The organism is uncultured Gilliamella sp. (genome assembly GCA_945271295.1).
In the GTDB taxonomy this organism is placed as follows: domain Bacteria; phylum Pseudomonadota; class Gammaproteobacteria; order Enterobacterales; family Orbaceae; genus Gilliamella.
The window spans coordinates 1-55,058 of record CALYPG010000018.1 but is presented as its reverse complement, the minus strand read 5'-3'; the positions used below and the strand labels follow the sequence as shown (position 1 = coordinate 55,058).

General features: G+C 34.1%; 50 protein-coding genes and 1 pseudogene. 30 read left to right on the top strand and 21 right to left on the bottom strand.

Annotated features, from left to right (window positions below; genetic code table 11):
* Positions 1–63: 63 nt before the first annotated feature.
* Complete coding sequence (locus Q0K76_RS09550) at positions 64–1,260, bottom strand: efflux RND transporter periplasmic adaptor subunit (protein ID WP_294614954.1); 1,197 nt, start codon at positions 1,258–1,260, stop codon at positions 64–66.
* 396 nt (positions 1,261–1,656) lie between these two features.
* Here Q0K76_RS09550 and zipA point away from each other — a divergent pair, with 396 nt between their 5' ends.
* From zipA to Q0K76_RS09530, 4 genes are all read left to right on the top strand, one after another.
* Positions 1,657–2,580 carry a cell division protein ZipA gene (gene zipA, locus Q0K76_RS09545; RefSeq protein ID WP_294614952.1) on the top strand — a complete coding sequence of 308 codons (924 nt, stop codon included), beginning with the start codon at positions 1,657–1,659 and terminating at the stop codon, positions 2,578–2,580.
* A 239-nt stretch (positions 2,581–2,819) separates the two neighbouring features.
* A complete protein-coding gene (gene ligA / locus Q0K76_RS09540; protein WP_363322457.1) occupies positions 2,820–4,850 on the top strand; it encodes an NAD-dependent DNA ligase LigA in 2,031 nt (676 codons plus the stop codon).
* 74 nt (positions 4,851–4,924) lie between these two features.
* On the top strand, positions 4,925–5,440 hold the full coding sequence (luxS, locus tag Q0K76_RS09535; RefSeq protein ID WP_294614948.1) for an S-ribosylhomocysteine lyase: 516 nt from the start codon (positions 4,925–4,927) through the stop codon (positions 5,438–5,440).
* A 9-nt stretch (positions 5,441–5,449) separates the two neighbouring features.
* Positions 5,450–5,638, top strand: coding sequence for a 2-hydroxymuconate tautomerase (locus Q0K76_RS09530; RefSeq protein ID WP_294614946.1), 189 nt, complete (start codon positions 5,450–5,452; stop codon positions 5,636–5,638).
* Positions 5,639–5,818: 180 nt separating this feature from the next.
* On the opposite strand, the gene ribA is transcribed toward Q0K76_RS09530, so the two are convergent.
* Positions 5,819–6,424, bottom strand: coding sequence for a GTP cyclohydrolase II (ribA, locus tag Q0K76_RS09525; protein WP_294614943.1), 606 nt, complete (start codon positions 6,422–6,424; stop codon positions 5,819–5,821).
* A 174-nt stretch (positions 6,425–6,598) separates the two neighbouring features.
* Here ribA and Q0K76_RS09520 point away from each other — a divergent pair, with 174 nt between their 5' ends.
* From Q0K76_RS09520 to Q0K76_RS09495, 6 genes are all read left to right on the top strand, one after another.
* On the top strand, positions 6,599–7,246 hold the full coding sequence (locus Q0K76_RS09520; RefSeq protein WP_294614941.1) for a phosphatase PAP2 family protein: 648 nt from the start codon (positions 6,599–6,601) through the stop codon (positions 7,244–7,246).
* A gap of 85 nt (positions 7,247–7,331) precedes the next feature.
* Positions 7,332–7,637, top strand: a complete 306-nt coding sequence (locus Q0K76_RS09515) for a lipopolysaccharide assembly protein LapA domain-containing protein (protein WP_294614939.1) — start codon at positions 7,332–7,334, stop codon at positions 7,635–7,637.
* 12 nt (positions 7,638–7,649) lie between these two features.
* Positions 7,650–8,828, top strand: a complete 1,179-nt coding sequence (gene lapB / locus Q0K76_RS09510; protein WP_294614937.1) for a lipopolysaccharide assembly protein LapB — start codon at positions 7,650–7,652, stop codon at positions 8,826–8,828.
* A 13-nt stretch (positions 8,829–8,841) separates the two neighbouring features.
* The gene (locus tag Q0K76_RS09505) at positions 8,842–9,618 is read left to right on the top strand and encodes a YchF/TatD family DNA exonuclease (RefSeq protein WP_294614935.1); all 777 of its coding nucleotides are present in this window, start codon (positions 8,842–8,844) and stop codon (positions 9,616–9,618) included.
* Complete coding sequence (locus Q0K76_RS09500) at positions 9,619–10,728, top strand: cupin domain-containing protein (protein WP_294614932.1); 1,110 nt, start codon at positions 9,619–9,621, stop codon at positions 10,726–10,728.
* A 333-nt stretch (positions 10,729–11,061) separates the two neighbouring features.
* Positions 11,062–12,303, top strand: a complete 1,242-nt coding sequence (locus Q0K76_RS09495) for an MFS transporter (RefSeq protein WP_294614929.1) — start codon at positions 11,062–11,064, stop codon at positions 12,301–12,303.
* A 109-nt stretch (positions 12,304–12,412) separates the two neighbouring features.
* Here Q0K76_RS09495 and Q0K76_RS09490 read toward each other — a convergent pair whose 3' ends face one another.
* Entirely contained in the window at positions 12,413–12,940 is a 528-nt protein-coding gene (locus Q0K76_RS09490; protein WP_294614926.1) for a hypothetical protein, read from the bottom strand.
* A gap of 149 nt (positions 12,941–13,089) precedes the next feature.
* Positions 13,090–13,977: an SDR family oxidoreductase gene (locus Q0K76_RS09485; protein ID WP_294614924.1), complete on the bottom strand. Its 888-nt coding sequence runs from the start codon at positions 13,975–13,977 to the stop codon at positions 13,090–13,092.
* A gap of 695 nt (positions 13,978–14,672) precedes the next feature.
* Between Q0K76_RS09485 and ilvG the strand changes: the two genes are divergently transcribed.
* From ilvG to Q0K76_RS09450, 7 genes are all read left to right on the top strand, one after another.
* Positions 14,673–16,346, top strand: coding sequence for an acetolactate synthase 2 catalytic subunit (gene ilvG, locus Q0K76_RS09480; protein ID WP_294614922.1), 1,674 nt, complete (start codon positions 14,673–14,675; stop codon positions 16,344–16,346).
* Between the two features lie 3 nt (positions 16,347–16,349).
* Complete coding sequence (gene ilvM / locus Q0K76_RS09475) at positions 16,350–16,583, top strand: acetolactate synthase 2 small subunit (protein ID WP_294614919.1); 234 nt, start codon at positions 16,350–16,352, stop codon at positions 16,581–16,583.
* Positions 16,584–16,747: 164 nt separating this feature from the next.
* Positions 16,748–17,677, top strand: coding sequence for a branched-chain amino acid transaminase (locus tag Q0K76_RS09470; RefSeq protein WP_294614917.1), 930 nt, complete (start codon positions 16,748–16,750; stop codon positions 17,675–17,677).
* Positions 17,678–17,801: 124 nt separating this feature from the next.
* The gene (gene ilvD, locus Q0K76_RS09465; RefSeq protein ID WP_294614915.1) at positions 17,802–19,652 is read left to right on the top strand and encodes a dihydroxy-acid dehydratase; all 1,851 of its coding nucleotides are present in this window, start codon (positions 17,802–17,804) and stop codon (positions 19,650–19,652) included.
* A gap of 2 nt (positions 19,653–19,654) precedes the next feature.
* Positions 19,655–21,196 carry a threonine ammonia-lyase, biosynthetic gene (ilvA, locus tag Q0K76_RS09460; RefSeq protein WP_294614912.1) on the top strand — a complete coding sequence of 514 codons (1,542 nt, stop codon included), beginning with the start codon at positions 19,655–19,657 and terminating at the stop codon, positions 21,194–21,196.
* Positions 21,197–21,597: 401 nt separating this feature from the next.
* Positions 21,598–22,578, top strand: a complete 981-nt coding sequence (locus tag Q0K76_RS09455) for a Gfo/Idh/MocA family oxidoreductase (protein WP_294614909.1) — start codon at positions 21,598–21,600, stop codon at positions 22,576–22,578.
* Positions 22,579–22,617: 39 nt separating this feature from the next.
* On the top strand, positions 22,618–23,496 hold the full coding sequence (locus tag Q0K76_RS09450) for a hypothetical protein (protein ID WP_294614906.1): 879 nt from the start codon (positions 22,618–22,620) through the stop codon (positions 23,494–23,496).
* Positions 23,497–23,864: 368 nt separating this feature from the next.
* On the opposite strand, the gene Q0K76_RS09445 is transcribed toward Q0K76_RS09450, so the two are convergent.
* Entirely contained in the window at positions 23,865–24,749 is an 885-nt protein-coding gene (locus Q0K76_RS09445; protein ID WP_294614903.1) for a DUF1853 family protein, read from the bottom strand.
* Between the two features lie 191 nt (positions 24,750–24,940).
* Positions 24,941–25,861, bottom strand: a complete 921-nt coding sequence (locus Q0K76_RS09440; RefSeq protein WP_294614900.1) for an L-lactate dehydrogenase — start codon at positions 25,859–25,861, stop codon at positions 24,941–24,943.
* A gap of 217 nt (positions 25,862–26,078) precedes the next feature.
* Here Q0K76_RS09440 and Q0K76_RS09435 point away from each other — a divergent pair, with 217 nt between their 5' ends.
* From Q0K76_RS09435 to Q0K76_RS09415, 5 genes and pseudogenes are all read left to right on the top strand, one after another.
* The gene (locus Q0K76_RS09435) at positions 26,079–26,648 is read left to right on the top strand and encodes a hypothetical protein (protein ID WP_294614898.1); all 570 of its coding nucleotides are present in this window, start codon (positions 26,079–26,081) and stop codon (positions 26,646–26,648) included.
* A pseudogene (locus Q0K76_RS09430) lies at positions 26,620–26,946 on the top strand (autotransporter outer membrane beta-barrel domain-containing protein); the annotation flags it as partial. The gene Q0K76_RS09435 and the pseudogene Q0K76_RS09430, both read left to right, overlap by 29 nt.
* A gap of 353 nt (positions 26,947–27,299) precedes the next feature.
* Entirely contained in the window at positions 27,300–28,400 is a 1,101-nt protein-coding gene (trmA, locus tag Q0K76_RS09425; RefSeq protein ID WP_294614892.1) for a tRNA (uridine(54)-C5)-methyltransferase TrmA, read from the top strand.
* 358 nt (positions 28,401–28,758) lie between these two features.
* Positions 28,759–29,445, top strand: a complete 687-nt coding sequence (locus Q0K76_RS09420; protein ID WP_294614889.1) for a heavy metal response regulator transcription factor — start codon at positions 28,759–28,761, stop codon at positions 29,443–29,445.
* Positions 29,432–30,838 carry a heavy metal sensor histidine kinase gene (locus Q0K76_RS09415; RefSeq protein WP_294614886.1) on the top strand — a complete coding sequence of 469 codons (1,407 nt, stop codon included), beginning with the start codon at positions 29,432–29,434 and terminating at the stop codon, positions 30,836–30,838. The genes Q0K76_RS09420 and Q0K76_RS09415 overlap by 14 nt, the downstream gene beginning before the upstream one ends.
* Here Q0K76_RS09415 and Q0K76_RS09410 read toward each other — a convergent pair.
* The 5 genes from Q0K76_RS09410 to Q0K76_RS09390 form a co-directional block, all read right to left on the bottom strand.
* Positions 30,831–31,031, bottom strand: coding sequence for a YaeP family protein (locus Q0K76_RS09410; RefSeq protein WP_294614882.1), 201 nt, complete (start codon positions 31,029–31,031; stop codon positions 30,831–30,833). The genes Q0K76_RS09415 and Q0K76_RS09410 overlap by 8 nt on opposite strands.
* A 44-nt stretch (positions 31,032–31,075) precedes the next feature.
* Complete coding sequence (gene rfaC / locus Q0K76_RS09405; RefSeq protein ID WP_294614879.1) at positions 31,076–32,038, bottom strand: lipopolysaccharide heptosyltransferase RfaC; 963 nt, start codon at positions 32,036–32,038, stop codon at positions 31,076–31,078.
* 2 nt (positions 32,039–32,040) lie between these two features.
* A complete protein-coding gene (gene rfaF / locus Q0K76_RS09400) occupies positions 32,041–33,087 on the bottom strand; it encodes an ADP-heptose--LPS heptosyltransferase RfaF (protein WP_294614876.1) in 1,047 nt (348 codons plus the stop codon).
* A gap of 11 nt (positions 33,088–33,098) precedes the next feature.
* Positions 33,099–34,025 carry an ADP-glyceromanno-heptose 6-epimerase gene (rfaD, locus tag Q0K76_RS09395; protein ID WP_294614873.1) on the bottom strand — a complete coding sequence of 309 codons (927 nt, stop codon included), beginning with the start codon at positions 34,023–34,025 and terminating at the stop codon, positions 33,099–33,101.
* Between the two features lie 151 nt (positions 34,026–34,176).
* Complete coding sequence (locus Q0K76_RS09390; RefSeq protein ID WP_294614871.1) at positions 34,177–35,148, bottom strand: KpsF/GutQ family sugar-phosphate isomerase; 972 nt, start codon at positions 35,146–35,148, stop codon at positions 34,177–34,179.
* Positions 35,149–35,442: 294 nt separating this feature from the next.
* Between Q0K76_RS09390 and Q0K76_RS09385 the strand changes: the two genes are divergently transcribed.
* The 4 genes from Q0K76_RS09385 to Q0K76_RS09370 all read left to right on the top strand — a co-directional run bounded on the left by Q0K76_RS09385 (position 35,443) and on the right by Q0K76_RS09370 (position 40,218).
* A complete protein-coding gene (locus Q0K76_RS09385) occupies positions 35,443–36,207 on the top strand; it encodes a DeoR/GlpR family DNA-binding transcription regulator (RefSeq protein ID WP_294614868.1) in 765 nt (254 codons plus the stop codon).
* Positions 36,208–36,291: 84 nt separating this feature from the next.
* Positions 36,292–37,593 carry a four-carbon acid sugar kinase family protein gene (locus Q0K76_RS09380; protein WP_294614866.1) on the top strand — a complete coding sequence of 434 codons (1,302 nt, stop codon included), beginning with the start codon at positions 36,292–36,294 and terminating at the stop codon, positions 37,591–37,593.
* Between the two features lie 78 nt (positions 37,594–37,671).
* A complete protein-coding gene (gene pdxA / locus Q0K76_RS09375) occupies positions 37,672–38,673 on the top strand; it encodes a 4-hydroxythreonine-4-phosphate dehydrogenase PdxA (protein ID WP_294614864.1) in 1,002 nt (333 codons plus the stop codon).
* Positions 38,674–38,877: 204 nt separating this feature from the next.
* Positions 38,878–40,218: a gluconate:H+ symporter gene (locus Q0K76_RS09370; RefSeq protein ID WP_363322456.1), complete on the top strand. Its 1,341-nt coding sequence runs from the start codon at positions 38,878–38,880 to the stop codon at positions 40,216–40,218.
* A gap of 61 nt (positions 40,219–40,279) precedes the next feature.
* Here the strand turns inward: Q0K76_RS09370 and Q0K76_RS09365 are convergent, their stop codons facing one another.
* Both Q0K76_RS09365 and Q0K76_RS09360 read right to left on the bottom strand, forming a co-directional pair.
* Positions 40,280–41,056, bottom strand: coding sequence for a methyltransferase domain-containing protein (locus Q0K76_RS09365; RefSeq protein WP_294614858.1), 777 nt, complete (start codon positions 41,054–41,056; stop codon positions 40,280–40,282).
* 2 nt (positions 41,057–41,058) lie between these two features.
* A complete protein-coding gene (locus tag Q0K76_RS09360; RefSeq protein ID WP_294614855.1) occupies positions 41,059–41,790 on the bottom strand; it encodes a 1-acylglycerol-3-phosphate O-acyltransferase in 732 nt (243 codons plus the stop codon).
* A 90-nt stretch (positions 41,791–41,880) separates the two neighbouring features.
* Here Q0K76_RS09360 and mnmD point away from each other — a divergent pair, with 90 nt between their 5' ends.
* Positions 41,881–42,609, top strand: a complete 729-nt coding sequence (mnmD, locus tag Q0K76_RS09355; RefSeq protein WP_294614852.1) for a tRNA (5-methylaminomethyl-2-thiouridine)(34)-methyltransferase MnmD — start codon at positions 41,881–41,883, stop codon at positions 42,607–42,609.
* A 46-nt stretch (positions 42,610–42,655) separates the two neighbouring features.
* Here mnmD and Q0K76_RS09350 read toward each other — a convergent pair whose 3' ends face one another.
* From Q0K76_RS09350 to dapB, 6 genes are all read right to left on the bottom strand, one after another.
* Entirely contained in the window at positions 42,656–46,456 is a 3,801-nt protein-coding gene (locus Q0K76_RS09350) for a translocation/assembly module TamB domain-containing protein (RefSeq protein WP_294614849.1), read from the bottom strand.
* Between the two features lies 1 nt (position 46,457).
* Positions 46,458–48,176 (bottom strand): autotransporter assembly complex family protein, encoded by a 1,719-nt coding sequence (locus Q0K76_RS09345; protein ID WP_294614846.1) that lies wholly within the window; start codon positions 48,174–48,176, stop codon positions 46,458–46,460.
* 133 nt (positions 48,177–48,309) lie between these two features.
* Entirely contained in the window at positions 48,310–48,765 is a 456-nt protein-coding gene (locus tag Q0K76_RS09340) for a hypothetical protein (protein WP_294614844.1), read from the bottom strand.
* Positions 48,766–48,861: 96 nt separating this feature from the next.
* Entirely contained in the window at positions 48,862–49,401 is a 540-nt protein-coding gene (gene hpt, locus Q0K76_RS09335; protein WP_294614842.1) for a hypoxanthine phosphoribosyltransferase, read from the bottom strand.
* 159 nt (positions 49,402–49,560) lie between these two features.
* Positions 49,561–50,031, bottom strand: a complete 471-nt coding sequence (gene tadA, locus Q0K76_RS09330) for a tRNA adenosine(34) deaminase TadA (RefSeq protein WP_294614839.1) — start codon at positions 50,029–50,031, stop codon at positions 49,561–49,563.
* 10 nt (positions 50,032–50,041) lie between these two features.
* Positions 50,042–50,863: a 4-hydroxy-tetrahydrodipicolinate reductase gene (gene dapB, locus Q0K76_RS09325; protein ID WP_294614837.1), complete on the bottom strand. Its 822-nt coding sequence runs from the start codon at positions 50,861–50,863 to the stop codon at positions 50,042–50,044.
* Between the two features lie 137 nt (positions 50,864–51,000).
* Here dapB and Q0K76_RS09320 point away from each other — a divergent pair, with 137 nt between their 5' ends.
* Positions 51,001–52,218: an MFS transporter gene (locus tag Q0K76_RS09320; RefSeq protein WP_294614834.1), complete on the top strand. Its 1,218-nt coding sequence runs from the start codon at positions 51,001–51,003 to the stop codon at positions 52,216–52,218.
* Positions 52,219–52,234: 16 nt separating this feature from the next.
* Here the strand turns inward: Q0K76_RS09320 and Q0K76_RS09315 are convergent, their stop codons facing one another.
* A complete protein-coding gene (locus tag Q0K76_RS09315; protein WP_294614831.1) occupies positions 52,235–52,846 on the bottom strand; it encodes an FKBP-type peptidyl-prolyl cis-trans isomerase in 612 nt (203 codons plus the stop codon).
* Positions 52,847–53,057: 211 nt separating this feature from the next.
* Between Q0K76_RS09315 and bamE the strand changes: the two genes are divergently transcribed.
* Positions 53,058–53,477 (top strand): outer membrane protein assembly factor BamE, encoded by a 420-nt coding sequence (gene bamE / locus Q0K76_RS09310; RefSeq protein WP_294614828.1) that lies wholly within the window; start codon positions 53,058–53,060, stop codon positions 53,475–53,477.
* 66 nt (positions 53,478–53,543) lie between these two features.
* Here bamE and Q0K76_RS09305 read toward each other — a convergent pair whose 3' ends face one another.
* Entirely contained in the window at positions 53,544–53,921 is a 378-nt protein-coding gene (locus tag Q0K76_RS09305; RefSeq protein ID WP_294614826.1) for a DUF5362 family protein, read from the bottom strand.
* A 432-nt stretch (positions 53,922–54,353) separates the two neighbouring features.
* Here Q0K76_RS09305 and Q0K76_RS09300 point away from each other — a divergent pair, with 432 nt between their 5' ends.
* Positions 54,354–54,863 carry a hypothetical protein gene (locus Q0K76_RS09300; protein WP_294614823.1) on the top strand — a complete coding sequence of 170 codons (510 nt, stop codon included), beginning with the start codon at positions 54,354–54,356 and terminating at the stop codon, positions 54,861–54,863.
* Positions 54,864–55,058 lie beyond the last annotated feature (195 nt).

The window sequence follows — 55,058 nt, the reverse complement described above, 5'->3', positions numbered from 1 at the left end:
ATTACCCATGCAAAAACAGGTCTATCAATAAAAAACTTAGCCATAATTAAATCTACCCCTGTTTTATTTCATGCTGTTTTTGATCATATTATCTAATTGTTCTTGTGAAAGACTGGCAGGCTCACCAACCATTTTCCCCTGCATAGGCTGTCCCATTTCAACCGCAGTCAAATTAAGTAGTCCAGTGACAATAACTTGTTCACCAACATCTATACCTTTAGTTACTACCCAATAACCACCTATACCAGTATAAACCTGTAAGTTTTGGCGATACTCTATTGTGTTATCAGGTTTTAAAATTTTAGCGGTATATTGTCCAAGCGCGTTACTGGTAATACCTTGTTGTGGAACAAGTACAGCATTTTTAATATAACCTAGGGTCATTTGTGGTTTAACAAACATACCTGGTAATATCTTACCTTCATTATTAGGAAATTCAGAACGTAAGGTTACTGTGCCTGTGGTTTCATTAACCGTCATATCAGAAAATTTAACATTACCTGGATAAGTGTATCGAGAACCATCATTAAAAAATAGATCAACATTATTACCTTTAGCCGGTTCAAAAATAACACCTTCATCTTGAAGATATTTGTTATAGCGTGTAGCCGCCTCCGTCATATCAACATAAATAGGGTCAAGTTGCTGAACAAGGACTAATGGCGTTGACTGTCCTGCGGCAACTAAGGCACCTTCGGTAACATTCGATTTACCGATATAACCATCAATAGGTGAATATACTTTAGTATAATCTAAATTAACTTTAGCAGTATGTTCTGCTGCTTGTGCAACTAGTACACTTGCTTCAGCTTGTTTAGCATCTGCTGCTGCTTTATCATAATCTTGTTGACTAATTGATTTCGTATTCAATAGACCAGCATAGCGTTTTAAAGTTAGTTGTGCGATATTGGCATTTGCTTTGGCACTTGCTACGCTCGCAACAGCACTATCATAATTAGCTTGATAAATAGCGGGATCAATTTGATAAAGTGACTGGCCGGCCTTAACATTGGAACTTTCTTCAAACTCTCGTTTCAATACGATCCCGCCCACTTGTGGTCTAATTTCTGCTATTTGTGAGGCTACCACACGGCCAGGTAATGAGATCTTTAATGTATAAGTCAATGGGTTAACTTTAAATACAGTTACATGAGGTAATTGGTTACCACCACCTCCTGATTTGCTATTATCACAACTTGCCAAAAAAAATAAGCTAGTTAGCACCACTGGAACTGTTAATAAAAGTTTGTTAAATCGCATAAACAAATGACCTCAGCATAATAACTATTTTTTAAAAAAATTATTCTTATTTAAAAGTAATCATTGATTTTACAAAAAAAATGCATTCATTGTAAGTATTTTACAAGTCAATAGCACAGAGTTCTAAAAAAATAAAAATTCAACTGAGTAACAAAAAAATACATTGATAATTATGATTATTTGAGGAAATAAAGTAATATATACTAGTTTATAGAATTGATACTATCTTGAATAAAATAGTATAATAGCAACGTCTTACTATCGATATTTAAAAATATTGATTTAATTTACTAAGAAAAATAAAAAGTTCACCTTTGGTACTCGGGAATCATATTCGTTCAATTGTATTTATAAATGGTTTGAGTCTATATTAAATTTAATTCTGAGATGGTTATTATGGATAACTTACGTATTGTTCTGATTGTTGTAGCATCCTTAGTCTTTATTGCATTATTGATTCATGGTTTTTTGATCAATAAAAAAGAACGCTCTTCTTTATTTAATTCAAATAAAAAAGAAAAAATTACTCCTAATACAGGACAGTATGAGGATAACTATATCAACGATTTCGAAGAAGATGACGTTATCATAATAAAAAAAACAAAAAACAAAAATATCCTTAGCACTAATAATTTAAATCAAGAACCTGAGCAAGAAAAAATACCACAACAAGATGATCTATTTAATAACGATAATACTCAAGATTTAGAACCTGAGATAAATCAAGAATTAACTATCTCAACCCCCCCTAAAACCGATAGTGATGATTCATTAAATATTGAAAAAAATATTGATACCTCTAAATCGAATGATAGCCAAGAAAAATCCAATAAGGATATGTCAGAATCAAATATAAAGCACAATAAGCACGAAAAACTAAATCTAGAGCGCAAAGAAGACACTGAAACAGAAATTATAGTATTAAATGTGACGGGTATAAATGGCAAATTAATACAGGGTGATGTATTACTAGCCAGCATTATCCAATCTGGTTTTCAATTTGGTGATTTGCGAATTTTTCATCGCCATGTTGATCCAGCTGGCAATGGACCAGTATTATTTAGTTTAGCCAATATGATTAACCCTGGATATTTAGATCCTGAAACAATGCACGAATTTACCACACCCGGCGTTTCTATTTTTATGGTTGCACCGACTCATGGAAATAATCAACAAAATTTCAAATTAATGCTACAAACAGCGCAACGGATAGCTGATGATGTTAATGGTGTAGTTTTAGATGATGAGCACCACATGCTAACACCACAAAAAATTGATAATTACAAAAATCGGATTAAAAAAGCGTGTAACGAAATATAATTTTTATATAATTCTTTTTTTTTCATCAACACATGCCGCTAATAGCTGTTAGCGGTAACAACAAAACTGGCATAGTATGTTTGCTTTGCTTGTTGTTTTGCATCACAATCATTATTATCATTTAAGATTTGCACAAGGCAACTGTAATATATTACAGAATTATCTATATTTTAATAAAAGAGTCTACAATCATGCCAATATCAAATACCACTAACAACTTAATGAAGCAGTCACAATCCATTGAGCAAATAACCGAACAATTAACTTCGTTACGCAATTTGATTAGACATCATGAACATCTTTATTATGTATTAGACGCTCCGGAAATCCCTGATTCAGAATATGACAAATTAATAACTCAATTACAAACATTGGAATCTCAACACCCAGACCTGATTACTCCTGATTCGCCAACACAACGTGTTGGTGGGAAAGCTTTAGCGCAATTTTCATCAATCAAGCATGAAATGCCAATGTTATCGCTAGATAATGTTTTTGATGAAACAAGTTTCTTTGCCTTTAATAAACGAGTAAAAGATCGCTTAAATTTAAGTGAAGAAGAACTGGTCGAATATTGTTGTGAACTTAAACTTGATGGATTAGCAGTAAGTTTACTGTATGAAAATGGGCGATTTGTGCAAGCTGCAACTCGTGGTGATGGCACAACAGGTGAAGATATTACTGCTAATATCAGAACGATTAAAGTTATTCCATTAGTATTACATGGTGATAATGTACCTACTCGCCTAGAGGTACGCGGTGAGGTATTTATGACACACCATGGTTTTGAAAAGCTTAATGCGGATGCGGCAAAACGTAATGAAAAACTATTTGCTAATCCCCGTAATGCTGCTGCCGGCTCCCTTCGCCAATTAGACCCAAAAATTACCGCTAAAAGACCACTTACTTTTTTCTGTTATGGTGTTGGTATTGTCGAAGGTGCCTCCTTACCTGATACTCATTATAAACGTTTAATGCAATTTAAAGCTTGGGGATTACCAGTCAGTGATAAAGTTCAAATACGTCATGGAGCACAAAAAGCCTTAGATTATTTTAAACAAATTGGCGAAGAACGTATGTCACTTGATTTTGATATTGATGGCGTAGTTATCAAAGTTAATCAAATTGAGCAACAACAAGCATTAGGTTTTGTTGCTCGTGCACCTCGTTGGGCAACAGCATTCAAATTCCCAGCCCAAGAACAAGTCACCCAACTAAATAAAGTCGACTTTCAAGTTGGCCGTACTGGTGCAATTACGCCTGTTGCCAGACTCGAACCGGTATCAGTAGCAGGTGTTATTGTCAGTAATGCTACCTTGCATAATAGTGATGAAATAGCACGCTTAAATATTCGCGAAGGCGATTATGTCACTATTCGCCGCGCGGGTGATGTCATTCCTAAAATTGTTGCAGTGCTCCTGGATCGTCGTCCAACAAATACTAAAGAAATCGTATTTCCTACACATTGTCCAATATGTGGATCATTAATTGTTAGAGATGAGGGTCAAGCGATTTCACGTTGTGCTGGAGGGTTAATTTGTCCAGCACAACGCAAAGAAGCCTTGAAACATTTTGTTTCACGAAAGGCAATGAATGTTGATGGTATGGGTGATAAAATCATCGAACAATTGGTTGATAAAGATTACGTTAAAACGCCAGTTGATCTTTATAAACTAAGTGTACCAACTTTATGCTCATTAGATAAAATAGGTGAAAAATCGGCCAATAACTTAATCAATGCGCTCAATAATTCTAAAAATACTACTTTGAGTCGTTTTATTTTCGCACTTGGCATTCCTAATGTAGGCGAAGTAACCGCAGAAAATCTGGTTAATCAACTTGGCAATTTATCCGCTATTGAAAATGCAACTTTAGAGCAATTACAAACAGTAAATGATATTGGCGTTGTTATTGCAGAAAGTATTATAGATTTTTTTCAAGAACCTCATAATCGTGATGTAATCGAACAGTTGACCAGTAATGAAATCGGTATTCATTGGCAAGATATTGATTTACAAGCCAACACAACATCGATTAATTCACCTTTTTTTGGCAAAACTGTGGTCTTAACAGGAACACTATCAGTATTAACGCGAGATGAAGCCAAAAATAAATTGAAACAATTAGGAGCAAAAGTGACAGGAAGTGTATCGAAAAATACTGATCTTGTCATCGCCGGAGATGCTGCTGGTTCTAAGTTAGATAAAGCGCAAGAGCTCAACATTAATGTTATTGATGAACAAGAAATGTTACGCTTATTGGCGGAATAAAAATACAATACGACAAAAGGTATTATGTCATTAATAATAAAATGACTGACCAAAACAAGATTAAGGAGAAAGTTGTGCCATTATTAGATAGTTTTAAAGTTGATCATACCAAAATGAAAGCACCATTTGTTCGAGTAGCTAAAACAATGCAAACACCTAAAGGGGATAGCATTACAGTTTTTGATCTTCGTTTCACTACTCCAAATAAATCACAGTTACCGGAAAAGGGAATACATACATTGGAACATTTATTTGCAGGCTTTATGCGAGATCATTTGAATAGTAATGACGTTGAGATTATTGATATTTCTCCAATGGGATGTCGCACCGGATTCTACATGAGCCTTATAGGAAAACCAAATGAATCTTTAGTTGTAAATGCCTGGTTAAAATCGATGCATGATGTATTAAACGTAATATCCCAGAAGGATATTCCTGAATTAAATGAATATCAGTGCGGTACGTATAAAATGCACTCTTTAGATGAGGCTAAAGTTATTGCGAAAAAAATTATTCAATCAGGCATTGGTATCTGTCATAATCAAGACATTGCATTAACAGATGCACAATTAGCTCAAATTAACCAGTAAGGAATAAATATGCCAAATGTAGTAATTGACTTTCTAGAAGGTCGCAGTGTAGAACAAAAAAGAGAAATGGCAAAGCGAGTCACTGATGCAATTGTGGAAACACTAAATTGTAAACGCGAAGCAGTACAAATTATTATGCATGAAATATCAAAAGATCAAATCGCAAATGGTGGAGTTTTACGCTGTGATAAAGATTAACAATCATTTATCAAATTACGATAATTATCATGAATAAATTGCCTCATAATGCCATAAAGATATGACTAATTAATCTCTAATCTTGCAATTAATTAGTCGTTCTTTAAAAAGAATAAAACACAATTTATATTATCTAATTAAATTAAAAAAATAAATACGTAGTTTGTGAACATTAACTACCTAATCATTACAATGATGAAGATGTAACAAATGCCCCATTTTTGCAACTTTGGTCTCTAAATAATGTTCATTATTTGGATTTTCCCCAACTTCTAAAGGGACTCTTGCTACAATATCAATACCAGCTTCTTTTAATACTTTAATTTTTTCAGGATTATTAGTTAACAAACGAATATGGGACACTCCCAATAAGTTGAGCATATCAGCACAAAGTGTAAAATCACGTTCATCAGCGGCAAAACCTAATTGTTCATTAGCTTCAACGGTATCAAGTCCTTGATCTTGCAATGCATAAGCTCTTATCTTATTAAGTAAGCCAATATTACGGCCTTCTTGGCGGTGATAAATTAAAATCCCTTTACCTTCTTTAGCTATTTGTTTTAAAGCCGCTTCTAATTGAAAGCCACAATCACAACGTAAACTAAATAATGCATCTCCAGTTAAACACTCAGAATGGACTCTGGTTAAAACGGAAGATTGATCTGTAATATTGCCTAAAACTAAGGCCGCATGATCCTTTCCCGTTGCAATTTCTTCAAATCCAACAATAGTAAAATTACCCCATTGCGTTGGTAGTTTCGCTTGTGTAACAAGTCTTAACTGCATTATTGTCTCCGTTATTTAATCAAAACATAGACAAGAAATTTTAAATACAAATGACTATCTATGCTAAAATGACTATACTTTGTGCGTAATTCGGATGTATAAATGGGGCTAATTATAAAAAAAACAATAGCCACACTGGTGATTTTTTTAATTATACCATTGACGGTCAACGCGTTGGATTGGAATTGGCAACCTGACGCATTAAATGATATTTCCAAATACTTTTTTTGGGTCACTGAAACGGTAAGCTATCCATGGGCAATAATTTCATCAATATTATTCTCATGTTTAATAACTATATTAATACCTGTAAAAACAAAACAAAAGCTTATATTTTTATGGCTGATTTTAATTTCGACGATATTAATAGGACAAATACTTAAAAGTATTATTAAAATACAAGTCGCAGAGCCCAGACCTTTTGTTTTGTGGATGGCGAAAGAGTTTAATATAGATGATAAAGAATTTTATTCATTATCAAAAGTAGAAAGAAAGCAACTTGTGCACCAATTATTAGTTGACTCTAAAACTATACCAGTTTGGTTGCGTAAACACTGGGAAAAGGAAATTAGCTATTCCTTTCCATCTGGACATACAATATTTGCAACGACATGGGCTTTTTTGGCAATGATTATATTAGGATTTAGGCGTCATTACTTGATTGTTAGTACATTTATTTTGTGGGCAATTTTTATTGAAGTAAGCCGATTATTACTAGGAATGCATCGCCCGGTTGATTTAATTTTTGGCAGCTTTATTGCTTGGGGTATTGCACTAATTTGCTATTTTTATGCAAGAAAATGGCATATAGTAGCAACATAATGTTTTTATTACGTTTAATTATGTCAAGAAGTTTCAGGTTAAGTAGACGTTTCAGTAAAAAAACAAAATCAAAAAGGTCAACATTATGAAATTTGTTATATTGTTTTTATTCATTGCTATCATCTTTGCGATATCTATTGCATTAGGATCGGCTAATGATCAAATTGTCACATTCAATTATCTGCTTGCTAAATCCGAATTACGATTATCTGTTTTACTGGCAATTTTATTTGGTTCAGGCTTTCTGGTTGGTTGGATATTAACTGGTATCTTTTTTATAAAATTAAAACTTCAACATTCATCAACCAAACGGAAACTAAATAAATTACAGAAAAAATATGATGAGGATATGGCTGAACAGCAAAAAATAAATTTAACCCAAATTAATTAAGAATAAATAACTATGTTTGAACTGTTATTTCTGCTTTTGCCAATTGCCGCCGCTTATGGTTGGTATATGGGGGACAGGAATGCAAAACAAAAATATTTTAATCAATCAAATCGACTATCACGCGAATATGTTGACGGGCTTAATTTCCTTTTATCTAATCAAAAAGATAAAGCGGTTGATCTTTTCTTAGATATGTTAAAAGAAGATGAAGGCACACTCGAAGCGCATCTTACATTAGGTAATTTATTCCGTTCTAGGGGAGAAGTTGATAGAGCCATCCGTATTCATCAGGCTCTGATGGAAAGTTCTTCTTTGACCTTTGAACAACGCTTACTGGCAATCCAACAACTTGGACGCGACTATATGGCGGCAGGTTTTTATGACCGCGCAGAAGAGATGTTTTTACAACTCATTGATGAAGAAGACTTTCAACAATCTGCCTTACAGCAACTTATCATTATTTATCAATCAACCAGTGAATGGATAAATGCAATCAATGCAGCAACTAGGTTAGTTAAACTTGGTAATACTAGATATAAAACAGATATTGCGCAATTTTATTGTGAACTTGCCTCTCTCGCAATTGCCAATGAAGATCTGGAAAAAGCACACAGTTTATTGCAAAAATCAGCCGCCATCGATGCCAACTGTGCACGAACTTCTCTGATGCTAGGTCGAGTGCTAATGGTACAAGATAAAACCGAACAGGCTATTATGTGTTTTAAACAAATTTTACAACAAGATAAAGCCTTTATTGGTGAAGCACTCCCTTTATTAAAAAAATGTTACCAAAAACTCCAAAAAGAAGATGAGTTTCAACAATTCTTACAATTATGTGTGGAACAAGATACCGGCAATATGGCTGAATTAATGCTTGCTGATATTATTGAAAAACAAAAAGGATTAGATGCAGCACAATATTATATGTATCGAGAATTATTAAAACACCCTAATTTAAAAGGATTTTATCGCTTAATGGATTATCATGTCGCTGACGCTGAAGAAGGCAGAGCCAAAGAGAGTTTATTACTACTACGCAACATGGTTGGAGAACAAATTAAAGCGGTGCCAAATTATCGATGTAAAAAATGTGGCTTTACTGTTAATTCTATCTATTGGTTATGTCCAGCTTGCCGTTCTTGGTCAAGTATTAAACCTGTGCGTGATTTTGAACAACATTCAGATGAATAAAAAAGAGTAATTTATGTTTTTAATTGATTCCCACTGTCATTTAGATAGTCTTGATTATAGTAATAAATCTATTGATGATGTTTTACAACAAGCTACTTGCAATGAGGTAAGACATTGTTTAAGCGTGGCAACAACACTTTCTGGATACCAGTCCATGAGAGATATGCTCAAACCATATCAAAACCAATGTTCTTTCTCGTGTGGTGTACATCCACTTAATCTAGATGATGAAGTTTATGATGCACAACGCTTTGAAGCATTAGCTCAAGAGCAAAATGTTGTAGCTCTTGGTGAGACGGGTCTTGATTACTACTACCAACAAGATAATATTGAACAGCAACAATTTATTTTTAAAGAACACATACGATTAGGTCGAAAATTAAGTAAACCGATAATAGTTCATACACGCAATGCTAAGCAAGATACCTTAACAATTTTGAAAGAACAACATGCTTATTCAGGGGTATTACACTGTTTCACTGAAGATCTTAATACAGCCAAACAACTATTAGATTTAGGTTTTTATATCTCTTTTTCAGGCATTATTACTTTTAAGAATGCGGAAACAATAAGAGAGGTTGCCAAATTTGTGCCGCTTGATCGTATTTTAGTTGAAACAGATTCACCTTACCTAGCACCAGTCCCTTATCGAGGCAAAGAAAATCAACCTGCTTATGTACGTGAAGTCGCTAATTATCTATCCATTTTGAAAGGTATTTCCTTAGAAACTCTTGCACAACACACCACTAATAATTTTCATCAATTATTCAAGTATAAAGGGGGAGAGTAAATGCACAACAAATTAACCATTGATTGGAATGATTTCTTAACAAATTATTGGCAAAAAAAACCTGTTATATTACGTGATGCTTTTACTCATTTTATTGACCCAATTACCCCAGATGAACTAGCTGGGCTAGCTATGGAAGAAGAAATCGAAAGCCGCATTGTGTCAAATAAAAATGGTATTTGGGATGCTAAATTTGGGCCATTTATTGATTTTAATAATTTAGGTGAAGATCACTGGACTTTGCTAGTTCAAGCTGTAGATCATTGGCATGAGCAAGCAGCAACCCTTGTTGAACCATTTAAATGCATTCCACAATGGCAATTTGAAGATTTAATGATTTCCTATGCAACACAAGGGGCCGGTGTAGGTCCACACATCGATAATTACGATGTTTTTATTATTCAAGGTAAAGGTTGTCGGCGTTGGCGAGTAGGTGATCGTAACCCAAATTATAAACAATTTAGTGCTCATAAAGCATTGTTGCATGTTGAAAACTATCAGCCAATTATTGATGAAGAAATCACTGCTGGAGATATTTTATATATTCCTATTGGATTCCCACATAATGGTGTATCGATTGGTGAATCGATGAGTTATTCGGTTGGATTTAGAACACAAACCTCACAAGAATTAATAAGTGGTTTTGCTGATTATATTATCGACACTTTACCAAGTGGAATCTTTTATCAAGACCCAGATTTAAAATTACCTCGCGACCCTTATCGAATTGAGGCTTATGAATTAACTAAACTACAAGACCAAATGATTGAATTAATCAAAACACCAACACTTTTCAATGATTGGTTTGGTAAATACATAACCTTACCCATGCATGTGCTCAATATTGTTCCGGTCGAACCACCATATTCATATAGTGAATTCAAATCATTGTTACAATCAGGGGCAAAATTATACCGTGTGCCAAGTATTCGTATTCTTAAAATTGGTGATTGTGGTTATATTCATGGTGAAAAAATTGATCTACCTATGCCTGTTATCGATCTTTTATGTGAAAGTGAGGAACTTCACTATGAACAATTACCAGATGATAAAACACTTGAAATCATGCTAAATCTAGTTAATAAAGGATATTGGTATTTTACTGAATAATTATAATTGCATTGCGCCGATAATATTATCGGCGGATAAAATTAACCTAATTAATAACAGTACATAATTATCTCGATAATTTATTAATCTTAAATCATGTTATCTGTTTTATCTTAGTCTACTTATGTTTTCAAAAAACAAATCAAATGATTGTTATCAACACTCATATAATCTATCTAATAAAATAGCGCTTTTTTGCTTTTAATTTGGATTTTTGGAGTATTTAAGTATATACTTTTCCCGCTTTGAAATCCCTCCTGTTTAACTATTAAGTTAAACATCCACAAATACTAATTTTAAGCAACTATTTATCATCAATAACTTGAGGTTAACATGAATACTAAAGCAGACTTAATTAAGCAAGCTGAAAGTGAAAGCATGCGGGCGACACCATATCAAAAGAAAACGCTTTTTGCATCCACTGTTGGTTATGCATTAGATGGCATGGATATGATGATTTTAGGTGTTTGTTTTAACCTAATTGCAGTGAGTTTTAACCTGACTAAAACCGATCTCGGTACATTAACTTCCGCCACTTTATTAGGTGCTGTGCTTGGCGGCATCTTGTTTGGAATACTTGCCGATAAATACGGGCGGGTTAGAGTTTTTTCTTGGACGATTTTAATCTTTTCCCTGTTTACTGGTTTATGTGCTATCTCTCCTAACTATGAATGTTTTTTAGTTTTTCGTTTTTTAAGTGGTCTTGGCCTTGGTGGCGAATTTGGTATTGGAATGACACTGGTTTCGGAAAGTTGGCCCAAAAACAAGCGGTCACGAGCCACTTCAATTGTCGCTCTGGGCTTCCAAGTAGGTATAATTTTAGCCGCATTAACCGTTAATTTCGTTGGTGAGATCCATGGTTGGCGATGGGCCTTTGCTATGGGTGTCTTACCTGCCCTGTTTGTGGCTTGGACTCGAAAAGGTCTAAAAGAACCAGAAATTTGGCAAAATATAAAAGATCAAAACAAAAATAAAATTGCCATTAATAAATTATTTAAAAATCCCAGAACCACAGCAACTACTATTGGTTTAACCATTGCTTGTGCTGTTCAAAACTTCGGTTTTTATGGCCTTATGGTATGGATGCCAAATATGATTGCCACTGAGCTTAAGCTTCCTTTTAAAAATACCATGAATTGGACAATTTCAACCACTATTGGCATGTCACTAGGTATTTTAATTTTTGGATGGTTATGTGATAAATTTGGTCGTCGCCCAGCATATATTGTGTTCTTATTAATCTCTGCTGTATCAATTTGGTTTTATTTTCAACAAACTGACATGGTGGTGTTAATTATATTCGGTTCCGCAATCGGCTTTTTTGTAAATGGTATGATGGGTGGCTATGGAGCATTGTTAGCAGAACATTACCCTACTGATGCTCGTTCAAGTGCCGAAAATATTATTTTTAATGTTGGACGCGGTATTGCTGGTATTTCACAAGTGCTTATTGCCTATCTAGCAACAATTTATTCAATTAGTTATGCATTAGCTTTACTCTCAGCAACTTATCTATTATCAGCAGCAGCATTCCTATTTTTAATCCCAGAAACCAAAGGTAAAGCACTTGAATAAAATTAACAAATTAAAACAGGGCTTAACGCCCTGCTTTTTTGTTAACTATTTTAACTAGCTATATTTAGCTACTCGAAAATAAAATAATTAGTCAAAAGTCTCAATACTGCTATTTTACATTACAATCACTTGGTTTTAGATTCATGGTTAAGACTTTTTCATCATTAATATAATAATTATGACTGGCTCCATCTGGAAATACGAGTTTTAATGTTTTCATACTTAGGTCTTTATCACAATAAAGCGCAAGTAAATTATTAAATATCGATTTTTGATTACTCTCAGTTTGTAAAGCCTCTTTCGTTACACCTTTTACAACATATTTATAACTAATTATGCCATTTTCTTTAGATACATCTACCAATGTTGTAGTTTCATCAATGCTCTTTGGCAATTTTAGTTTTGCATCATTAATAAGCATATCTTGAGCAAGACTATAATTACCTTCTTTGATTTTGTTTAGTACATCTTCACTTTGTAATTTTGTTTGTTCAATTAAATCCTTTGCTTTGTCACCAACATCGGAACCGGTTTGTTCAACTTTTTGTTTAATATCACTAACTGTAGATTTCGAATTATCACAATTTACTAAAACAAATCCCATTATAGCTAAAATTATTATTCTAAAAATGTTCATTATTCTGCCCTTGTTTGATAGGTGTTTAGTATAGATACTATTATGATCATTCCATAATAGCCGTAAGTTAAAATTAAAATTTATGACTAAAAGTTATAGTAATAAAAGATCCTTGTCTAAATTAGCCCTTTTATCACAATTGAAAATTATTAATTGGTATGCATACCACCAGTAACACCATATGTTTCGGCAGTAGTATAACTAGATTCTTCCGATGCCAAATGCACATAAACCCCTGAAAGTTCAACAGGTTGACCTGCACGTTCTAATGGTGTTTGTTTACCAAACTCAGGAATAACTTCACTTGGTTGACCACCACAAATTTGCAATGGAGTCCAAACAGGTCCCGGCGCCACACAATTGACACGAATACCTTTATGACCTAATTGTTTAGCTAAGCCACGAGTAAAGGCAATAATTGCAGATTTAGTTGAAGCATAATCTAGTAAATTAGCACCTGGTTGAAAGGCTTGCACTGATGAAGTGGTAATGATGGTTGAACCTGGTTTTAAATAACCTAGCGCAGCTTTCGTTACCCAGAAAAGTGAAAACACATTAATTTCAAATGTTTTTTTAAGTTGCTCTGTTGTAAGTTCCATAATATCTTCAACTGCTGTTTGCTTACCAGCAACTAATGTCAAATTATCTAAGCCTCCAAGTTTATGATGTGCCTCTTCAACTAATTTTTTACAAAAAGCTTCATCACTTAAATCACCCGGAATTAATATGGCTTTGCGACCAACAGCTTCAATGACTTTAGCCACATCTTCAGCATCCTTTTGTTCATAAGGAAGGTAATTTATCGCCACATCGGCACCTTCTTTAGCATATGCAATTGCAGCAGCTCGACCAATACCTGAATCACCACCAGTAACTAGCATTTTACGACCTTCTAAACGTTGATGACCGGTATAACTTTTTTCGCCACAATCAGGAAGAGGAGTCATTTCACATTGTAAAGCAGGGGCAGCTTGTTTCTGTTTTTTAAATTTATCATGATAATATTTAGTCACTGGATTGTAAGATTGTTTACTCATAATTTTCTCCTAAGTTAAACATGTATTTCTATGAAAATTCAATATAACTTAAATAAAAACAATTGACTAACTACAAAACCCTAATGCTAGACTTATTTTAATTTCTTGAAATATATAATTAATTCAAATAATTATAAAATATTTGAATTAACTTATTTTATTGATGCTATCTTTTTATTATCACGTTAATAAAAAGGAAGAGATTAAATTGTTATTAAAGGTGGCTTTCCTTGATTGGCTTGGTGGGGTCATTAATGAATAAAATACCAAAGCCATGGGTGTTGCATAATCTTGCACCTTAAGTCAGTGTATCAAATTGATTAGAACTAGACCAGCAATAAATAGTCATAATCATTGCATCTTTTTACGCAAAGACACATCAATTAACTATTTTCTTAATTTTTTTATGACTTTGTTTGTAGAACAATTCAATATGCAATAAAAAATAGTTGCACTTTTTTAAAAAACGAGTATGTTGTTTAAAAACAGTTTTATCATTACAACAAGTTAATATTTATTATTATGAATTTTTCACTCAAGATCGTTCTCATTAGCATTATTATTGTCAGCGTGGTCATTATTCCTGCGCGGGGGCGTTTTTGAGTTAACCAAATGTTAATCCGTAACAACCCCCGCTCTCAAAAAGCGGGGGTTTTTTTATGGCTAATAAATAATAAAAAATAAGTGAGGAATGAATGTTAGGAACACAGTGGATTGTAAAAACGTTAAAAGAAAAAGGTATTTCCACCGTTTTTGGTTATCCTGGTGGACAAATTATGCCTCTATATGACGCGCTTTACGATGGTGGAATTGAACATGTACTTTGCCGTCATGAACAAGGCGCGGCAATGGCAGCAATCGGCTATGCGCGGGCAACAGGTAAAATAGGGGTTTGTATTGCTACTTCAGGCCCTGGTGCTACTAATATTATCACTGGACTAGCTGATGCTTTAATAGACTCTGTTCCAATTATTGCCATAACCGGTCAAGTTCCCAATAATTTAATTGGCACTGACGCATTTCAGGAAGTGGATGTTTTAGGACTATCATTAGCTTGTACCAAACACAGTTATTTAATTAACCAAGCACAAGATTTACCCAACATATTAGAGGAAGCATTTAATTTAGCCAACTCGGGAAGGCCTGGTCCGGTTCTTATTGATGTTCCAAAAGATATCCAGCTTGCAAACCACGACTACCAACAATACTTAACTTCAACTCCACATAATCACATTAACAAAACTGAAATACCGCCTATCTCTCCTAATGAAATTCAACTTGCAAAAAAAATGATTAAAGAAGCCAACAAACCCATGTTATATATTGGTGGTGGTGTTGGACTGTCTGGGGCAATTGCAGAATTAAGAGATTTTATGGCGCTGACACAAATACCTAGTGTAGCAACACTTAAGGGTTTGGGTTCTGCTGAACTTAGCAACCCTTATTATTTAGGCTTAATCGGCATGCATGGTTCAAAAGCAGCAAATTTGGCAGTGCAAGAGTGTGATTTATTGATTGCCTTAGGGGTTCGTTTCGATGATAGAGTAACCGGTAAACTTAATGAATTTGCGCGCAATGCAAAAGTAATTCATATAGATATTGATCAAGCAGAAATCAATAAATTAAAACAAACTCATTTAGGATTACAAGGTGATATAAAACAAGTATTACCACAACTTGATCAAACAGTATCAATTAATGAATGGCAACACAAAATTAACGAACTCAAGAAACAATATCCGATTCGTTACGATCATCCAGGTGAGCCAATTTATGCTCCAGCATTATTAAAAAGGATTTCTGAACGCAAATTAGCAACTACGATTGTTACTACTGATGTAGGCCAACATCAAATGTGGACAGCCCAACATATGAGCTTTACACATCCACAAAATTTTATTACATCCAGTGGACTTGGCACAATGGGGTTTGGTTTGCCAGCAGCAATTGGCGCACAAATGGCGAGGCCTAATGATTGTGTGATTTGTGTTTCGGGTGATGGTTCTTTCATGATGAATGTTCAAGAACTTACCACCATTAAACGCAAAAAATTACCAATTAAAATTGTACTTATTGATAATCAACGTTTAGGTATGGTTAGGCAATGGCAAGAATTATTTTTTAATGAAAGATACAGTGAAACTAACTTATCAGACAATCCTGACTTTTTAACATTAGCAAAAGCATTTGATATATCAGGACAAAAAATCACCAAAAAATCTGAAATTGAAACAGCATTAAACAATATGTTTAATTCTTCAAGCGCTTACCTATTACATGTTTGTATTGATGAATTAGAAAATGTTTGGCCACTGGTTCCACCAGGTGCTGCAAATGAAAACATGCTAGACAAAAATAGTAAGGAATAAGTAATGCACGAAATAAGTAAATATCAACTTTCGATAAAAGCTAATGATAAATTAGGAATACTTGAACGCATTTTACGGGTTATTCGTCACCGTGGTGGACATGTTGAAAATATGCAAATGCAAATAACAACAAACCAAATTTTATCGCTAACCATAGAATTAACAACAGAGAGATCAATTTCAACCTTACAAAATCAATTGACCAAGTTATTTGATGTTATTTCAGTTGAAGTATAGTTTATGTCGTCTGATCAATAAAATTCAGAGGATAATATTTTAAGGTAATATATTTTTTAACAATCAAACAAAGTAGATAGTAATGTATAATGCTCGACCATTAATTGAAAATTATGCAGCAAAGTACAGACTTAACAAAAAGTAAAATTTGAGAGGAAAATAAAATGGGTTCTACAGCAAAATCTGATTATATTTGGTTTAATGGCAAATTGGTTCCTTGGGGTGATGCCAAAGTACATGTAATGTCTCATGCTTTGCATTATGGCACCTCTGTATTTGAAGGTGTTCGTTGTTATAACACGCATAAAGGGCCAGCAATCTTTCGTCATAAAGAACATGCACAAAGATTATTAAATTCAGCCAAAATTTATCGTTTTCCTGTCCCTTATTCTCTTGAAGAAATCATGGAAGCCACTCGCCAAACTATCAAGAAAAATAATTTAACCAGTGCCTATATTCGTCCATTAGTATTTATTGGTGATGTTGGCATGGGAGTAAATCCACCTGAAGGTTATACCACTGATGTAATGATTGCTGCTTTCCCTTGGGGCGCTTATTTAGGTGAAGACGCATTAGATCAAGGAATTGATGCCATGGTTTCGTCATGGCACCGAGTTGCATCCAACACTATCCCTGCGGCAGCAAAAGCTGGTGGTAACTATTTATCTTCATTATTGATTGGTTCTGAAGCACGAGCTAATGGATTTCAAGAAGGTTTAGCTTTAGATGTTCATGGACATCTATCGGAAGGTGCTGGTGAAAATGTCTTTGTGATTAAAGATGGAATTTTATATACACCTGTTCTTTCATCCTCTGCCCTTCCTGGTATTACACGTGACGCCGTATTAACGTTGGCTCGTGATCTTGGTATTGAAATTCGTGAACAAACATTATCCCGTGAATCACTTTACATAGCAGATGAAGTATTTATGACTGGAACTGCTGCTGAAATCACGCCAGTTCGTAGTGTTGATCGTATTGAAATAGGTATTGGGCGTTGCGGTCCTATCACCAAACAAATCCAACAAACCTTTTTTGGCTTATTTAATGGTAAAACCGAAGATAAATATGGTTGGTTAGATCCAGTTAAATAACAACGAATATTTCGCATCCACCAACTAATTTGGTGGATATTTATTATATAAATCTAATTGTTTATACCAAATTACGTACTGATAAAAATCAAACGTTTGCATAATAAAAACTTGGGAGCAAGAAATGCCTAAATACCGTTCGGCGACCTCAATTGAAGGTCGAAATATGGCAGGAGCCCGCGCTTTATGGCGCGCAACGGGCGTAAAAAATGAAGATTTTGGCAAACCTATTATTGCTGTGGTTAACTCATTTACTCAATTTGTACCAGGCCATGTCCATCTAAAGGATATTGGGCAGCTAGTTGCTAAACAAATTGAAGAATCTGGTGGTATTGCTAAAGAATTTAACACAATTGCTGTTGATGATGGCATTGCGATGGGACACGGAGGAATGCTCTATTCTCTACCCTCAAGGGAATTGATTGCTGATTCAGTAGAATATATGGTTAATGCCCACTGTGCTGATGCAATGATATGCATCTCAAACTGTGACAAAATTACTCCCGGAATGTTAATGGCATCATTGCGCCTTAATATCCCAACTATTTTTGTGTCTGGCGGACCAATGGAAGCCGGAAAAACCAAGCTCTCAGATCAAATTATCAAATTAGATCTGGTTGATGCCATGATCCAAAGCGCCAATCCCAATGTTAGTGATGATGATAGTAGAGCTATTGAAGAATCAGCTTGCCCAACCTGTGGTTCTTGCTCTGGTATGTTTACTGCTAATTCAATGAACTGTTTAACTGAAGCCCTTGGGCTATCATTACCCGGTAATGGTTCGCTCATTGCTACTCATAAACAACGTGAACAATTATTTCTTAATGCGGCTAAACGTATTGTTGAAATTACTAAACGCTATTACGAACAAGATGATGAATCGTATCTTCCTCGTTCAATTGCCACCAAAGCTGCGTATGAAAATGCCATGTCGTTAGATATTGCTATGGGGGGATCCACCAATACTGTATTACATCTGCTGGCGACAGCCCAAGAAGGTGAAATTGACTTTACCATGTCAGACATTGATAGACTCTCTCGTAAAGTCCCACATTTATGTAAAGTGGCACCAAGTACTGCCATCTATCATATGGAAGATGTTCACCGTGCAGGTGGCGTTGTATCGATTATGTCTGAATTGGATAAAGCGGGATTACTTAACCGCAATGTACATAATGTACTTGGCTTATCTTTACCTGAAACATTTGCAAAATATGATATTACCCAAACTACGGATGAGACAGTAAAAAAAATGTTCAGAAGCGGACCTGCCGGCATTCGTACCACCAAAGCATTTTCACAAGATTGTTATTGGGATTCACTTGATGCCGATCGGGAAAAAGGTTGTATTCGTGATAAAGCTCATGCTTATAGCCAAGATGGTGGACTTGCAACATTATATGGCAATGTTGCGTTAGATGGCGCAATTGTTAAAACAGCTGGTGTTGCTGCCGAAAATCTGGTTTTTCGGGGGCCAGCTAAAGTATTTGAAAGCCAAGAAGATGCCGTTGATGGAATTCTAGGTGGAAAAGTAGTTGAAGGTGATGTGGTTGTCATTGTTTATGAAGGACCAAAAGGCGGACCAGGCATGCAAGAGATGCTCTACCCAACCAGTTATTTAAAATCGATGGGGCTAGGTAAAAAATGTGCACTTATTACTGATGGTCGATTTTCGGGTGGTTCTTCCGGTTTATCTATTGGTCATATTTCTCCTGAAGCGGCCAATAGTGGGTTAATTGGCCTTGTGCGCGATGGTGATATCATTGATATTGATATTCCTAACCGTAAATTAGTTTTAGATGTACCAACTCCTGAACTTGAACGTCGGCGTATAGCAGAACTTGAACGTGGGGATAAAGCATTTACACCACATAATCGCGATCGTTATGTCTCATATGCACTTAAAGCCTATGCCAGTTTAGCAACTAGCGCAGATAAAGGTGCAGTACGTGACAAAAGTAAACTAGGTGGCTAATAATGAAACAACAAGACAATAAAATGACGGGAGCAGATTATTTAAAAGCAACGCTGTGTTCTGCCGTTTATGATGTGGCTCAAGTCACGCCACTTGAAAAAATGGAAAAAATTTCCTCGAGATTACATAACCAAATTTTTGTAAAACGAGAAGATCGACAACTGGTACATAGCTTTAAAATTCGTGGTGCACAAGCAATGATTGCTAGCTTGAATGAAGAAGAGCGAAAACAAGGGGTTATTGCCGCTTCAGCAGGAAATCATGCTCAAGGCGTAGCTTTGTCAGCCAGCAAATTAGGAATAAGTTCTTTAATCGTTATGCCGTTAACTACCGCAGATATTAAAGTTGAAGCAGTCAAAAGTTTCGGTGGTGAGGTACTACTTTATGGCGCTAATTTTGATGAGGCAAAAGCCAAAGCATTAGAATTAGTTAAACAGCAAAATCGTATTTTTATTCCACCGTTTGATCACCCTCTGGTTATTGCCGGTCAAGGCAGTATTGCTATGGAACTATTACAACAAAATGCCAAACTCGATCGCATTTTTGTGCCGGTTGGTGGAGGGGGACTGGCTGCTGGAGTAGCCGTTTTAATCAAACAAATTATGCCCTCTATTAAAGTTATTGCGGTTGAACCTGAAGATGCGGCATGCTTAAAAGCTGCTCTTGATGCTGGTAAACCGGTAGATTTAGACCGAGTTGGTTTGTTTGCTGAAGGAGTCGCTGTTAAACGTATCGGTGATGAAACCTTTAGGCTTTGTCAGCAATATATTGATGATATCGTTACTGTTGATAGTGATGAAATATGTGCAGCAGTTAAAGATCTGTTTGATGACGTACGTGCGATAGCTGAACCTTCCGGTGCTGTCGCACTTGCGGGACTAAAAAAATATATCGAACAGCATAATATTCGCGGTGAAAATTTAGCACATATTTTATCTGGTGCTAATTTAAACTTCCACAGTTTACGTTATGTTTCTGAACGTTGTGAACTAGGTGAAAAACGCGAAGTTCTTTTGGCCGTAACCATTCCTGAAAAGAAAGGCAGTTTTTTAAGCTTCTGCCAACTCTTAGGTGGTCGTTCTGTCACCGAATTTAACTATCGCTATCATGATGAACAATCCGCCTGTATTTTTGTGGGAGTTAAAACGTCGAAAAGTAACGAAAAAGATGAAATTATGCAAGAATTAACTGCTGCGGGTTATTCAGTTGTAGATTTAACGGATGATGAAATGGCTAAACTACATGTCCGTTATATGATTGGCGGCAAACCATGTAAAATAATTCAAGAACAAGTCTATAGTTTTGAATTTCCTGAATCACAAGGCGCCTTACTTAAGTTTTTACAAACCTTAGGTACCAATTGGAATATTTCAATGTTTCATTATCGTAGTCATGGTACTGATTATGGTCGAGTCCTTGCCGCATTTGAAATCGCTGACAAAAATAATGATGAGTTTAATCAACATTTAACTGCACTGGGGTACGGCTTTCACAATGAAACTAAAAACCCTTCATTAAAACTGTTTTTAACCAATCAACCATAATTTTAGTAACGGCTATTTGTATCTCATATATAAGAGCAAATAGTCGTTTTCACAAAACTATTTTGATTAATAACCACAATTTGATGCGATTGTTAATTAACCACACTTAAATGCCTTATTTTATTCATCATAGTACTAAGATACTTCAAGTTTTATCAGCTTAAGTTGAAAACCAAAAGACGATTTACTTCATCGAACAAAGTTGTATTAACTGATTAAAAAGAATATATTAATTCTCTAATAATTTGTATTAAATAATAAATTGCATATTTAAAAAATTTGCTAAGATAAACAAAATATCCGCCTTATAGACACGGTAATTTATACTTAAACATATAGCTAACCTGAAACATCTTTACAAAAAACAGCTCAGCTATACATTTTAAATGTGATGTCAAACTATGATTAGATTAGCCATAATAGGGACCAATTGGATCACCGACAAATTTATTGAAGCAGCACTGCAAACTAAACATTATCATTTATCAGCAATATACTCACGCAGCTTTGCTAAAGCACAGATGTTTGCTCAAAAATATAATATTGATTTACTTTACACCGATCTTGCTCAATTAGCTCAGAACCCCAAAATAGATGTAATTTACATTGCCAGCCCTAATTCATTACATTTTGAACAAGCAAAATTGATGCTAGAAAATGGCAAAGATGTAATTTGTGAAAAACCGTTAACTTCAAATTTACAGCAAACTAAAACATTAATTGATATTGCCATCAAACAGCAACGTATCATTTTTGAAGCACTAAAAACCTACTATTTACCTAACTTTAAGCAAATACAAGACTATTTACCCAAACTCGGTAAGATTCATAAAGTACTATTGAATTATTGTCAATATTCTTCACGTTATCCTGGTTATTTAAATGGCGAAAATCCCAATACATTTAATCCGTTATTTTCGAATGGTTCAATAATGGATATTGGTGTATATCCGCTTAATTTTGCTATTGGCTTATGGGGAAAACCAACATGTGTCTCAGCAAATGCATGCTTACTTCAATCTGGTGTTGACGCGCATGGTTCAGTATTAATGAATTATGACGACTTTGAAGTCATTATTTGGCATTCCAAAGTAAGTAACTCCTATATCCCAAGTGAAATTCAAGGAGAAAACGGTTCATTAATAATTAACCATTTATCCGTTTGCCAACAAATTCGCTATCAACCCAGACAAGCCATGGAAAAAGATATCACTGTTAAACAAAACAGCAATGAAATGTATTATGAAGCAGAAACCTTTGCTAAGCTTTATAAAAAACGACAAATTAATCATAAAGGATTAGACTATTCCTTAATAGCATCAACATTACTTACAGAAATAAGAAAGCAAACAAACGTTACTTTTCCTTCTGATGAAGGGTAACTTTTCAACAAAAAATAACATTTTAGAAATATAGAAACAATGAAAAAATTAAAATCCACTCATTTATTAATTACAGTATTAACCTATTTTTTAAGTGCAAATTTAGCATTAGCTAATTTAGATACAAACTCTACCAATCCACCTAAAAGAGAGCATTTCGACACTTTTAATAGTTTTTATCAAAGCTTACCCCTATTATCCATGCCAATTGATATCAAAAATATGCCATCTGGAAAATATATAGATAGTCAGTTTTTTAATTTTGATGGAGACGATTACCGATATTATGATAATCCTGAAGATAAAACCAATCGTTATTTTACTTTAAAAGATTTAAAGGCTATTGGTCGTTTTGAAATTGATGATATCAAATTTGTCGTGTTCCATTTTAACTTTGATAGTGAAGGTGAAGGTTTTGTCGATGATATTTCTTTAATTAATGCCTTTGATAAAAATGGTCAATATTTAGATGAGCTGATTTTATCAGGAACAACGGGGCATGAAGATCATATATTCTCCTATTTCGCCTCAATTGATCAGGCATTATTTCATGTCCAACTTGACGCTCATTACGAGCTTGGTTATATTCGCGAAGTCAAAGATGATAACTACCATTATACCAAGAGTACTAATTTAACATATCAATTTCATGATAAACAATTTTGGTTACAAGAAAATCCAATTAATTGCCAAACTAAAAATTTAAAAAACTACTTGAATAAAATTGAACAACAACAATTTGCTGATATTGCTGATGTTGCCATATTCAATGATTATATCAATTGCTTTCCTGTATCTGAAAATCTAATAACTTATAAAAAAATTGCCCAGTATTTACAACAATCTCATAATCATTTTTTAAGCAATGCTGAATTTAAAAAATTTAAAGAAAGAATCAAGATAATAACTGAAGATTAAAACTAAGAAATAATTGTTCCCACCATATTAAGTGGAAGAAGTGGAAATAGTTAAAATTTATAGCTATTTTTTGAGGCAACAAGTAAACCATCTTGATTTATTTAATATAAAATCCTGCGATCCTTGCGCTTCAAGATGACAATATCAGGTCTCATTATTTTTATTATTTCGTATTTCAAGTTCACCTATATCGGTGGGGAATATATTATCTTTATCGGCATTATATTAATATTTTAAATCAATAATATTATTATTCTTAATGGTATATACTTAATCAAGTGAGACTATTGATAAAGTACATACACGCTTTTTACAATTTTGTTCGCTGCACATAAATTCTCAGCAACTTACTATCAAATGTAGTTGCTTCATCCTTTTATTAAGGGTGGAATATCGAAATTCTCAACTTTCATTATGCGAATTGTTTCATACCAATAATTGTCTTCTCCTCGTATCAACCATGCAACTAAACCATGCTCAATTTGCTGAACCTGCTTGAAATCAACAATATTTTCATAACTTACCTTAACTGGCGAGATTAAAGATAAATGTCCTGGAAACACATAAAAATAAGCACGCGATTGAAACCAAAAATCCCAATCTTTAGAATAATAACCTTGCCATGCTAATGGATTGAATCGAGAAATAAAAAGTTGTTCAGTACGAGGAACAAACAACATTCCGCGAATAATAGTTGCATATTGTAACTGGTTTTGATCCAATCGTAATTTTTTTATAATATTTAACGCAACTGAAGGATAGCCTAATTTTGGCTGATTATCGATTTTCTGAATATTATCAAGCAACTTGCCAACGCCATTAAGCTTAAAAAAATCCTCAGGATTGAATGAACTACTATAATAATCGGTGTAGTCCAATTCTAAATAATAAATACGGTCATCAAACTGAACAATATAATTGGACTCAGATATTGATTGTTGTTTATTTTCAATAGGAATATTATCAGCTAATAAACGACAGTGAGGAGCATGCGAAAACCAATAGCTGAGTAAAAATTTAGAATACATTTTCAATTGCATGAAATTTACACTATGATTTTTACAAAATGTATACAAACTTTCTGGGTTTTCATCTAATTGATATAAAAATGCTAATCCGTCTTCACCTAATAGTATTGAAACAGGAAGCTCATTTGGCGATAACCAGGGAGCAGGACCTATTAGTAAACTAACTAAATCACGTACAATTGGCGTTTTCAAACGTAACCATATTGTTTTTGAGGAATATTCCATAAAAAAATCCTTTTTTCAAATAATCCTTATATTCACTTAACGCATACACCATTTTTCATTAAATTTTATTATAATATTATTTAATAATTTACAAGCGTATTATAGTGATGCTTAAAATGCTACTTTAATTGGAATTAATCAGTGAGTTTTATATAGTAAATTACTACAACTTATCAAAAAATATATTTAAATTAGCTGATATGCCTTATATAGCCTTTTACAATATTAACACTCGTTGCAAACTGCTGTTTTTCATTATCAGAAAAATCAAGTTCAATGATTTTTTTGATGCCATGTTGATCTAAAATAGCGGGAACGCCAATTGCCACATTTTTATAACCATATTCACCATTCAAAATACAACTTAATGCTAAAGCCCGATGGCTATTAGTAAAGATATGTTGACAAATTTCAGTAATGGTACTGCTAATACCATACTCAGTACAGTGCTTATATTTTACTATTTCAAATCCTTTATTTTTAGCAGATAGTCCTATATCGTCAAAATCAATCTTATTTTTTTGTAATTGATTTAATTGAATACCATACACGGATGAATGCGACCAAACTGGAAACTGTGAATCACCATGTTCACCGACAATAAATGCATCAATACTTTGTGGTCCGATATTCATCTTCTCACCTAATAATCGACGTAACCGGACTGTATCTAACCAAACTCCTGTACCAATTACACGATGGTGAGGTAAACCCGATAATTTCCAAACTTGATAAGTAATCGCATCACAAGGATTAGTAGCAATCAAAAAAATCCCATTAAAGCCATTATTCATCATATTAGGCACAATGTTAGCAACAATTTTGGAAGTTCCTGCTAGTTCCTCGTCTCTACTTTTTTGAGCAAGACCAGAAGTAACAGTAATAATAGCAATGTCAATATCAGCACAATCTGTTGATTGACGCAAACTAACCTTAATCATATTTTGTCGATAGGCCGCCGCATCTAACAAGTCTTGAGCATGTCCATATGCTAATTCTTTATTGAGATCTACTAGCGCAATTTCTTCACAAATCCCTCGGTTAACCAAGGTATAAGCTGTTGTTGAACCAACATTGCCCACACCAATAATCATCACTTTACGTAGTTTCATACAAAACTCCTATTATTTTAAGTTAACAAAATAAGGAAATTATAAGTTGATCAACAATCTATGATTATATAATAGAAAAAATATACCATTTTTAGGCTAAATTTTAACAAAAATAAATAGTTCTTAATCATTTTAACTTTATTTTTTGAAACTAAGCGATATATTTGCTAAATTATTTCTATCCTTAAAAAATATTTTTTTAAATGGAATTAAACCAATGAAAAAAATAATCGTGGGATTAATATTGGCTATACCTTTATCATCCCTAGCACAAGATTATCCTTCCGGTCTAGAGTTACAAGGCACTAACATATATGAAGATACAATTGATATTCCTATTACTGCTAACAAAGGTATAGTTATAAAACCCGGCAGTAATACTACATTCGAAAAAAATGTCAATGTAAACCTTTCAGCCTATGATCCCATGAATGAAGAAATTTCAAGCGGACAGGGACTTAGTGGTTTCACACTCGATAATGCACCGGCAACCACTATTTTTAAGGGTGACCTTACCATTAACATGCAAGAACCTACACAAAGATATCATAGAATTACTGCGATTATGTTAAATGGTGAAAACACTACTGTAACAGTTGAAGGAAAAACGACTCTAACCGCTATTGACCGTATTAATAATAACGCTTCTTCTGCCATTAGTATTGGTGATTCGTCATTGACTTTGAATGGAGAAGCAGACATAACAGGCGATATTTCTGTGTCTGGCGGTAACTTAATTTTTAATGGTAAATCCGCAATCAAATGGGCTCAAAGTCAAATTAGGTGACTATAATTCTATACTTGGTCGTGCATCTGCCTCATTCGGTTATGAAATTAAATCTGAGAATAATAATTTGAATGTTTATGTAAAAACTGGAATTGTCAGAGAATTTGATGGTGATACTTACTATAAATTAAATAATAGTAAAGAGAACCATTCATTTAAAGGAAACTGGTGGAATAATGGTGTTGGTGTGAGTTCGCAACTTAATCAAAAACACACTATCTATTTTGATTTAGAAAGCTCACTTGGTAATAAATTTGATTCATTACAAGTTAACGGTGGTTATCGTTATTCCTTCTAACTTATCATTATTATAAGGCATATCACCACCCGAGTGATAATATTGAATAAAATACACATTGTTATGGTTTAATGATGTGTATTTTAAATTTTCAATACTCCTTCTTGGTTAGCAATTTACGAGTAATCACTCAAATCTTCTCTATCACTCATACTATTTTCTTTTTCATTGAAGGTTGGAGTTAGGATATGATTGTCAGTTTGTGATAAAATTGAACTTAATAAATTACATTAGTTACCTATTTAATTATTAGTATTACGTGGCTTTATCACTAGAATTTTATGTAATATTTTGCTGATAATTAAAAATCCTTTAATAAACAATATACATTTTATAACAATCAAATAATCAATATGACTCAATGTTTTTCAACTGATGCCTATAATGAACAATTAGAAAATAAAATAATTGCTGTAAAAAAACTTTTTTCTAGTTTTTCTATACCTGAGATAACCGTACATACTTCACCGATAAGTCATTATCGAATGCGAGCTGAGTTTAGGATGTGGCACAATGGTGAAGATCTTTATCATATTATGTATGATAAAAAGACAAAAAAACGTGTGCGCATTGATAATTTTCCGCACGCAACTAAGCTCATAAACCAAGCAATGATGGCTATTGTGCCACTTTTACAACATAACCAGACGCTTCGGCATTTACTTTTCCAAGTTGATTATTTTTCAACATTAAGTGGTCAATTGTTAATCACACTTTTATATCATAAAAAAATAGGTGAAGAATGGATTACACAAGCTAGAATTCTAAAACAGCAATTAGCTGAACAAGGCATCAATGCTAATTTGGTCGGACGAGCGAATAATCAAAAAATTCCAGTGGATGTTGACTATGTGGATGAAGCTCTGTCAGTATTGGGTAAGACGTTTTATTATCGACAAGTCGAAAACAGTTTTACTCAACCAAATGCTTCAGTAAATATTAAAATGTTGGAATGGGCAATATCGGTGACTAAAGGGTTATCGGGTGATTTACTAGAGTTTTACTGTGGTAATGGTAATTTTTCAATCGCTTTGGCACAAAACTTCCGTAAAGTTCTTGCAACTGAGATCGCTAAGGTCTCGGTTTATTCCGCACAACATAATATTGCGGTAAATAATATTGATAATCTAATTATTGCACGCTTATCAGCTGAGGAATTTACTAGTGCGATTAAAAAAGAACGTAAGTTCAAACGTTTAAATGGCATTAAACTAGATGATTATCAATGTAATACTGTGCTAGTTGATCCACCTCGTAGCGGTCTGGATAGCAATACTATAAATATACTTAAGGACTATCAAACTATTATTTATATTTCATGTAATATGCATACATTACATGAAAATTTACAACAACTATGTTCAACACATAAAATCAAACATTTTGCCTTATTTGATCAGTTTCCTTATACAGATCATATTGAGTCGGGCGTAGTCTTATGCAGAAATAAATGATTTACGTATTCAAAATGCGATATTTTTGTTAAAATAAATATGCTTCAAACCAAATTAGCTATTGTTTCGTGTATATAAATAAATTAGCATTTCTATATGCAAAAAAAAACCCTAGATGAACTAGGGTTGCATTAAATTGCAAGGAATGGATGAAAGGAAATAAAACAATGAAACAATACTGTCTAGCCTTATGAATCATTGTGTAGCTACTATAACAGATACAAACAAACAGGTTGATGGCTGGCAAATTACAAAATAGTCATTGAATTATCATCTTAGCATTTGAGTTATTCCTATATTCTATTAGCGCATTATGCAATTTCGATAACCTTATAAAATAGCAAAGGATATATTCAATATGAAATTGTTAGTTGTTGAAGATGAACAAAAAACAGGTGAGTATCTTCGTCAAGGTTTAATGGAGTCTGGATTCATTGTCGATCTGACTAATAATGGTCTGGATGGATATCATAGAGCAATGACCGAAGATTATGATTTAATTATTCTTGATGTAATGTTACCTGATATTATTGGTTGGAAAATAGTACAATCACTTCGGGAGGTAGGTAAAGATACGCAAATTATCTTACTTACGGCAATGGGTAGCGTCGAAGACAAAGTCAAAGGATTGAATTTAGGCGCTGATGATTATTTAGTTAAACCTTTTTCATTTGCTGAACTGTTAGCTAGAGTCAAATCTTTATTAAGACGTAATGTTCCGCAAGTTAACAATTATCAATTAAGTATTGCCGATTTAGTCATGGATTTGCCAAAACGTACGGTAACACGTGCAGGTAAACGTATTGATTTAACGAATAAAGAGTTCTTGTTATTAGAATATTTCTTACGTTATCCAGGTGAAGTTTTACCTCGTTCGCTAATTGCCTCACAAGTATGGGATATGAATTTTGATAGCGATACTAATGTTATTGATGTAGCAATTAGGCGATTACGCAATAAAATAGATGCAGAATTTGAACCGAAACTAATTCACACTGTTCGTGGCATGGGTTATAAATTAGATGTATTGGATGAAGTCGAATAATATAATTTCGTTCCGTTTACCTATTATTGTTTGCCTACTAACTTGTGGGTTGCTTTACTGTTTCAGTTATCTTATTGAGCGTTCTTTTGAAAAATTTTCAATTCAACAAAATGTAACTGAACTTAATTCTGTCATTACTTCGATAGAGCGTGAGTTGTGTTATTATTCTCCTGATGATAATCGTGATGAATTTTTGCAGAATCTATTATTAATTCTGACTGGGCACCACCGTTTATTTGTTTATATTATTGACGATGCAGGAAAAATAGTATACCGCACGAGAGGACCAAATTTAGCTATAGCTTTAAAATCTGCCGTTTTTGAAAAAATTATTGCTGATCATACTACGGCAATTTCCGATATGAATAACTCTTCTTATCGAATTGCTGCTTCAAAACTTATTATTGATGAAGATAAACAGTATATTACTATTGTTGCTGTTGGTCGTGACTTACAACTTGAATTTATAAGTCGATTGAGACATGGTTTGGGCATACTAATAGCCATTGCCTGTATACTAGCTTTAGTAGGATCACTAATTACCATCTATTTTACCCAAAAGCCGATTAATCGTTTAATTAAGAAAATAGAACGTATTAATTTGAAAAGCATTAATTACCGTATTTCTACATCATCAGTACCAATTAAATATGTTAGCTTAGTTAAAGCCTTCAATAATATGCTTAATCGTATGGAAGATGTTTTTCATCGACAACGCAATTTTACTGCAGATATTGCGCACGAGATGCGCACGCCTATTACTAATTTAACTACGCAAACGCAAATTGTGTTAAACAATGCCAGGTCAACATATGAATATCGGGAGATTCTATATTCCAATTTAGAAGAATATGAAAGGATGTCACAAATGATATCAGATATGCTTTTTTTAGCACAAGCGGATAATCGACAATTGGTTCCAAACTTAATTGATATTGATTTACATAAAATGATTTTAATGATGTGTGAGTATTTTGAACCACTTACCGATGAAAAAAATATCACTTTTAGTATTGAAGGTAATTGTTCGCATATTCAAGGTGATAAAATGATGTTAGGACGCGCAATAAGTAATATTTTGTCCAATGCCATTCGTTATACACCTGAGAATGAAAAAATCATTATTGCTTTAAGTCAAATAACTGACAAAAGGGTAAAAATAATCATCTCTAATCCAGGTAATAAGATTGACAGTAAAGACTTACCTCACCTTTTTGATCGTTTCTATCGAGTCGATGAATCACGCCATCGTGAGGGCAATAAAAATAGTTCAGGTGCAGGTATTGGTTTGGCAATCGTTAAATCAATTATTGAAACCCATAAAGGTAGCATTTATGTCGAATCAGATGACCAATCCACTCGGTTTGTTATTAATTTACCGACTATTAATTGACCTCAAAATCACTCATTAATAAATTTGCCGCTGCATAAGCGGCTTTATGTCTTAACTGCTCAGGTACTTGTTCATCACGCACGACTTCATCAAGTACCTGCATAACAGCATTTAATGCATCTTCAATATAACCAAGGTCATTACTACCAATTTGTGCATACTTTTCACGAATAAGCTCACAATATTTATCCACTCTGTCGACTCCTTATTAATTAAGCCATGAAATTTAAATAATCATTATAAAAAATCTTTCAATTTTTGATAAACTTGCTCGGCGGTAATAGTTTGCATGCTTTTACTTGGCGATATAATACTGTATTGATTTTTACCATACCCACCAATCAATTGTGGGTCAGTTTCACCAAATAAAGTAATATTTGGTCGATCCAATGCCGCAGTTAAGTGACTTAAGCCAGTATCGACCGAAACGACAGCTTTCGCACCAGCAATAACGGTTGCCACTTGAGAAAGTGAAAGTTTGGGCAATACTTCAACATGTCTAAAATTCTGTGCCAAGCGGATAGCTCGCTCGTGTTCGTGCGGTGCTCCCCATGGTAATTTAATTTTTAAACCACTAGGTTCTACTATCCTAATTAATTGGCGCCAAGCTTCTTCCGTCCAATGTTTTTCATCTCGCGTTGTGGCATGCAAAAAAATTAAATATTGTTGGTTATCGCTTGGTAATGCCGATAAAAAATGACGAGCAATGGCATAATCACCCATAGTAGTTGGGCAAGTATAGTTTAAACTTGCGGCAAATAATAACCTGACTCGCTCAATAGCATGTAATTGTTTGGGCACAGGGTGCTTAATGTCATAAAACCAACTAGCAATGGGTTCTTTGATGCTTTTACGATCTAATCCATGTTTGATACCACGAGCTTTGCGGGTGATAAGAAAAGCACTTTTTATCAATCCTTGAGCATCAATAATACAATCATATTCTGTTTGCCTTAGACATTGAATAAATTGGTGGCGTTCGTGGCGAGTTTGCTTAGCAAACCAATTTTTTCGCCAGCGCCTAATAGCAACCGGGATGACATTCTCGACAGCAAAATGCCAACTAGGAATTTGAGCAAAATTTTCTTCAACTACCCAATCAAAAGTGACATTGGCTAAACAATTTGCCGCATCTGTTAAAGCCGGTAAGGTATGCAGTACATCACCCATTGATGAGGTTTTAACGACAAGTATGCGCATAATCAGTTATTCTTTTTACAATCTGCAATTAATTTCATCAAGGTTTCAAAAACGTTATCAGGCTTTATATCTATAAGACTTTGGTGATAACCTTGCTCAGCCTCACCTTGACGAACACGATGATATCCGGTAATTAAACGGATAACCTTTGCTTTGTTTGATAAGGGCGGAGTAAACTCGGGACTACTTGGTCCATAAAGAGCAACTAAAGGGCGATCTAGTGCAGCGGCTACATGCATTAAACCTGAATCATTAGTTACAATTGCCTCACAGGCTCTGATCAAACTAACAGCTTGTTCAAGTTTTGTTTCTCCCGCAAGATTAATACACTGATCTTTATAGGTCATGCGCGCAATAATTTGCTCACCAACTTGGCGATCTTTTACTGAGCCGAAAATTAAAATTTTGGCATGTTGTTTAACTAGCATATCAGCAAGTACAGCATAATGATAATCAGGCCAACGTTTGGCTGGTCCAAATTCAGCACCCGGACAAAAGCCAATTAAAGGTGTATCTTGAGGAATATTAAAAGTAACTAATGACTCAATAACTTCATTTTGATCTACATTTAACTTTGGCCACAAAAGCGGTTGAGGTAATTCCTCCGCTGAGTGAATTTGTTGCTTAGGATAAGCAAGGGCAATATAACGTTGCACCATTAATGGAAACGCTTGCTTATCAAGTTTCCGCATATCATTTAGCAAACCATACCGCATTTCACCTTTCCAACCAGTGCGTTTGGGAATTTTAGCAAAAAAAGGAATTAAGGCCGATTTTAATGAGTTAGGCAAAACAATAGCTTGATCATAATGGCTATCACGCAAAGACTTGCCTAATTTAAAACGTTTTGCTAGCTCAAACTCACCATGACCTAAAGGCATAGCAATCGATTGATTAATCTCAGGCATTTTAGTTAATAATGCTCGGCACCAAGCTGGCGCCATCACATCAATTTCATTATTTGGATTAAGCTGCTTCAATGTGCGATACAAGCTTTGTGACATCATCATATCGCCAACCCATGATGGTCCAATAATGAGAGTTTTCATTTAATTACCTTCTATCGCTCATTGAGCCATTGCATATATTTAGTGGTGCCCTCAGTGACGGTTTTAAATTCAATTGGGCAACCAGTTTGTCTAAATTTAGTCAAATCTGCTTGAGTAAAGCTCTGATAGCGTCCTTTTAAATGATCAGGGAACGGGATATAGTCTATTTCCCCTTTTTGATGATAATTAAGTACTGCATCGGCTACAGTTTGAAATGATTCTGCACGACCTGTGCCACAATTGAAAATACCAGAAATGTTATTTTTCCAGAACCATAAATTAACATTAACAACATCATCGACATAAATAAAATCGCGCTTAAAGTTGTCACTGCCCTCAAATAATTTTGGTTTTTCACCTTTATTAATCTGCTCATTTAAATGAAAAGCGACACTAGCCATACTGCCTTTGTGTGTTTCGCGTGGCCCATAGACATTAAAATAACGAAATCCACAAATTTGTGAATCAGCTTGCGGTAATATTGCTCTTACATATTGATCAAACAAAAATTTAGAATAACCATACACATTTAATGGTTTTTCATAGGTGCGATCTTCAATAAAATTATCGCTGCGACCACCATAAGTCGCTGCAGATGAAGCATATAAAAATGGAATATTAAAATCTAAACAGTAATGTAATAAATCTTTGGAATAGTCGTAATTGTTTTCTAACATAAATTTACCATTCCATTCCGTGGTAGAGGAACAAGCGCCTTGATGAAAAATAACATCAATATCGAGATCTTCACCAGCAATAATTGCTGCAATAAACTCGTCTTTATCCATATAATCAGCAATGTCTAAATCAACCAGATTGGCGAATTTGGTACCATCGGTTAAATCATCTACGACTAATATATCTTTGCGTCCTTGTTCATTTAGCCCTTTAACAATGTTACTGCCAATAAATCCTGCACCACCGGTAACAACAATCATAATTACTTTCCTTCACTGATAGAATTAATATGCTTATCATACCGATTTATGCAAGAATTTTCGAGTAATCATTTAAGTTTAAGTGATTATTCGTTGCTTTCACAAACATAATCTAGGCAACGTTTTTTGCTAGTATACAAAAGGCTAAAAGTTAACGATAAATATCGGTAATATGAATCATTCCAATTAATTGTTTTTGCATATCAACTACCGGTAAAACTGTAATTGGACGAGGTTGGTGTCGTTCCATAAGTTCAATAGCGTCTGTTACATATTGAGATTCATTAATTGTTGTTGGTGTTGTTATCATTATTTGACTTACTTGCTTATTTAATAAGTCAGGATAAGATTTGAGTTGTCTACGAATATCGCCATCAGTAATAATGCCTAATAGTTGATGATTTTTATCGACAATAGCCACAGCCCCAATACCCGATTCTGTCATCACAAAAATTGCATCAGAGATCGTTTTTTCTGATGTAATTGAGATCTGTCGTTGATGCTTTTCAACCAGTTGTTTAACTGTCATTAAACGTACTTGCCCTAGGTTGCCGCCCGGATGATAAAAAGCAAAATCTTTATCAGTAAAACCTTTAGCCTTCATAATGGTAACAGCTAAGGCATCACCCAATGCTAGCTGGACAGTAGTGCTGGTAGTTGGGGCTAAGTTAAGTGGACATGCTTCATGTTTAATATGGGCATCTAAATGATAGGTAGCAAAACGCGCTAAAGTTGATGATGCATTACCACAAATTGAAATTATTGGGACACCTATTTTTTTTATTGTGGACAAAATATTAATGATTTCTGTTGTTTCACCACTATTTGATATTGCAATAATGATATCGTCTTTGGTAATGCTGCCTAAATCACCATGAATGGCTTCGGCTGGGTGTAAATAAAAAGACGGGGTACCAGTACTCATTAAGGTTGCCGAAAGTTTATGCGCAATATAACCGGGTTTACCCATGCCGGTTACAATTACCCTCCCCTTGATAGTTAAAATCAATTCTACCGCCTTGATAAAATTATCATTGATAGTTGTAACAAGAGATTCAATTGCCGTTGCTTCTTCTTGTAACACCTGCACTGCAGTTTGAATGATTTCATTTTTACTAAGCATAATGATTATTCCATTTTGTTGTTTTTCAAGAATATAGGTTAGTTTTAGATAGTCTTATAAGTTACTTGTGTTTTAGTTTATCAAGATCTTCAAAAGCATAAATGAATAGCTTAAAAATAATTTTACTCATAAATGGAGGGGTTAATTTAATCATTAACATAAATTTATCGCTAAAAACGTTAAAGTTTGATCTTGATCACATTTGTTAAAGATGGGTGTGAAAGTGTTAAAAAATTAACATATTTTAGATAAGTTTGTAATTACAATAAGCCCAACTTAATAGCGAGAAGCCTTATGAATCAAGATTCACCTAGATATAAACGCATTTTAGAGTACTTAGATGAATATGATGTAGCAACGATCAATTCATTGACGAACTTATTTTCGGTTTCACATATGAGCATTCGACGCGATTTAAAACTATTACAAGAAAAAGGTTTAGTTAAAGTGTCCTATGGTGGAGAAATTAAACGCAGCTTTTTAAATGGAACACCACTTTATAATGTAAAACAAAGTCGCTTTTCCGAAGGCAAAAAACTGGTTGGTAAAATAGCTGCAAGCTTATTGCAACCTGGGATGGTTATTTTTATTGATGCCGGAACAACAATGCGCGAATTTGCGCTCAATATTAATGTACCGGTTACAGTGATTACGCTTGATTTACATGCTGCAATTGAATTAACACATCGTCCTGAAGTTAATACCATCATTTGTCCGGGTGAAATTCAGGTATCGAGTGTAGCGGCTTACAACACTCAGGCTATGAAATATTTATCTGAACAAGTGATTGATTTAGCCTTTATTGGTGCAGATGGTTTTAATCTTGAAGATGGCGCATTAACTACCACTCAAATTAAAGCAGATTGCAAATGGATGGCAGTATCAAGAGCCATTCAATCGGTACTATTAGTCGATAGCAGTAAATTAGGACTACGTTGTCGTTTCAAAATTTGTGATTTAAATCGGTTTAATTATCTTATTACAGAAAAAAAATTCCCAGATAATTTCGAAAAAAATCTAATAAAACAGGATATTAAATATATCTATGAGCCGCAATAAGCATCTTAGATATTAAGAATATAGTTCTATAACTATATATAAGGAGTTCATTTAGTGAACTTAGTATTGAAAGGGAGCAAAAATATGAAAGTAGCCGTTGTAGCAGATGACCTAACAGGTGCGAATGCCACTAGTGCATTATTAAGTAAAAAAGGATTTAATGCCATTACTTGTTTAGAAAAATTTAATGAAGATTTAACTAAATTTGATGTAATTTCATTTGCAACAGATTCGCGTTCAATTCCATATAAAGAAGCTTATTCTCGCGTTGTGAATTGTATTAGCCAGTTTAAACAATATCGTCCATTAATTAGTAAGCGTATTGATTCTACTCTCCGTGGTAATTTAGGCGCTGAAGTTGATGCGGTAATTGATAATGATCCGGAATTAATGGCTCTAGTCGTACCTGTTTACCCATCAAGCGACCGGATATGTGTTGGCGGATCGTTATTAGTTAATGGCATTCCATTACAAAATACCGCAATGCGTAATGATCCTAAAAACCCTATGACAGAATCTTCAATTTTAGAATTATTTCGTTGTCAGTCTCGTTATCCAATTTCACATATTGCCTTAAAAGATGTATTAGAAGGCAAAGAGCGAGTAGAACAAAGGTTGAAACAGATTTATCAGCAAGGTGGGCGTATTGTGATTTTTGATGCAACAACTGATACTGATATCAGTGTTATTGCACAAGCAGCCAATAATTCTGCTTTACCTGTTTTTTGTGTTGATCCTGGCCCTTTTACTGCACAATTTGCCCATTTGCGTTATTCAGCTGAGCGAAAAATGGCAAATAAAGTGTTTATAGCTATTGGTAGTGTATCGGATTTAACCCAGCGACAAATTAAAAAATTGAAATATGACCGCAAAGTTTGGTTAGAAACGGTTTTAGTCAATGAACTAATTGAAATATCGAAAGATCCTAAAAAGGCTAAGCCAATTGTGGAAAGGCTATTAGCCAAAATTGAGCAATTTGATGTGATTGGCATTGATACGGTGGAAATGCCTGAACATGTTTGTGATTTAGCTAGCCTAGCGACCAAAAATAAGATGACAATGGTTGACGCTAGTAATGCGTTGAACCAAGGTATTGCTGAAATTACAGCACAAATACTATTTCAACCTAACTCTGTTATTCGTGGCATTTATACCAGTGGTGGCGATGTAACGGTTAATGTGGTCAATCGTTTAGGTAGTAGTGGCTTTTTGCTTAAAGATGAAGTTGAACCATTAACCGTTTATGGACATCTTGTTGGTGGTAAGTGTGATGGTTATTCAATCGTCACTAAGGGAGGATTTGTTGGTAATGATAATACATTAGTTCATTGTATTGATTATTTAAGTACCAAAATTTCTTCACATGAAAGTCATCAACATTCATAAAAGGTGATATCACTACCTCAGTGAAAAAATGAGTGAATAAATTGGTAGTATAAATTTACTATTATAAAGGAGTATAAAATGAGTCGTCGTTGTTTAATAGGTGTTCCTATGGGAGATCCTGCGGGAATTGGACCAGAAATTGTAGTTAAAAGTATAGCTGCTCCAGAAACATATGAATATGGTTGCGTAGTAGTTACCGGAGACAAAAAAGTCTTAGCGGATGCATGTCGATTCTCAAAAATTAATCTACATATCAATGAAATTAAAGATCTGTCTCAAATACAGGATAAACCAAATGTATTAAATTTGATCCAATGTGGTGAACTGGATTATAACACATTTAAAATTGGACAAATTGAAGGACAATGTGGTCAGGCTGCATTTCGTTACATTAAAGAAATTACCACTCTTGCCATGCAAGGTAAGCTTGATGCCATTGCTACCACGCCAATTAATAAAGAATCATTAAAAGCCGGTAAGGTTAATTATATTGGTCATACTGAAATTTTGGCCGATCTAACTAATAGTCAAGATCCCCTTACTATGTTTCAGGTTAGGGATTTACGCGTGTTTTTCTTAACTCGTCATTTGGCGTTAGTTAAAGCTATTGAATCTTTAACCCCCGAAAGAGTATGTGATTATGCTATTCGTTGTAATGATGCATTAGTTAAGTTAGGTATCAAAAATCCGAAGATGACCGTTGCTGGTATTAATCCTCACTGTGGTGAACATGGATTATTTGGTCATGAAGATGACGATGTTTTATTACCTGGCATAGAGATGGCTAAACAGAAAGGGATTAATATCTCAGGACCAAAACCTGCTGACAGCGTGTTCTATTTTGCAATGGGTGGTAATTATGATGCAGTTTTATCACCTTACCACGATCAAGGTCATATTGCGACTAAAATGGTAGATTTTCATCGTACTATTTCTATTACCAATGGTATGCCAATTCTTCGTACTTCGGTGGATCATGGCACAGCTAATGACATAGCCGGAAAAGGGATCGCAAATCCAGTAAGTTTAATAGAAGCAATTCGTTTGGCTGCATTGTACGCACCTAACTTTAAACATTAACAGGTATATTTTTAATTTATTATAATTTCATATTCGATAGTGATAACTTCACTATCGGAAGGAGATTTTTATATGTCAAAAAAAACGAATAGTAAAAAATCACTCTACCCTTATGTCATGCTTAATGGCATTATTTTATTGGTTGTAGGACTTATTGTCTTTTATTTAGGTAGTTTACACAGTATTGAAAAAAATAGTTGGCGCATGGTAGCAGGTTTACTTGTCGCTATTACTTTATTACTGTTTATGATTTTAAGAACCAGAATTCAGGCTTTCCCTGCATTAATTATCTCAGCGTTTATCACCGGTTCGTTAGGTGGGATGCCAGGTGATTTTATGATTACCACCATCAGTAAAGGATTTGGTAATACACTCGGTAATATCGGTATTGTTATCGGTTTTGGGGTGATGATGGGATCCATTTTACAAATGAGTGGTGCAGCTCAAAAGATGGCTCAAGTTTTTATTAATCTTTTAGGAAAGGGACGAGAAGAGATCGCACTGGTAATTATTGGATTACTTGTTAGTTTAGCGGTATTTTGTGATTCTGCTTTTATTGTTTTATTACCTTTGGTGAAAGCAATTTCCCGAAGTACAGGAAAATCAGTGGTCGGTTTAGGTTCAACTTTGGCAATGGGTTTAGTTATAAGTCATAGTATGATTCCACCTGCTGTAGGGCCATTTGGTGTGGTATCACAGTTTGGTATTGGCTTAGGGGAATATATGCTTTGGGCGATGGTGCTTGCAGTGCCGATTACTATTGCGGGATTTATCTATACTCGTTATGTAGGACGTAGTATCTATCAAATTCCTACCGAAGATGGTGAAAATTTCACTCGTGAACGTTTAGTCGTACAGTCGAATGATATACAAAATGATCAAGATTTACCAAGTGCGTTAGCTTCATTCGCTCCAATTGTCATACCAATTATTTTAATTTTGAGTGCAACATTAGTTGGTGAAATGAAATGGGATAATACCATTGCTGTTATGGTAAAAACCATGGGGCACCCAATTGTTGCAGTGGGAATTGGGTTATTAATTGCCATAATGTCGTTAACCAATTCCTTCCCACGTAAAGATGTGGTGCATCAAATGGAGAACTCCATTCGATCAGCAGGGATTGTTTTACTTGTTATTGGTGGAGGCGGTGCGTTAGGAATGGTTCTGCGTGATTCAGGAACTGGACAAATTATCGCACAATATATTGTACAAATTGGTGTACCGGGTATTTTATTACCATTGACAATTTCAACTTTAATCCGTTTAATCCAAGGTTCTGGTACTGTTGCTATGATTACAGCAGCAAGCATTACGGCCCCTATGATTGGCACTCTCGGTGTAAATCCAATTATGGCAGGATTAGGTTGTTCAATTGGTTCATTTATGTTTTCACACTTTAATGATGCTTATTTCTGGGTGGTTAACCGTTCATTAGGTATCACTGAGGTTAAAGAACAGATTAAAGTTTGGAGTATAACTTCAACTGTTCTTTGGGTAGCCGGCACAGTATCACTATTGGTTGTTAATGCAATCTTCTTTTAACATTTAAATTAAAAAAAGGATAGAGTTTTATTACTCTATCCTTTTTTATCAAATAAACAGGTTATTTATTCCTATTTTTAGCTGTTATTAAAATATATCTTGCTATTTTAAGATAAGCATCTTCATGACAATACTGTTTTTCAAGTTCAAGTAGTTGTTCAAAGTCGGTCTGTGCTTTACTTTTATTAAGCAAATAATCATGGAAAATACGAATCCCCGTTGTTTGAGTAATGTCAAACTTTAGCTCAGTAAGCCAGTTATAAACATCATTAGGCACTCTTGGAAAATCTGGTGAAAGTGTCTTTTTTTTACGTTTAGCCAGTCCAGTTTGGGTATAACCAAAATTCCCTAAAGTAACTGTTTTAAATAATAATGCATGGTAGTTATAAAACATTAATGACAAATAACCATTGGGTTTTAGGTATTTTTTTAGTGTTTGTAATATCACAATGGGATCTGCAACCCATTCTAATACAGCATGACAAATGACTAAATCAAATTGTTCTTTAATATGACTGTCGAGTAATTGAATGGAACTGTGAATAAAGTTTAAAGTTAAATCATCTTTTTGAGCCTGTTGTTTGGCTAATGCTAACATTTGAGCTGAGATATCACATAGTGTAACTTGATGTCCAAGTTTAGCCAGTTTACATGCTAGTTGACCTTGTCCACCACCAGCATCTAAAATTTGTAAAGGTTTATTGCTAGGATAGAACGCTAGCATGTTTTCTAATTCTTGCCAGACGATGGTTTCTCGAATTTGGCCTTTGGTTGTACCATAAATATTTTTAGCAAACTTATTGCTGATATCATCAAAATTACGATCTTGTTTAGTCATCATTACTTCTGATTATTCAGTTTGTTAACTTCATCATTTATTTGATCTATTTTATTTTTCATTCGCTGATAACATTGTTCCATCAGTGTTCTGGCATCTTCTTTTCGTAAGCTTTTGGTATCAATTGGTTCAAGCATTTCTACAATCATATGACCATTATTTAAACGGTTAAGTTTAATATTATTGGTATCAGATACACATATAGGCACAATAGGTACCCCGGCAGCAATTGCAGCTTTAAATGCGCCTGTTTTAAATGGTAACAATCCTCGTCCACGGCTACGTGTTCCTTCGGGAAACATCCAAATAGAAATATTATGTTTTTTAATTTCATCAACAACTTGATTAATGGTATTGTGAGCTTTGGATTTATTGTTGCGATCAAGAAGAATATTACCAGTCAAATAATAGAGTTGACCAAAAAAAGGGATCCAAGCCAAGCTTTTTTTGCCAACCGTTACGGTTTTAGCTTGCACAATATCGGCAGCTACAACCATATCGAAGTTATTTTGGTGATTGGCGATATAAACACAGTTGCCCATGGTTTCTATGTTTGCAAACTTACGCGTGGTAACTTTTACACCAAAGATTGGTTTAAAGAAAAAGCTAAATAAATGGGCAAAACGTGCAACATTTTTCGGATTTCGTGGGTTAAACAAGCAAAATAGTATGCCTAAAATACAAATAATAACTCCTAAAAAGACCACACTAATTAAGCGAAATAGAAAAATCATAATTTACCTCACAAGTTAACCTGGCGTATTATATACATAATCTATATGAATATACAGTTTCCTCTAAAATCGTGATGTTAAGGGGGTATTATGTTTGAATCAACAATTAGCTGGGATGAAAACCTAAATCCAATTTCTACTTATTTTGATGATGTCTATTTCAATACGGCTGGTGCGATCGATGAAACAACTTATGTATTTATTGAGGGTAATAATTTATATCAACGCTTTATTGAGCATAAACAAGATAACTTTATCATTGGCGAAACGGGTTTCGGTTCTGGCCTGAGTTTTTTGATTGCGTGGCAAACATTTTTGCAATTCAAAAAAGAGTATCCAAATCATATTTTAAAAAAGTTAGATTTTTTTAGTGTCGAGAAATATCCATTATCAAATTCAGAAATGACAAAGATTCATGAAAATATTATTCAGAATAATGAACAATTAAAATCATTAGCTCAGCAGTTACAAGCAAGTTTGACTACGGATGTTAGTTGTCAGTTTGCAGATATCAGTTTAACTGTGTTTTATAATGACGTTTCCCTATTTCCTGATTTTTTAGCCAAACAAAAAATATTAATAGATGCCTGGTTTTTTGATGGCTTTGCACCAGCTAAAAATCCCGATATGTGGTCAGAATCATTGTTCAAAGCTTGTTATCAGATAACAGCTTGCCATGGTAGTTTTGCGACTTTTACCGCAGCTGGGTTTGTACGTCGGAATTTACTTAGTGCAGGATTTACAGTAAGTAAACGTAAAGGTTTTGGTCTCAAACGAGAAATGCTTGTTGGTTATAAACAAAAGGACGTCTCGCCATAATAAATGGCGAGAATAAACGTAACATTTTATTAACAACTCACAACCATTAGTTAAATTCAAATTGATAAATAAGATCTACTGCTTGCGCAAGACCCGAAGTTGCTTCTAAAAAAAGATTAGGCATTAATCGATAACGCAGAGTAAATGTTGCTAGAGAGTCGAAAATGCCAACACCATATTTGAGTTGCAAATGAGGTAATATATAACCACTTACTACTACTTTGGAACTATCCCCCGCTCCTTGTGTATCGAGAGAAAGGTTTTTAATACCAAAAATATTGCCAATATCACCAATATATTTCCCCGTTTTGGCTGTGCCTAATCCCACTAAAAGTGCTGTCATCATATCGTTATCACTTTGGTCGGAACTATCAAGCCCTTGTCCCCGTATTAAGTAAGAAAGTGCTTCTTGCTGTGACATCGCTGGATCTGAAAACACCTCCACTTTTGGATCAGTTGATAATCCTGTTACACGTATTCCAGCAGTAATAGTGTTATTTTCCATCGAGTCAGGGTTTCGTATCGCTTCGACATCCAACATCACTTGGTCAGTAGGACCTGAAAAAGTAAGCACGCCTTTACGTACAATTAAATCCTGCCCATAAGCTTGGAACCGTCCTTTGGGAATCAATATTTCTCCATGTACATCTAATCCTTTGTTACTTTGAAGCAGTATCAAATTACCTTTGAGTGATGCTTTTAAGCCAAAGGCATCAACGGTTACTTTATCTCCTATATTAATTTCCAGCCGACTATTAATCTTCATACCGAAGTTTTGCGGTTTAATTTCGCGATTATTTTCATCTAACATTACTTCATCTGATGAGACATCAATACTTGACGGTGGTAAAGATTCAACCGTGATTTTACCTTTGGGTATATTAACTTTTCCTGTTAGTGTTAATTCATCTTGATTTGCAGTTATATTGATATCGGGAATTACTTTCATCACAATCATTGGCGGCATGGTTACTTCCATAGCGGCACCGTTTACGGTCAATGCGGCTTGCCATTTATCTATAGTATTCCAGCTAGCATTACCGTTAATATTAATATTACCTGCTTGAGTGGTTAAAACACCCTTTAATGTTGATGATTTCCCATTGAAATTGATATTGATTCTAGCTGATTTAATATCAGCGGGAAGTAAGCTTGATTTGATCTCACTATGTTTTAAATCAATGTTACCTTTGAGCTCAGGCTGAGCTAAGGTCCCTGAAAATTTAACTGCACCATTAATCGCACCTTTGGCATATTCTTTTTTATCCAAAAGAGGATTAATAATCGCTAACGCAAGATTATCGATGATTAATTGCCCATTTAGATTTTTTTGTTGCATCGGATCGGTAATAACTAAATCGCCTTTTATTTTACCTAGCTGATCTAAACTAAAATTCCAATCCATTTTGGCTTGTTGTTCGTTAAATTCAGCATTGATATTGAATAAATCGAAAGGAATAGGTAGTGATTGTGTCGTTATCATTTGCTGAACATATACTTTTTTACTAGTAATCTTGGCATTGATGGCAGGGATTTTACTACTGCTATTGAACAAAATTGCTATTTTACCATTGATATATCCGGCAATTTTGGTTTCACCATCATTTGGAATAGGTAATTTGGCAAGATCAATATCTTTTAATGTAATACTTGACTCTGTATTTGCCGTAAACGATAGAGTTTTATCTAAACAAATACTTGAATTATCGTTGCGCCAACAATGGGCATTTATGATGGGTATTTGTTGAGTAATATCATATGATAAGGCTAGTGGTTTGGTTAATTGCCACTGATTTTTATCACCTAAATTTAACGAAGCATGCGCAATATTGCCTGTCCATTTTGTCCGTTCTTTATCAATTTGACCTGTCAGTGAGGTAACAAATGATGCTGGCGTGCCATTTATATTTATTACTAAATTATGATGACTTTCATTGCCAGAAAGTTCTATATTAGCCTTATTAATAGTTTGGTTTGGAAGTTCAATACCTTGCCCTGTGAGTTTTATTTGTCCGCTTAACTGTTGCTTGTATTGAACTTTACCGGAAAGGTTTGCTCTATTCACGCTGAGGTTTGGCAACGTTAATTTGTTTATGTTCAGATCAGTCAAGAAGATTGGTTCAGATGGTGTTCCGTTTATTTTAATATTTCCATCAATTTGACCATTCAAACCGTCAATTAATAAAGAAGGGTTAGCAAAATTTAATTTAGCTATTAAATCGCCTTTCTGAGTAGAACCTGTTAATTCGAATCGATTTTTTCCCCAATTAACTACCAAGTTATTAGCCGTTACATTATTTTGAGAGTTAATAAAAAGACCACCATTAGTAGTAAAGTTAGCGCCTTTGATATTACCGTTGAGTTTTAATTCGGCTAACTTTAATTGCCAAGTTTCACCTTCTAGCATTCCAGTGCTGTTAAAGTTGCCAGTTAATTTGATTGGATAAGTTGGTAATTCGTTACTTAGATCAACCTTATCAAGCTTAATTTGCGTTTCCCACTGTAGTGCTTTTTGCCAATTAATTTTCCCAGCAAGATCAACTTTTCCTTGTGGTAACTTAATCATAGCATGATCAAATATTGCTTCGTCATTAGTACCATTAGCCAAAATATCAAAACTAGTATCAGGCAATGCTTGACCTGCAATGGCGCCTTTTGTGACTAGTTGATATTTTTCAACTGTACCATTGAGTGATAAATCAAAGTTATTGAGTTGATATTGTACCGGTCCTTCAATCGGCCATTGGATATGTTTGCCATTGATATTAACCATAGCAGGTAGATATTTTTCGATAAAGTTTATATGTCCGTCAATAGTTAGCTGATTTAAACCTATAATTGTTGTTGTAGTCTTAAGTTCGCCAAGTAATTTTCCAGAAAAATGCCCATCAAATTGATTTTCAGCTGTTTTTGCTTTAACTAATGCGAAAACTGGCCAATCATTACCTAGTGTTATTTCACCAGATATTAGCGCATGTCCATTGGCATAGGGTGTTTTAACTTCGGTATCAACTTGCTTAACAACAATATGATTATTAATTGTATTCGTTTGAATGGTAACTTGATCAAAACGATAATCTTGCCCACCAATATGTAATAACCAATTATCGCCTGTTAAACTTAACACATCAATATCTAATGGAATATTGACTTGAGGCAATGAATTAATCAAAGGTTGATTAAATAAGTGATTAATCATCTGATTAAGGGGAATATTCTGTTCTGGCTTTTTCGAAATAACTGTTTGCGGTTGATCGGCAAAAATCGCATGTAAACCCATTGCAGTTGCTGGATAAACATAAAGTTTCTCATTAACCCATGTAGCTTTACCATTAAAGTCAGACATACCAAATTGCATATCATCAACTTGGACTTTAACGTTAGTTAGCGATGTTTGTTGAAGTTCAATAGGAAGAGGCATTTTGATAATAAAACGTTCTTCGGACTCAGGTTGGTCAGGTGTTTTTTTTAATTGATCGGTATTGACCGAAACATTTACTCCGTCAGCATTAAAATGCTTAATACAAATTTTAGTTTGTAGTAAACATAATCCCGATAATGTTAGCGAGGCATCGTCTATTTGAACATTAACACCAGGTAAATCAAGCGACAATCCTTTAACATGTAAATTATGAAATGTACCTTCAACTTGTTCAAGTTTTAATTCGGGTAAAAATTTATGTAAAACAAGCGTTGTAATTTTTACTCCGAGGCTGGTATAAATTATGACAATAATAAAGATAACAAGTACTATAAAAGCCGATAAAATGGCAAAACTACGTTTTTTCCATTTGCGTATCTGTCTTAACTTTTTGACTTTTTTAACTCGAATTGGATTTTTTGTCATTTTATAATTCGGTTCCTAAACCAATATATAAGTGAATAGAGCCGGTATCTTTTCTGTTTGTTGGTGTGGCTAAATCTATTTTAATCGGACCAACAGGGGATGCCCAGCGGATACCAAATCCAGCACCAGTATAAAATTTGCTTTTGTCCACTTTATCAATTGCTTCACCACTATCGACAAATAAAGCTCCCCACCATGAACCTGTCAAATTATATTGATATTCTACTGAACCCGTGATGAGCTTAGAGGCCCCTTTCAATTTGCCTTTTTTATCTTCGGGTGATATTGATTGGTAGCCATAGCCACGAATACTACGATCGCCACCGGCAAAAAATCTAAAAGATGGTGGAACACGATCAAAATTGCTAGCTTGTATAATTCCAAAATTACCTCGCACAATAAAACGATGTGAATCATGTATTGATCGGATCCAACTTTGTTGAGCTTGAAAACGAACTAAATTAATATCAGATCCTAATGATTCTCCGGCAACTTCTATTGAATAGCGTTGTGAATCGCCCCACATCGCAAATAAATTGTTATCGGTACGAATGCGTGACAAGCTTAGTGTAGGGTAATAAAGGAACGTTTTAAAACTCGCATCACCTTGGGTAAAATCATCACGTAATACACTTAATCCCAATGCCCGTTTCCAACCTTCATAATTATCCCAGTTACGTAACACACCAAACGTATAGGAACGAGAGTCAGTATCATTATTATCAATTTTTTTATAACCACCTTGGATGGTGTAATAATCGACAAGTGGCGATTTTTTTAATGGAATTTTATAACTCATAGTGAGGGATTGTTCTGGTGAAGACAGTGACAAATTACTTTGCAAACTTTGCCCACGTCTGTTGATCCAGGGTTTATTCCAACCAATTTTACCATGTACACCATTATCTGTTGAAAACCCCAATCCGAGATCCATACTATTTTTTTTGCGAGGCGAAGTTGCAACATCTATTGGTAATATCTTATCATTCGTGACTTTTGAAAAATCAGGCGCAACAACAACAGAGTTAAACCAGTTAGTAGACGCAAGGCGTCGGTTAAATAATGATAACTGTTCGGCTGTGTACGCTTCATTTTCTTTGAAAGGAATAATATTAGCAAGGTAATCATCACGAATTTTTTCATTATGAAAAGTCACTTTGCCAAATTTATAGCGTTGTCCTGTATTGAAATCAATATTCCAAAATGATTGATGTAACGAATTAGATACGGCTAATTGATGCTTAGTCATATTAGCATCAAAATACCCTTTTCTCAGTGATAAGTTTTGTAAGCTTTTTTTAAAAGCTTCATATTGTCCATGATTTAATACATCGCCAATGTTGGGTAGATTGTGTGACAATAACTCTTTAAAATCTTTATCGTATTGACCTTCACCAAGAACATTAATATTCAATTGACCAATGATAGTAGGTTCACCTGGAAAAATTTCCACAATCATAATTTTAGGGTCATGATCATCATATTGAAAGACTGGGGAATAATAACCTAAAGCACGTAACGCTTTTTGCGCTTCACTTTCAAAATAATGTTTAAAATAAGGTGTGTTATCAATTTTATTAGAAGGAATTAATGAAATACGTGCATCGACATTTTCCGCAAGTTCTCCTGATAATCCTTTTATTGATAACTTCATATCAGCATAACTTGATGTTGTTGTTATGGTTAAAAGTAAAAATAAGGAATAGGAAAATCGTGACACACCCACCTCGTGTTGTAATATTAAACTTTAAAAGTTAATTTTATGCGATTATTTTATTGAATTTGCTCAATTCATCAATCTAACATATTAACTATTTTATAGTCTATTAAAACGCCGTTTATTTTCAATTTCTTTATCTTAATGGATAATCTTGTATCCATTGGTCAATGTTTTTGAGTATAGACTCAAACGTATTTTTAGATAAATCGAAATAAAGTGTCCAATCTTCAATCAAGTTATCGGGATCATCTAAAGCAAAATCTGGCTTTATTTCACAATTTAGTGTGATTGATATTCTAACAATTTCATTTTCATTATTATAAGAAATAAAGCTAAGTTCAAGGCAAGGCTCAGTAAAACAAAGTACAGAATCAAAAGGAAGGCAGCCTTTTGCTAACGCATTAAACCAGCGGTACATCTTATAAAGGTCACTAACTTCTAATGCAGGATCTATTTTTTCAAATCTTTTATTATGGTGCTGAACTATAATTTTTAACAAACACCAATTATCCGAGTAATTAGGAAATTGATAACCGATAATATCTAATTGTAAATTAACGGTATTGCCTACATTTTGTAATACTATCAATTAAAAATCTCCTCAATCGCTATTGTGTAATAATTATTTTAAAAATGCTGAGTTGATTGACCTATTATTGCTTTATTTTATTTGAAAATTAATTGATCAAGGTTCAAGCAAATTAACTTGCCCGATATAGGGTAAATGACGATAGTGTTGGGCATAATCAATGCCATAGCCGACGACAAATTCGTCTGGGATTGAAAACCCGATATATTTTACAGCTACAGATACTTCTCGTCGAGATGGTTTATCCAGTAAAGTGCAAATTTCAATACTACGTGGGTGGCGTAATTTTAAAATTGCCATTACTTTACTAAGCGTATTGCCAGTATCAATAATATCTTCAACAATTAAGACATCTTTATCACGAATATCTTCATCTAAATCTTTTAATATTTTGACATCCCGATTACTAATCACTGCATTGCCATAGCTTGATGCAGTCATAAAATCAACTTCATGACCAACTGTGATGGCTCGGCTCAAATCAGCCATAAAAATAAATGAACCTCGTAACAATCCAACTAAAATAAGTTCATTTTGACTGTGCTGATAATCTTGGCTAATTTGTTGACCAAGTTCCGTTACACGTTTTCTGATCTCTTCTGCTGGTATCAGCGTTTCTAATGTATGTTGTTTCATTAACTATACTCAAATTGACTTTTTAAAAATGAACTAAATTCTAGCAATTTTCCAAAATAAAAAGAATAAGTCAGTTTGCTTTTTATTGAATTTTGATAGAAATTAATTTTGATTTTTATACTAAAACGTTAGTTTAACCTGAAACTTTTTTACAAAGTGCTAACATATCTGTCTTTTCTGTAAACGGCGTTTTTTAAAAAAATCACTTATAAGATTACTACATTCGTCTGCCAACACGCCGCCGTTAATTTCGGCGTAGTGATTAATGCCTGGATAAGCAAGGATATCTATAAATGATCCCGCTGCGCCTGTTTTATAATCACTTGCACCATAGACAACTCGTTTAATGCGACTGTGTATAATAGCACCAGCACACATAATACAAGGTTCAAGCGTTATATAAAGCGTTGTATTGACTAAACGATAGTTTCGTAAGGTTTTGCCTGCTTGCTCAATTGCCATTATTTCAGCATGAGCGGTTGGATTATGTTGTAAAATTGGTTGATTAAATCCTTCACCAATGATTTGTTGATTTTCATCAATAATTACCGCGCCGACGGGAATTTCCCCTATTGTTTCAGCGCGTTTGGCTAGCATTAATGCATGCTGCATCCAAAATTCATCTGCCATGTCAATAATATTATAAATTGTTTAAATTTAGTACATCACGCATGTCATATAAACCAATAGGTTGTTTTACTAACCATAAGGCTGCACGCACTGCGCCATTAGCAAACGTCATGCGGCTTGATGCTTTATGACTAATTTCGACTCGCTCACCAATATCAGCAAAAATCGCAGTATGCTCACCAACAATATCCCCTGCACGAATAGTAGCAAATCCTATTGCACCTTTTGGTCTTTCGCCAGTATGGCCTTCACGGCAATAAATAGCGCGGTCTTTAAGATCACAATTTAAGGTTTTAGCTATGGATTCACCCATGGCAAGTGCAGTACCGGATGGGGCATCAACTTTATGACGGTGATGAGCTTCAATAATTTCGATATCGGCATAATCGCCCATAATAGTAGTTGCTTTTTCCAGTAATTTTAGTACTAAATTCACGCCAACACTGAAGTTAGCGGCAAAGACAATAGCAATTTTTTTAGCTGCTTCGGTAATGGCCTTTTTACCAGCATCATCAAAGCCAGTGGTGCCAATTATCATCATTTTATTATGTTGTACACAAAATTCTAGATGATTGAGAGTGCCTTCAGGGCGAGTAAAATCGATTAGAACATCAAACTGATCTTTTGCTTGTTCAAGGTTATCGGTGACTATTATTCCACAATTACCAACGCCAGCAAGTTCGCCAGCATCGCTACCAATTAGTGATGATCCCTGTCGTTCAAATGCGGCTCCTAGAGTGACCCCTTCAATTTGTGATACTGATTGGATCAGTTGCTGCCCCATTTTGCCACCAGCGCCAGCTATAGCAATACGAATCAAGTCTGTTGACATATATCGTTCCTTACTCTGATTAAATTAGTCATAAACTACTATTATAGCGAAAAATAAAGGCCTTATATACAGCATAATTATTAAAATGTTATAGTTACAATCATTTTATTTTTAATAACTATTAAACGGATGCAATTATGCGTTGCCCTTGGTATTTTGGTTGGAATATAGTCATAGCAGCCGCGTTGTTAACCTTACTCTCTAGTGGTTTACGCATGAGTATGGGAACGTTTTTTTTGCCGATTGCTAGTGATCTTCATTTTAGTCGTAGTGTTCTTTCCGGTATTATTGCTATCGGTATGCTTTTTTCCGGTATTGCTATGCCAATTGCTGGTTATTTAGTCGGTATATATGGTACTCGTATCGTTTTATTATTAGGTGCAGTTATCATTGTTATTGCAACTGTTTGGGCATCGATGTTTCGGGATTATTGGAACTTCTTATTTTCTTTTGGTATTACCTTGTCATTTGGTACTTCTTTTGTCGGTTCAGTTAGTTTTACCCCTATTGTGGCGAGTTGGTTTATTAAAAGAAGAGGATTAGCATTATTTATTTTATCAACAGGTAGTATGGCAGGTATTGCGGTAATGTTGCCTGTGTTTGCCTATTTTATTCCGATCTATGGATGGCAAACAACCTTAATTGCATTTGCTGTACTGCTTTTGATTGTTGCCTTGCCGATTGCTTTTTTCATTATGAAGGATAATCCAGCCCAGATGACCAATTCAGGTTTTAATAATCAAGAAGTGTCATCAATAACCATGGCGCCAAAAATCAACCTTAGTTATGTTATACAAACTCGCCCATTTTGGCTGTTAAGTTTTGGATTGTTCACTTGTGGATTTAGTATGAATTTATTAGGAACGCATGGTGTACCTATGCTGATAGATCATGGTTTTGGACCGGTAACAAGTTCTTCTGGGATCGGTTTAATTGGTTTGGTGGCTATTTTTAGTACTCTGGCATTAGGTTATCTTTCGGATATTGTTGAACGTAAAAACCTTTTGACATTAATTTATTTGGTTCGAGGATTCGGATTTATTGCATTAGTTATGGTAGCAACTAAATGGCAATTATTTACTATTGCTGTTTTAGGTGGTTTGGTTTGGGCTGGAACTTTATCATTATCCAGCGCAATCACAGCAGATATTTATGGTGTTAAAATTGTGGGATTACTTTCAGGACTAACTTACCTTGGTCACCAAATTGGTGCTATGTCAGGATCTTGGTTAGGTGGGTGGTTGTATGATAATTTTCATACTCATTTTATTGCCTTTGGAGCAGCGAGTGTTTTGTTATTCATTGCGGCAAGTATTTCTTTTTTGCTACCTAAAAATCTAAAATCTGGACGCTAATTAGCGTCCATTATACTTATAAAACTTTTAGCAGTTCGACATCAAAAATTAGGGCACTATATGGTGGAATGGATGCGCCTGCTCCTTGGGCACCATAAGCAAGTTCTTGAGGAATATATAGCCGCCATTTAGAACCTTCCGGCATAAGTTGCAATGCTTCAACCCATCCTTGAATAACGCCATTAACTGGGAATTGGGCTGGTTCGCCGCGCTGTACTGAACTATCAAATACTGTGCCATCAATTAATTGACCAGTATAATGAACTTGAACATGATCAGTGGCCTTAGGTATAGCACCATCACCTGGTTTAAGGATTTCATACTGTAAGCCTGATTCTGTCGATTTAATGCCATCTTTTTTTATATTATTAGCTAGAAAATCTTTGCCTGCTTGCGCAATTTTTTCTGCTTGTTTGGCCTTTTCTTTGTTTGCTTGTTCATGTACATGGCGAAGTGCATTATGTAACTCTTGTATTGGTAAAACTGGTTGGTTTTCGGCTAATACATCTTCCATTGCTAATTTTAATGCATTAAGATCGAGTTTGTTTAACCCAGATTCTTTCAATTGTTGCCCAATTTGTAATCCGATAGCATAACTTGCTTTTTGATCAATCGTTTCTAATTTCATTTTTTACCTTTTATTGTTTATTGATAATGGTTGTAATGACTATATTTAGTTTGTAGATACCTAGATAAATGTCAAGTAGTAATTTAAATTAAAGGCAAATGCTTACTAATATTATTCCATTATTCTGGAAGATTTTAGTAATTTGGCTAGCACTTAGTTAAAATATCAGCGATAATATTAATATTAATATTATTAATATGGATTAAGTTGAATGCAGTTTCGTAAATTTACCTCGCTTGCAATTATATCTAGTGTTTTATTGAGTGGTTGTTCAGTTGTTGATCGTTGGGTATATAGACCTGATATCAATCAAGGTAATTATGTAACACAAGAAGCTATTGATATGTTACAAATTGGTCAATCTAAGGATCAAGTTGTATTTATTATGGGGTCACCTATGTTAACATCAGTTTTTGGTGATAATGTTTGGTATTATGTTTTCCGTCAACAACCACAACATGATGTAGTTAGTCAAAGAACCTATTCTATTTACTTTAACGAGATGGGTATCGTTAGTGATATAAAGGTTTCAGCATTAGATAATTCAAAATCTTTAGAAGAGATGAATGAACAGGGTATATCAGACCCAATTGATAATAAAACCGACGAAGATGATATTAGTACTAATTAAAGTAATAAACCTCGTTATATAACGAGGTTTAAAAGTTGTTATATTAATAATATTGATTACTGTAATCTAGTATCTGCCTTGTGAGTACATGGCTAAAAACGAAAAGAGGAATATAAAAAGGATAATAACCATTATAATAGAAAGGATGAGATAAATTAATAAAAGTTTCCAATAGGAATGTAAATTATTAATAGCATCAACTAAATCTTCACTACGCTTCAAATTAGCAGTCTTACTAAATGCACTGCCTGATTGGAAAAGTTTAATTCCAGCTATCAAACAAGGTATCCCTATAATTGCGGTGATAATTCCTAAACAAGTTAAAGCCCCTGATATTGCCGTAAGAACGCCCATAATTTGTTGCATAACTGCAATAAATCGCATACGTTTTTGAAGTTGCTCTGTTAATTCGACGGAAATTGTATCCGTTCCATTAATGTTCATTTTTTGTTCCTTATACTTTTAATAATAGTATTATTAATATTTGGTGGATAGAATAACAGTTTTATAGTTGTTGTCGAGGTGTTTTTTATAGCCATCAAAAAATCTTCCTGATGAATTTAGTTTAGCTGATTTTAATAAGAGCCTTATTTTAAAGGCTAAAAATTAAGAAAATAAACCATTAGATTTGAAAACCAAATATTAACGTTATAATTAGGCAATATAAAAAATAATTTACCAAAGAAGATAATTATCCAATAAATTTATTACTGGTTGGTATTGTATTAAATAAAAAATATATGTCTTTTTAAAGAAAAATTACGCTTATCGTTCTTATATTGGATCTAGACTAATACTGTAATTTACAAAACCTAAAGCGAATCAATCTTTTAATAAAATAGAATGATTATTAATTACCTGTAGGATAAATAAGTCATGAAAAAGTTTACTAAATTTTTTATATTATCAATATGCTATTTGTTTACTATAACTTGTGCTAATGCTAATAGTCGCTCTTGTATTTCTAAAAATGATATTACCAATTTGATAGATTCATTTAAGCAGAAAAAAGATATACTGCTATCTGATGGAGAATATATAGACATAGATGCTACGGATATAATTACCAAAGATGCTCTATATAAAGAGATAAATAATAAGGGTTATATGAAGTTGTTTCCTAATAAAATAAGTTATCACTTTTTTTTACAATATTTAAAGAAATTAGCAACAAATCCCAACTTATTTATCGATAAAGATCTCACTTATAATGAGAAAGACGTTATTTATATTTTTACTTTATCTTGTCATGATGAAAAAGCACTAATACAAATCAATACTAGTCGCTATATTAAAGATTTTGGAAATGCTGAAAGTGCCTATATGTATTACTTTAATAAAATTAATAATCAAATATATTTACTGAAAATGAATGTTGCAGGTTAAGATTTAAGATTCGTAAATTCTTTGTATTATTAAAAAAATGTATCAAAGCTAAAATGGATTAATTAAAGAAAAATGAAAAACATATACCGACAGTTTTCAAAAAACCATTGCATGACGCAAACAATAAGGACAATTTTATTTGTATTAGTTCCGACTTAATCTGACAAAGAGCTTGAAAAAGAGAGCGTTACCAGT

Bases quoted from the DNA above. Each gene is read 5' to 3' on its own strand.
- Q0K76_RS09550 (WP_294614954.1), bottom strand. From the start codon at position 1,260: ATGCGATTTAACAAACTTTTATTAACAGTTCCAGTGGTGCTAACTAGC.
- zipA (WP_294614952.1), top strand. From the start codon at position 1,657: ATGGATAACTTACGTATTGTTCTGATTGTTGTAGCATCCTTAGTCTTT.
- Q0K76_RS09530 (WP_294614946.1), top strand. From the start codon at position 5,450: ATGCCAAATGTAGTAATTGACTTTCTAGAAGGTCGCAGTGTAGAACAA.
- ribA (WP_294614943.1), bottom strand. From the start codon at position 6,424: ATGCAGTTAAGACTTGTTACACAAGCGAAACTACCAACGCAATGGGGT.
- Q0K76_RS09515 (WP_294614939.1), top strand. From the start codon at position 7,332: ATGAAATTTGTTATATTGTTTTTATTCATTGCTATCATCTTTGCGATA.
- lapB (WP_294614937.1), top strand. From the start codon at position 7,650: ATGTTTGAACTGTTATTTCTGCTTTTGCCAATTGCCGCCGCTTATGGT.
- Q0K76_RS09505 (WP_294614935.1), top strand. From the start codon at position 8,842: ATGTTTTTAATTGATTCCCACTGTCATTTAGATAGTCTTGATTATAGT.
- Q0K76_RS09500 (WP_294614932.1), top strand. From the start codon at position 9,619: ATGCACAACAAATTAACCATTGATTGGAATGATTTCTTAACAAATTAT.
- Q0K76_RS09495 (WP_294614929.1), top strand. From the start codon at position 11,062: ATGAATACTAAAGCAGACTTAATTAAGCAAGCTGAAAGTGAAAGCATG.
- Q0K76_RS09490 (WP_294614926.1), bottom strand. From the start codon at position 12,940: ATGAACATTTTTAGAATAATAATTTTAGCTATAATGGGATTTGTTTTA.
- Q0K76_RS09485 (WP_294614924.1), bottom strand. From the start codon at position 13,977: ATGAGTAAACAATCTTACAATCCAGTGACTAAATATTATCATGATAAA.
- ilvG (WP_294614922.1), top strand. From the start codon at position 14,673: ATGTTAGGAACACAGTGGATTGTAAAAACGTTAAAAGAAAAAGGTATT.
- ilvM (WP_294614919.1), top strand. From the start codon at position 16,350: ATGCACGAAATAAGTAAATATCAACTTTCGATAAAAGCTAATGATAAA.
- Q0K76_RS09470 (WP_294614917.1), top strand. From the start codon at position 16,748: ATGGGTTCTACAGCAAAATCTGATTATATTTGGTTTAATGGCAAATTG.
- ilvD (WP_294614915.1), top strand. From the start codon at position 17,802: ATGCCTAAATACCGTTCGGCGACCTCAATTGAAGGTCGAAATATGGCA.
- ilvA (WP_294614912.1), top strand. From the start codon at position 19,655: ATGAAACAACAAGACAATAAAATGACGGGAGCAGATTATTTAAAAGCA.
- Q0K76_RS09455 (WP_294614909.1), top strand. From the start codon at position 21,598: ATGATTAGATTAGCCATAATAGGGACCAATTGGATCACCGACAAATTT.
- Q0K76_RS09450 (WP_294614906.1), top strand. From the start codon at position 22,618: ATGAAAAAATTAAAATCCACTCATTTATTAATTACAGTATTAACCTAT.
- Q0K76_RS09445 (WP_294614903.1), bottom strand. From the start codon at position 24,749: ATGGAATATTCCTCAAAAACAATATGGTTACGTTTGAAAACGCCAATT.
- Q0K76_RS09440 (WP_294614900.1), bottom strand. From the start codon at position 25,861: ATGAAACTACGTAAAGTGATGATTATTGGTGTGGGCAATGTTGGTTCA.
- Q0K76_RS09435 (WP_294614898.1), top strand. From the start codon at position 26,079: ATGAAAAAAATAATCGTGGGATTAATATTGGCTATACCTTTATCATCC.
- trmA (WP_294614892.1), top strand. From the start codon at position 27,300: ATGACTCAATGTTTTTCAACTGATGCCTATAATGAACAATTAGAAAAT.
- Q0K76_RS09420 (WP_294614889.1), top strand. From the start codon at position 28,759: ATGAAATTGTTAGTTGTTGAAGATGAACAAAAAACAGGTGAGTATCTT.
- Q0K76_RS09415 (WP_294614886.1), top strand. From the start codon at position 29,432: ATGAAGTCGAATAATATAATTTCGTTCCGTTTACCTATTATTGTTTGC.
- rfaC (WP_294614879.1), bottom strand. From the start codon at position 32,038: ATGCGCATACTTGTCGTTAAAACCTCATCAATGGGTGATGTACTGCAT.
- rfaF (WP_294614876.1), bottom strand. From the start codon at position 33,087: ATGAAAACTCTCATTATTGGACCATCATGGGTTGGCGATATGATGATG.
- rfaD (WP_294614873.1), bottom strand. From the start codon at position 34,025: ATGATTGTTGTTACCGGTGGTGCAGGATTTATTGGCAGTAACATTGTT.
- Q0K76_RS09390 (WP_294614871.1), bottom strand. From the start codon at position 35,148: ATGCTTAGTAAAAATGAAATCATTCAAACTGCAGTGCAGGTGTTACAA.
- Q0K76_RS09385 (WP_294614868.1), top strand. From the start codon at position 35,443: ATGAATCAAGATTCACCTAGATATAAACGCATTTTAGAGTACTTAGAT.
- Q0K76_RS09380 (WP_294614866.1), top strand. From the start codon at position 36,292: ATGAAAGTAGCCGTTGTAGCAGATGACCTAACAGGTGCGAATGCCACT.
- pdxA (WP_294614864.1), top strand. From the start codon at position 37,672: ATGAGTCGTCGTTGTTTAATAGGTGTTCCTATGGGAGATCCTGCGGGA.
- Q0K76_RS09370 (WP_363322456.1), top strand. From the start codon at position 38,878: ATGGTAGCAGGTTTACTTGTCGCTATTACTTTATTACTGTTTATGATT.
- Q0K76_RS09365 (WP_294614858.1), bottom strand. From the start codon at position 41,056: ATGACTAAACAAGATCGTAATTTTGATGATATCAGCAATAAGTTTGCT.
- Q0K76_RS09360 (WP_294614855.1), bottom strand. From the start codon at position 41,790: ATGATTTTTCTATTTCGCTTAATTAGTGTGGTCTTTTTAGGAGTTATT.
- mnmD (WP_294614852.1), top strand. From the start codon at position 41,881: ATGTTTGAATCAACAATTAGCTGGGATGAAAACCTAAATCCAATTTCT.
- Q0K76_RS09350 (WP_294614849.1), bottom strand. From the start codon at position 46,456: ATGACAAAAAATCCAATTCGAGTTAAAAAAGTCAAAAAGTTAAGACAG.
- hpt (WP_294614842.1), bottom strand. From the start codon at position 49,401: ATGAAACAACATACATTAGAAACGCTGATACCAGCAGAAGAGATCAGA.
- tadA (WP_294614839.1), bottom strand. From the start codon at position 50,031: ATGGCAGATGAATTTTGGATGCAGCATGCATTAATGCTAGCCAAACGC.
- dapB (WP_294614837.1), bottom strand. From the start codon at position 50,863: ATGTCAACAGACTTGATTCGTATTGCTATAGCTGGCGCTGGTGGCAAA.
- Q0K76_RS09320 (WP_294614834.1), top strand. From the start codon at position 51,001: ATGCGTTGCCCTTGGTATTTTGGTTGGAATATAGTCATAGCAGCCGCG.
- Q0K76_RS09315 (WP_294614831.1), bottom strand. From the start codon at position 52,846: ATGAAATTAGAAACGATTGATCAAAAAGCAAGTTATGCTATCGGATTA.
- bamE (WP_294614828.1), top strand. From the start codon at position 53,058: ATGCAGTTTCGTAAATTTACCTCGCTTGCAATTATATCTAGTGTTTTA.
- Q0K76_RS09305 (WP_294614826.1), bottom strand. From the start codon at position 53,921: ATGAACATTAATGGAACGGATACAATTTCCGTCGAATTAACAGAGCAA.
- Q0K76_RS09300 (WP_294614823.1), top strand. From the start codon at position 54,354: ATGAAAAAGTTTACTAAATTTTTTATATTATCAATATGCTATTTGTTT.